The following is a 57,671-nucleotide window of genomic DNA, read 5'->3' as shown; positions in this document are numbered from 1 at the left end:
CGGCCGGCGGGTACTGGTTGAGACAGTGCAGAGCCCCGGGCGTCGTTCGCAGGATGAAGATCTGGCGGATGTCACGGCCGGGGCTTTCTCGTTCTGTCGATGTGCGGCCGGCCGTGTGCCACGCTTGCACCATGGACCTGGAGGTGTCACCCGCGCTCACGATTCCCGCCTCGGAACTCGGCTGGCGTTTTTCGCGGTCGTCGGGACCCGGCGGGCAGCACGTCAACACGTCCGACAGTCGCGCGGAGTTGTCGTGGGATGTCACCAATTCCGCCGTGCTGACCGACGAGCAGCGGGCCATCCTGACAGAGCGTCTGGCGCGCCGGCTGGTCGACGGGATCGTCACCGTGGCGGCTTCCGAGCAGCGATCGCAATTGCGCAATCGCGAGTCCGCGCTGGTCAAGCTCGGAAATCTCGTGTCAACGGCACTCGCACCGGACGCTCCCCCGCGCCGCCCCACCCGCAAGACCCGCGGCTCCAACCAGCGCCGGCTGGCGACCAAGGGGCAGCGGTCGATCATCAAACAGGGTCGGCAGCGCCCTCCCGCCGAATAACTTCGTCAAGAATTGGCGTAGACACGTGTCGTCCGCGCCCGCTAGGCTCACACTCCTGTGCCGACGTCCGGCACGGATACCCCGTTGATCTGGAAGGAGGGGCACATCGTGACCATCACCATCAAGCCCCTCGAGACCACCAACCATCTGCCCCTGCGCGATCCTCGCCAGCAGCAGCAGTGGCTGCTGCGCACCTTCCAGCACCTCTCGTAGGAATTTCGCCGTCGTACTGACGCCCCGAAGCCCCACGTGAGGCTCGGCGCTTTTTTGTGTCTCCACGACACATTCACGCTTCCTCTCGACACTGCAGGGTCGATGAGGGCGCAGGTCCCGGGCTCCCCCGGACGAATCCTCGCCCGACTCGCTTTACCCACACAGAGATAAAGGACCATGAAGAAAATCAACGACCGGCTGATCAGCTGGGCGAGCATCCTCGACGACACCGCCGAGGAACAGGCTCGTACCGCCTCGACCATGCCGTTCATCTACCCGCACCTCGCCTTGATGCCGGACGCCCACCCGGGCCTCGGTGCCACTGTCGGGTCGGTAATTCCGACGCTGCGGGCGGTCATTCCGGCGGCCGTCGGCGTCGACATCGGCTGCGGCATGATCGCCGTCAAGACGCAGCTCACCCGGGAGAGCCTCGACCAGAAGCTCGCTGCCACCGGGTCGACCCTCAAGGATCTGCGTGAGCAGATCGAGCGAGCGGTTCCGCTGTCCGCCGGGGCGTACAACCGCAAGATCGTCGCGACGGCCGAGCCCCGCATCCGGGAGCTGGAAGAACTCGCCGAGAAGGCCGGGTTCGATCCCGCATCGTACGTGGGGAACTGGCGCCTGCAGCTGGGTACCCTCGGGTCCGGTAACCACTTCATCGAGGCCAGCCTCGATGAGGATGACACGGTCTGGTTGTTCCTTCACTCCGGCAGCCGGGGCGTTGGCAACAAGATCGCCCAGAAGCACATCCGGGTGGCGCAAAAACTCATGGAGAAGTGGTGGATCACTCTTCCGGACAACGATCTCGCTTACCTGGTGGAGGGAACGCCCGAGTTCGAGCGGTACGTCCTCGAGCTCGGCTGGGCCCAGAAGTTCGCACTGCTCAATCGTGAGGAAATGATGGACCGGGTCATCCGCCAGGTTGCAGAACTCACGGGCGAACCCATCGACGAACGGGAGCGCATCAACACGCACCACAACTTCACGCAAAAGGAGACTCACTTCGGCAAGAGCGTGTGGTTGTCGCGGAAGGGTGCGATCTCCGCTCGGGAGGGCGAGCTCGGGTTGATCCCCGGATCGATGGGCACGGCCTCGTACGTGGTGGTTGGCCGTGGCAACAAGGTCGCGTTGGAATCCTCTCCGCACGGAGCGGGACGGACTCACTCGCGGTCGGCCGCGCGGAAAGCGTTTACGCACGACGAACTCCGGGAGGCGATGGTCGGAATCGAGTACCGGGACACCGACGCGTTCCTCGACGAGATTCCGGCGGCCTACAAGCCGATTGACCGGGTGATGGCGGATGCCGCGGAGTTGGTCTCCATTCGGCACACCCTCCGTCAGATCGTGAATGTGAAGGGCGACTAACCGGTCGCCGGTGACGGGCGCCGCACCTCAGGGTGTGGCGCCCGTTTCGCCGTACGGAGCCGTTTCGGTCTTTTGGTACATGCGCTTACATCGACCGGGCTTCGCCCGATAGTTCTCTTCGGTTGCGAAAGCGGCGTTTCTCGGCTGCGAGAGCGCTGCGAACTCACCGAATGCCTGATTTCGGGCCGGATTAGACTCAAAGGGGGTGGTGATCGACATGGGTATGCACGAACTGTCTGCGTTGCTGTGGAAGGAACGCGAGCTGTTGGAAGTCCTGCTGTTCAAGCTTGAGGTCGAACAGCTGTTGCTCACCGCCGGAAAAACCCGGTGGCTCGAGCGGGCAACGAAAGAGACGGAACAGGTCACTGCGCGTCTGCGCGACCTGGGTCTCGCGCGGACCGTTGAGGTCGCGGCGGTGGCAGCGGAGCTCGGGGTTTCGGAAGACGCGACCCTTCGCGAGGTAGTTGCCGCGTCGCCCGAGGGCGTGTGGTCGGAGATCCTCCAGTCACACCTGCGCGGACTCGGCGGTCTCGTCGGCCGAATCCAGGAAGTTCGCGACCAGAACGTTGTGCTGCTGCGCTCGGCAAATCGTGCCACGCAGGAGACTCTGGCAAACGTGGCCACCTCGGGGGGTACGTATGACGCCAATGGCGTCTCGTCGACGGGTGCGGTGCCGGACCAGGCCCGATTACTGGACAAGGAAGTTTAGATGAGCACGTTCAGCGGATTGAATTCTGCCTATACGGCACTCGTGGCGGCACGAACCGCGATCGACGTCACCGGCCAGAACATCGCGAACGCCAAGACCGAGGGCTACACCCGCCAGCGGGTTTCCCTCTCCCCCGTCGCTCCGCTGAGTTCCACGGGCATCCTCGCCAACCCGCTGCAGTCTCCCGGCCAGGGAGTCTCCGTCACTGGCATCGCGCGCCTGGCGAATCAGTATCTCGATGCCCAGGTGCGGTCCACCGCCTCGTCCGCGGGCTTCTCCTACGTGCGAGCCGACGCCCTGAGTTCACTCGAGAAGTCGCTCAATGAACCCGGGGCGAACGGAATCTCCACGGGACTACAGAACTTTTGGGCCTCGTGGCAGGATCTCTCCAACAAGGCCAACAGCGGTGCCAACGCCTCGGTGGTACTGGAGGAGGGCGCGAACCTCAGCACGCAGATCGCTGCCGGGTACACCGCGGCGGCCTCGCAGTGGCAATCGGTGAGGTCCAACGCGGATGTCACCGTGACGGAACTCAACTCCGCCGCCGAGCAGGTGGCGAAGCTCAACCAGGTGATCAGGCAGACCCAACAGTCGGGAGGCTCGGTCAACGAACTCCTCGACCAGCGTGATCTTCTCACCACGCGGATCGCGACCCTGGCCGGCGGCACGGTGAACTCCCTCGGCGACGGAACCGTCGAGGTACTCATCGGCGGCAACCCGATCGTCAGCGGAACGACATTCAACCCGGTGACGGTAGCCGGCAGCCGCACAATGGACACCGGCACGGTGCAGCTCGAATGGGCGGCGCGACCCGGCGTCGCTGTCGCCCTCGATGGCGGCGAGCTGGCGGGCACGCTGTCACTCCTGGCCCCGTCCAACACGGATGGCACGGGCGGGGCGATCGCCGAGGCGGCACAGTCCTATAACGACCTCGCGATCGCCGTGGCCGCGCAGGTGAATGCCGTGCACGAGACGGGCGTCAGTTCCACCGGGGCCACCGGCCTCGATTTCTTCTCTGTCTCTGCCACGGGACCGGCGGCCCTCGGGCTGAAGGTCATCCCGACCACGGGTGCCGGGATCGCTACCGGGGCGGTGGGCGGCGGCGCGCTGGACGGATCAATCGCCGACAAGATCTCCAAACTCAGCGCCGGGCCCGGCTCCCCCGACGCCCTGTGGGGTGGATTCGTCACCAAGATTGCTGTCGCCACCAAGAGTGAGCTCCAGCAATCGGTGCTCGCGGATCTCGCGGCCAACGGCGCCGTGACGGCGCAGCTCTCCAATGCTTCCGTCGACCTCGACGAAGAGAACGTGAACCTGCTGATGAGCCAGACGGCCTATCAGGGGGCGGCGCGAGTGCTGACCGCGATGGATGAAATGCTCGACACGCTCATCAACAAGACCGGACTGGTAGGACGATAACCGATGCTCACCCGGGTGACCACCACAACGATGATGCATGCCGCATCACGCAATCTGCAGACGGCGGCGGCCGAGCTGTCCCGGCTGCAGATTCAGGGATCGACGCTCAACAAGATCACCCGGCCGTCCGATGACCCGGCGGCAACGGCCGACGCGCTGAAGGTGCGGGCGGCGCAGACGGCGAACACCCAGTTCACCCGCAACGCCGCCGATGGAAACGAGTGGCTCACCACCGTTGATTCGTCCCTCGAGACGGTGTCGGGGCTGCTGCGCAAGGCTGCCGATCTCACTCTGCAGGGCGCCAACGATGGGTCCATGTCGCCCGCGGCGAAGGAAGCGATCGCCAAGGAACTCGAGACCATCCGCGACTCGCTCCTCAGTGCCGCTAACACCGAATACCTGGGCCGGTCGGTGTTTGCGGGCAACTCCGACGCGGGACACGCCTTCGCCGCCGACTACAGCTACACGGGAGGCGCTGGCACCGTTGAACGTCGCATCGACGACACCACCACGGTTCGGGTGGACGCTGACGGCGCTGCCGTCTTCGGTACCGGCTCCGACTCGGTGTTTGCGGAGATCGACTCGATCGTGTCCGATCTGCGGGCAGGCGTGAACGTCGGTGCCCACGTCAACGTTCTCAACAGTCGGTCCGACACCGTGAGCGCCCAGCTGGCGGTGACCGGCGCGCGGCAGGCGACCATCATCGACGCTCAGAAGACGCTGCTCAGCACCAAGGTGGATCTCGAGACGCAACGCACGGGAATCGAAGACGTGGACATCGCCGACATCGTGTTGCAGTTGAAGACTCAGGAGACCGTGTACCAGGCGGCCCTGTCCGTGACCTCGCGAACGCTCCAGCCGACGCTGATGGACTTCCTCCGATGAGCGCGCCCCTGACGTTCCTGTCGTCCCCGCTTGGGCTCGAGCCACTTGTCGACTTCCAGCTGGTGGACGTGGATGACGCGCCCGGCCTGTTCTCGCTCGAGTCGGGCGAGGGCGCCCGCCTCTACGTCATCGACGCGAGCCTGCACCTTCCGGACTACACGCCCACGATCTCCGAGGACCAGCGGGATTCTCTTGGTCTGCTCTCGGCAGACGACGCATCCGTTCTCGTCGTCGTAAACCCCGGAGACGAATCGACGACCGTGAATCTTCTTGCGCCGATCGTGCTCAACACGGCCACCGGACACGCCCGCCAGTTCATCCTCGAAGAGCAGGACTGGCCGCTGAAGGCTCCGCTGCTCGCTCGCTAGGGCGCCGCGGCGTTACTCGCTCCCGCCGCCCAGCAGCTTCTTGAGGTTCTCCTCGGGAGCGGTGGCGGCGGCGTCGGCGGATGCGCGGTTGGCGTCGGCGACCGCGTCGAGGATCTCCTCGCGCTGAATGCGCACTCCCCGGGGTGCGTCGATCCCGATCCGAACGCTGTTGTCGCTTCGCAGCTCCACGAAGGTGATGACGATGTCATCGCCGATCATGATGCGTTCGTTCAACTTCCGTGTCAGAACTAACATGCAGCACATCCTTGTTGGGTCCGGCGCGGAGTTACCCCGCCGTCATTCACTGTACAGGCGCTTCGATCCACCCGATGGGGACCCCGAGGCGCGCGACGGTCTCCGGGGTCGTTGTACGATGCGCGCCGACGACGGCGAGGGCATCCACACCGACCGCGTCTCCCAACCCGAGCACCCAACGCTCGGTGTCGTCCGGTTTCCTGCCTGCATCGACCACCGCCCAGACCTGGTCGGCACCGATGGCGCGCAACAGGTCCGCGTAAACCTCGGTGTCGTCGAGGCCGAACGCCACGAACACCCAGCGCTTGCGGATCACCGCCTCGGCGCGCGCGGTGAGGGCGGCGCGACGGTCGGTGATGGGTGCACTGCCACGGAGGCTGATGCCGCCTCCGCTGCGCAGGTCGGAGTGCCTCCCTGAACGCGACATCGCACGCGCAACAGTCAGGGCGTCCTGACCGAGGCCAACGAAAAGCACGAGATCGCCCGGCGTCGCGTACGAGGAGATAAGACCCGGGTCGCTGAGCTCCAGTGCTCCCCCGGTGCGGGGAGACGCCGGCGCGCGGGCAGCCGGGGGTGCGTCGTCGGCCGGTGTGGACGGAACGCTGTCCGGTTCTCCGATCCCGGCGCGGGCGGCGAGATCGGCGAGGATCTCCTCGAAGTCGGCGCTGGTGGTGGAGAGGAGGTGTTGCTGCGGTGCTTCCGGAGCCACGTCGTCCGCGGCATCCGCTTCGGCAAGGAGCGCGGCGATGCCCAGGCGCTCCGCGGTGCCCAGAAGCTCTGGCCCGGCGTGTCCGGGGGCCGGCCCGGAGGACCGGGCGGCGCTGAGCAGGCGTGCCTCGGCGACCTCGACGGTTACCTCGAAGAACTGCTTGGCGAGGAACTTGCCGATGCCGCCCTGGGTCACGCGTTCCGCGCTGATGATGCGGGCGGCGGAGCCGTGCTCGGCGAGGATCTGTGTCTTCAGGTCGTCGAGATTGGCTCCCCTAAGCTGAAATCTGCTCGTTGGCACGGATCACCCCTACTGTCTCGATGTTGAGCTCCGCGGCGGTTGCCTCGGTGTATGAGAGCACGGGAATCCCATGCACCCGCGCGGCGATGAGTCGCCGAACCGCGGGACGAATGGCCGGTGCACAGACCACAACGGCGGACTGGCCGGCGTCTTCGAGAGCGGCGACGGTGTCCTTCACCGAGACGAGGAGCGCCTCGACGAGACTCACGTCAAGCAGGATCTGCGTGCCGTGCTCGGACGGCCGCATGCTCTCCAGCATCGCCTGCTCCAGTGCGGGGTCGATCGTGATGACCCGCAGCACTCCCCCATCGAGGTGGGCGGCGGTCAGTGCCGGCCCGAGCGCCTGGCGGGCGGCCTCGATGAGACCCTCGGCATCGGTCGAGATGCGGGCGCGCAATGAGAGCGCTTCGAAGATCCGCGGGAGGTCGTTGATGGCCACCTGTTCGGCGAGGAGCCCCTGCAGCACGCGCTGGATCTCGGCGAGGCTGAGTGGATTCGGGGTGAGTTCGTCCACCGCGGACGGGCTGACCGCCTTTACCCCGTCGGTCAGTACCCGGACGTCCTCGCGGGTCAGCAGCCGCGCCGCGTTGTCGGCGATCACGGAGGACAGGTGCGTGACGATCACCGATACTCGGTCGATGACGGTTGCGCCGGCCATCTCCGCACTGCGTCGCATTTCGCTGGGGATCCACTTACCCGCGAGCCCAAACACCGGCTCGACGGTCGCTTCGCCGGGGAGTGCCTCGAGGTACTCGCCGAGCGCCAGGACCTTGCCCGCCGGCGCGATGCCGCGTCCGGCCTCGACGCCGGAGATCCGGATCGAATAGGTGGATGACGGCAGGTCGATGCTGTCCCGCGTGCGCACCGGCGGCACGACGAACCCCATCTCCATCGCGACCTTGCGGCGCAGCGACTTCACTCGCGCCAGCAGGTCGTCGGATGCCCCGGAGACGATGTCCACCAGGTCGGGCGCCAGGGTGATCTCGAGCGGGTGCACCCGCATCTGTTCGATGATGTCTTCCGTCGTCTCGGGTTTCGGCTCCCGGTCCGCGCGGTCATCCGCGAGCCGCTGCGCCTGCTGGCGGGCCTCGGATGCCTTCACCCGCGAGCTGGCGAATACGAGCAGGGCGCCGATGACGAAGAAGGGGATGATCGGCATTCCCGGGATGAGTCCGAGCGCCGCCGCGGCGAATCCCGCGATGAGCAGGGCGACGCGCGACTGCGACAACTGTTTGGAGACCGTCGAGCCGAGGTCGGCCGCGGCGTTTGACCGCGTCACGATCATGCCGGTGGAGACGGCCATGAGCAGCGCGGGAATCTGGGTGACGAGACCGTCGCCGATCGTCAGCAGGGTGTAGTGGTTGACGGCGTCGCCGATGGCCATACCGCGCTGCACGGTACCGATCGTGATGCCACCGATGATGTTAATAATGATGATGATGATGCCGGCGATGGCGTCACCCTTCACGAACTTCGACGCGCCGTCCATCGCACCGTAGAAGTCCGCCTCGGCGGAGACCTCGGCCCGCCGCTCGCGTGCCTGGTCGTCGGTGATAAGCCCGGAGTTGAGGTCCGCGTCGATCGCCATCTGCTTGCCGGGCATGGCGTCCAGCGTGAAGCGCGCGCCCACTTCGGCGACGCGCTCGGCGCCCTTCGTGACCACCACGAACTGGATTACCACGAGGATCAGGAAGATTACCGCCCCGATGATGATCGAGCCGCCGACGGCAACTTCACCGAACGAGGCGATCACCTGACCCGCGTACCCGTCGCCGAGGACGAGGCGGGTGGATGCCACGTTCAGACCAAGCCGGAACAGCGTTGCCACCAGCAGCAGCGACGGGAACACCGAGAAGTCCAGCGGTTTGCGCACGAACATCGTGGTCAGCAGCACCACAAGCGCGAGCAGGATGTTGAGGATGATCAGCACGTCGAGCAGGAAGGCAGGTACTGGCACCACCAGCAGCAGCACGATGCCGACCACCCCAACGGGCACGGCAACTTTCGCCCAGTTACGGTTCACGGTGGGATCCTCCTGTGGTTGGCGATGCGGTGGTTGGCGACGCGGTGGTGGATGAGGCGGATGACCCGCGCGCAGGCGCGGGCTCGGGAATGACGACGGGTCTGGCCAGGGTATGGACGCCGCGGGCCGAGCCGCGCGCCTTCAGCGCAGCGACAAACGTGAGCACCGTGGCGATCGCCGAGTAGAACGGCACGGGGATCTCGTGCCCCAACTCGCACGCGGCGTGCAACGCCCGCGTGAGGGGAATGTCCTTCACCATGGGCACCGCGTGCTTCTCGGCTTCCTCGCGGATGCGCGCCGCGATGACGCCCTTGCCCTTCGCTACGACACGCGGAGCGGACTTGCCCGGCTCGTACCGCAGGGCGACGGCAAACTCGGTCGGGTTGATGAGCACCACATCCGCGTCGGCCACCGACGACATCATGCGGCTGCGGCTCATCTGCAGCTGGCGGGAACGTCGTTGCGACTTGACGAGGGGGTCGCCATCCGAGTTCTTGTTCTCGTCGGTGACCTCCTTTTTCGTCATCTTGGTCTGCTTGCTGTTCTTGCGCATGACGACGAACACGTCGACAGCGGCGAGGGCGAGTCCCGCTGCGACGGCGGCGATGAGCAGGGACCAGGCACCGGATGTCCCTGCCTCGACCACCGCGGCGACCGATAGTCCCCCGCTCGTCATCAGCACGGGCATGAGCGTCTGGATGACGATGTACAACACCCCGCCGATGACGCCGGTCTTCAGCAGCGACTTTGCTCCCTGCCAGAGCGCCTGCGTGCCGAAGGTGCGCTTGATTCCCGCCAGCATGTCGAACTGGTCGAAGCGCAGGAGCTTGGTCTTGATGTGCACACCGCCCTGCGCGACGGATCCGGCGAGCACGGCGATGGCGACGGCGGCCAGCATCCCGCCCATGATCGGCCCGATGGACCCCAGCCCGTCGTACAGGGCATCCATGGCGATACCCGGCTCGGGGTGGGACGCGACGGCGCCGACGGTGAAGAGCTGGTGCGTGACCGCGGTGGTTCCGGCGGCGATGGTCGCGGGAATGAGCACGCCGGCCGCTCCCACGCCGAGCCAGGCCGTCACGTCCTGCGATTTCTGCAGCTTGCCCTTCGAGCGGACATCCTTCATCCGCTTGTCGGTGGCTTTCTCGGTTCTTTCCTGTGCGTCAGACACGGGTCATCCCACCCCCATGATCGCGTCAACGGCCTTACCGGTGATGGACGCGACGATCGAGGGAAGGGCGGCGAAGACGAGCCCTCCGAGGGTGAGGGTCAGCATGATCTTCAGCGGGAAGCCGAGGGCGAACGCGTTGAGCGCGGGCGCGACGCGTGTGAGGAGGCCGAGGCCGGCGTCCGCGAGGAACAGGACGATGAGCAGTGGCCCGGCGATCTGCACAGCAGCGAGGAACATCTGCGCCACCCCGGCGACCATGACGTCGACGGATGCCGCGAGATCGATGCCAGCACCCAGCGGGATGGCGTCGAAACTGCGGAAGAGTCCCCCGAGCACCAGTTGGTAGGCGCCGGAGGCGAGCATCAGCGCGAGGGCGGCCATGTTGAACAGACGGCTGAACTGCGCGCCGTTCGTCAGCATCTGCGGATCGAAGGCCTGCGCCAGCTGGAATCCTCCGAACGTGTCGATGAGGTTGCCGGCGGACTGCACGGCGGCGAACGCGAGGAAGACGAGGAAACCCAGGACGGCGCCCACGAGAAGCTCGGTGACGAGAGATGCGAAGAACCCCGCGTCATCCGTCTGCCTGTATGTCGGCACGACACGGGGAGAAACGGCGATCGCGAGCCCCACCGCGAGGGTGACCTTCACGCGTGCCGGGAAGCCGCGGTAGGAGAACGGGGGCGCGATCACGATGAACGCCGCCATGCGCACGCTCGCGAGCATGACGGCTTCGATCCACTGGAGGTTCAGCGGGATGTTCACGATTAGCCCGCCCCGACGAGCGAGGGAATCTTGTCGAACATCTGGTGGGTGAAGGTGACGGATTCCGCGATCATCCAGTGACCGCAGACCAGCAGCGCGATGGCGACAGCCACGGCCTTTGGGACGAAGGAGAGAGTGACCTCCTGGATCTGGGTGATCGACTGGAAGAGCGAGATGGCGAAGCCGACCACGAGCGCGGTGATGAGGATCGGGGCGCTGAGTTTCGCGGCCAGCAGGAGGGCCTGCGTTCCGATATCGAGGAGATCACTGGTGTTCACGGCGCTATCCGCTCTGGTAACTGGTGATGAGGGAGGTGATGATGAGCCCCCAGCCGTCCACGAGCACGAACAGCAGGATTTTGAAGGGCAGGGAGATCATGACCGGCGGCAGCATCATCATTCCCATGGACATCAGCGCCGAAGCGACGACGAGGTCGATCACCAGGAACGGGATGAAGATGACGAAGCCGATGATGAAAGCGGCGCGCAGTTCGGAGATGAGGAACGCGGGGATCAGCGTGATGAGCGTGACGTCCTCGGGATTGTTCGGGTTCGCCTGGCCGGAGGCGCGCGTCATCAGCGCGAGGTCTTCCTGGCGGGTGAAGGCGAGCATCCAGTGCCGCAGCGGTTCGGAGCCGGCGGCGACCGCCTGGTCGAAGTTGAGCTTGCCGTCGAGATAGGGCTGCACGCCGAGATTGTTCACGTCGGTCAGTACCGGCCACATGATGAACAGCGACAGGAACAGGGCGAGTCCAGCCAGCACCTGGTTCGGCGGGATTGACGGCAGTGACAGCGCGTTGCGGGTCATGGCCAGCACCACAAAGATCTTGGTGAACGACGTCATCATGAGCAGCAGGGCGGGAGCTACCGACAGCAGCGTGATGCCGATGAGGGTGACGATGGCGGATGACGGTGCGCCGTCGGGTCCGTTGACGTCGACGCTGAACCCGCCGCTGGTCGGCGGGGTGGGGGTCGCCGGCGCGGTCGGGTGCACCGGAGCTGACGGTGCCGCGTAGCCGGCCGATGCCGAGATGGTGAGAATTGCAAAGACGACGATCAGCAGGAGGCCAATCGCAATGGCTACCCGCGTGATGCCGCTCGACCGGGAGACCCGGGTCGAGGGTGAAGTCATTTCGAGCGTTCCTGCCTAAGAACAGTCAGGAAGCGCTTCCATGTCTCCGCAGAAAGGATGGACCCGCTGAGCAATCCGTGCGATGCGGGTGAAAGGGTGGGGGCGACGAACGTCGGTCGGATACTGGCGGCTGTCGCGGCGACCGGTACCTCGGGCAGGTTGCTTTCGCCTGCCGCGGTCTTCATGTGGTCGTCGAAGGTGACGGCGACGGGGACGGTCCGTGGGTGGAGTGAGGTCGGTGTCCGGTATGGCTGCGCGGCCTCGGCGGTCAGGTCGCTGAGGACGGTGACCGACCGCTCCGTGACGCCGAGCAGCAGCCGCTTGCCGTCGGCCTCGACGATGATGACGGACGCCTTTTGTCCGATGCCCTGCCGTCCGACCACGGAAATCGCCTTCGCCGCCGGCGCACCCCTGCCCTTGGTGATGCGCTTGTGCGCATACCAAATGACGGCGAGAACGGCGGCGAGGGAGACGAGCACCCGCAGGCCTACGGCAATGACATCCACTTAGCTCAGGCCGTCCTGCACGTCGAGGATGCGCGTGACGCGCACCGCGTAGTCTTGGTCGACCACGACGACCTCGCCGTGGGCGATGAGCCGACCGTTGAGCATGATGTCGGCGGGGGCTCCCGCCGAGCGGTCGAGCTCGATGACGGCGCCGGGTTCCAGCGCGAGAACGTCGCGCACCGACATCCGGGTGCGGCCGATCTCAACCGTGAGGGCCATCTCGACGTCGTTGATGCGGTTGAGCTTGGCGGCCACCGAGTCATCGGATGCCGCTCCCCCGGTGGCGGTGCCGTTGGTGCGGATACGCAGCGCGAACCAGCCGGCGAAGTCGGTGGTGTCCCACAGCTCGAAGACGACGGTGTCGGGCGATGTGACGATGTCGGAGGCCGTGCCGAGCTGGGCCTCCCCCAGGACGCCGGTGCCGAGCACACCCGTTGCTGCCTGGAGCGCGGGGGTGAACAGATCGACGAGCGACACGAGGCCCGAGCCATCCGGTGTCACGCTCGGGGCATCCACCAGATGGATGGCGACGTCCGCCGAGGGCGAGCCCACGAAGGTGGCGAGCACCGCTTCGCCCGTGATCGCCGGCAGGTCGGCCGACGGGGATCGCAGTACGGGGCGGAGTTGGCCGGTCGTGGGAAGAAGCGCGACGAGGGCCGCGGCCGCCTCATCGTGGATGGTCGTCGTTGCGGTCATCGGGGTGTCTCCTGGGTTTCGATTACGACGCAGGCCATGCGGGAACCGTTGGCTCCGACGGCGGCCGTCGCGAGTTGCTGCCCGCCGACGGCGAGATCGAGTGGCTTGTGTTTGGGGTGTCCGAGTGGGATGACGTCGCCCACGGTCAGACCGAGGATGGTGGCGGGTGTGACCGCGACCGACGGAATCTGCAGGGCGACGTCGACGGGCACGCGGGATAGCTGCAGCTGGACGAGGGCGCGGGCGTCGGCGGCATTGATCACCGGGTTCGCGTCGCCCAGCCGGCGCAGGATGGCGTCCGCCGGGATGGCCAGGGTGGCCGGAGCCGTTTGCTCGCCCGACTGGACGGTGAAGGACGCGACGATCATCAGCTCCGTCGTGCCCGCGGCCTGCGCGAACTGCGAGTTGTGGTGGATCGCGTCGATGGCGATGTCGGCGGACAGCAGCGGGCCGAGCGAGTACCGCAGGTCATCGAGAATGTCGACGACGAGCTTGCGCAGCAGGGTCTGCTCCATCTGGGTGAGGTTGCGCTCCGCCTCGTTGTGCACACCCGTGCCGCCGAGCATGTGGCTGAACCACGACAGGGCCGCGCCCGTCGGAAACTGAATGACGGCCTTCGCGTCGGCGTCGAGATCTCCGAGGGTGCACAGCACCATCACGGTGGACGAGGGAAGCGACGCGGCGTACTCGTCGTAGGTGTTCATCAACACGGTCTCGAAGGTGACGTGCGACCGGGCGCGGATGTTGGCGGTGAGCTGGGTTCCCCACTGGCGGGCGAAGGTCTCGAAGGCAAGTTCGAGCGCGCGGGAGTGCTCACGGGCGAGCGTCGTCGGACGACGGAAGTCGTAGACGTCGACGTTCCTCGTGCTGGCGCCCGGAGCGCGGGAGATGCGGGTGGATGTCACAGCGGGAACTATCGGTCGCTGCGACGCACCCGTTAGGTACCCCCGGCGGCAAAAACGCCTCAGTGCTTTGGCGGAGTTTCTGCCTGGTCGATCGGTGCGTCGTTCGTGGCGGGTGCGGAGGGGGTCGCGGACGACGAGGGGTGGCTCAGCTCATTCAGCAGGTTCGGCAGGAGCGTGCGCACGGATTCGGGAGCTCCCGACACGATGACGATGTCCACCCGACGGTTGGCGGCGATCGCCGTGACACTCGTGCCGGTGGAGATGGGGCGGGTAGAGCCGTACCCGACGGCGCTCGCGCGTTTTCCCGCGACATGGCTGCGGTCCACGAAGTACCGCACAACGGTGGTTGCGCGGGCGCTCGACAGCTCCCAGTCAGTGGGGAACGGACCGGATGAACCGTGGGGGTCCGCGTGACCCTCCACCGACACCTGGTGCGGAATGCTCGCGAGAACCGAACCGATCGTGGCGAGGACGCGCCGCGCCTTGGGCGTCAGCACGTCGCTGTTGCCATCGAAGAACGTTTCCGCCCCCACGAGCCGTGTGGTGAGTCCCCGGGCGTCGACCTCGTATTTCACGGTGGACTGCAGTCCCTGTGCCTCGAGTCCCGCGTCAATGCGATCCCGGATCTTCAGCAGGCCGTCGAGTTCGTTCTTCGCCAGGTCCAGATCCTTGGGATCGACCGGGTCGCCCTCGACGTTGGTCGCGGTGAGCGTGCCCTTGTCGCCGATCAGATCAGGCGGAACGACGATGCCGGTGGCGGTGTCGGCGTAGTTAGTCGCGGTGGTGCCGAAACCGGTGGACAGGGACATCCGCAATTTTTCGAATTTGTCGACATCGACGCTCGACATCGCGTACAAAACGATGAACATGCACATCAGCACGGTGACCATGTCCATGTAGGAGGCCATCCAGCGTTCGTCGTGATGTTCTTCCGCGGGTTCGCTACTGCCGCGGCGCGACTGTTTTCTGGCGCTCACACCGGCTCCGGCTCGAGCATGGCGTTGGGAACCATGGCGCGCAGGTGTTCGCGCACGAGGCGCGGTTGGTCTCCCTGCTGGATGGCGAGGGCTCCCTCGAGGGTGAGGGTCATGATGTCGGCGTCGAGACTGGCGAGGCGGGTGAGCTTGTCGCCGATGGGAAGCCAGATGAAGTTGGCCGACAGCAGGCCCCACAGGGTGGCGACGAAGGCGGCGGCGATCGAGGGACCGAGGGTCTCGGGCGAATCGAGGTTCTCGAGCACGTGGGTCAGGGACACAACCGTGCCGATGATGCCGACGGTGGGCGCGTATCCCCCGAGAAGCTTGAAGAATTTGGCCGCCTGGAAGTTGGCCTTGGAGCTCGTGTGGATCTCGTCCTCCAGCAGCGCACGGAGTTCGTCTCCGTCGGTGCCGTCGGCAATGTTCTGGAGCGCGATCTTCAGGATCGGTTCGGTGGCCTCTGTCGCGTCCTCCTCGAGGGAGAGGAGACCCTCGCGTCGCGCCTTGTCGGCGATGGCCACGAGCCGCTCGATGAGTTCATCGGGCTTTGCGACCTTGCCGCGGAAGGCGTTGGGCAGGGCGCGCACCGCGAGGATGGCGTCCTTGAGGGTTCCGCTGGCGATGCCGACGGCGATCGTTGCGCCGAACACGAGGACGATCGGGCCGGGGAGCAGGATCGAGGTGATGTTCGCGCCCTCGATCATGAACATGCCGAAGAGGGCGCCGAACGCGACGACCAGACCGATGAGTGTCGCTGGATCCATCAGGCGGTCCTAGTCGCCCACAGCGGCGTTAGCCGTCAGAGCCATCGAGATGACGCGGGCGCGGTACGCGGCGATCGCGCTGACGACCTCGGCGAGGGACTCGGTGACGATATAGGTGGAGCCGTCGACCATGACGAGCGTGGTGTCCGGATTCTCATGGATCCTTTCGAGGAGATCGGGATTGACGGCGAACGCGCTGCCGTTGAGTCTCGTCACCGTGATCATTGCTGCACCCTCGTTTGTGCGGCCCCCATCGGACCGTCGAAAGAACTATCGGCCGCCTCCCGTGTCTGGTTAGACGGGAGGCGGCCGAGAGTTGGTGGCAATGAGCCGCTACGGCAGCGGGTTATCGCTTGAGGTTGGTCAGTTCCTGCAGGACCTCGTCAGAGGTGGTGATGATGCGGGCATTGGCCTGGAATCCCCGCTGGGCGACGATGAGGTTCGTGAACTCCTGGGAGAGGTCGACGTTCGACATCTCCAGGTATCCCACGGCGAGTCCGCCGAGGCCGGGATCTGACGGGCTGCCGAGGGTTGCCGCTCCCGACGCGGTCGTGGCGCGGTAGGTGGATCCGCCGGTCTTCTCGAGGCCGCTCGCGTTGGTGAAGGTGGCAAGGGCGATGCGGCCGAGGGCCTCGGTCGCGCCGTTGCTGAAGGCGCCGGTGATAGTTCCGTCGCTCTCGATCGTGTAGCTCTTGAGCGTTCCGGCCTCGCGCCCGTTCTGGGTGCCGACGGCCACCGTGGTGAGCTGGGCGAACCCGGTCACCTTGCTGAGGTCCAGCGTGACTCCCCCGACGGTGAGGGTGGTCGCACTGGTGAGCTTGCCGTCGGTGAAGGTCATCGCGCCGGCGACGGTCGTGCCATCCCCCGCGTTCCACCCGGTCGCGGTCTTGGTGAACGTCAGCGGAACCGTCGTGAGCGCCCCGTTGGCGTCGTAGACCTTGATGTCGCGCACCAGCACGGTGCCCGCGGCGGCATCATCGGGCAGGTTGCCCCCGATGCTCGCCGTCGTGGTCGCGACAGCCGGGCTCACGGCGTCCCGCGGGAGGGAGATGTTGGTGAGGGCTCCTCCCGCGTTGACCACGCCATTCGCGGCGGGCCACCCCTGCACGAGGCCACCGGTCGGGGTGACGAGCACACCGTTGTCGTCGAAGTCGAAGGATCCGGCACGCGTGTACAGCGTCTCGGCGCCGGACTTCACGGCGAAGAAGCCCTCGCCCGAGATGAGCATGTCGCCGGGGCGTCCGGTTGCCTGGGATGCGCCCTGTGCGAAGTTCGTGGAGATGCCGGCGACCTGCACGCCGAGACCGACCTGTGCGGGGTTGCTGCCGCCGGCGGTGTCGGTGCCCGCGTTGCCGCCCTTCAGGAGCTGGGAGAGGGTGTCCTCGAACTGCACGGCGGATGATTTGAATCCGGCGGTGTTGACGTTGGCAATGTTGTTGCCCGTCACGTCGAGCATCGTCTGGTGAGAGCGGAGTCCGGAAATGCCGGAGTAGAGAGAGCGAAGCATCGGTGACCTTTCAGTGGGGAGGTGCGGAGGTTATGCGGTGGTGGTGTCGGAGGTGTCGGAGGTGGCAGACGGTGTGGTGGGCACCGTCATCGGGGGCGTCGTCGCGATTCCCGAGATGGCGTCGAGGGCGACAGTGACGCCGCCCACGGTGACCTGGGGAACGCTGCCGGCGAACGAGACCGAGGTGGCTGTGCCGGTGATGGTGGTTCCCGTGCCGTCGATGTAGCTGACGGTCTGGCCCAGCAGCGTGGACGCCGCCGCGCGCATCTGCAGCGAAAAACTCTCGGTGCTGGTGTCGGCCATGCTGGTGAGTTTCTCCATCGTGGCCAGCTGCGTCGTCTGGGTGATCATCTCGTTCGTATTCATCGGGGAACTGGGGTCCTGGTTCTGCAGCTGCACGACCAGCAGTTTCATGAACAGCTCGCTGTCCATGTCCTGCTTGGGCGTCGCGGTCGCGGCAGCGGCGCCCAGCGCGCTGACGTCACCGGAGATAGCGGCGATTGCCATGGGTGCTCCTTCGTGTCCTGTATCGGGCGCCGGCGGCTAGGCCAGCACGTCGAGGGTGGATGAACTGCCGTCGAGCCCGCGATAGGGCGCACTCTCCCGGCTTAACTGTCGGTTTGTGGGAGTGGGACGGTTAGCGTCCGCCCGGGCACGCTCGTCCGGGGAACCCGATTGTTGCTGGTCACGGTCGGAGGCCCCGGTGTCGGGGTGGTTCTTACCCGACAGGTCGAGGCTGGCCGTCAGTCCCGCGGAAGCGACGTCCCGGCGGAGGTCGCCGAGGACCTGACGCAGCGCATCACGTCCGCCGTCGCTTGGCGCGAACAGTTCGATGCGAATGCCATCGGCGGACACGTGCGCCCGCACCGTCACGGGACCGAAATTGTCGGGGCTCACCCGAATGGTCAGGGAGTGATCGCCCGGCTTCGCACTCGCGAGAGTGAAGAGTGGCCGTGCGATCTGGGTGGCCAGCGGTAGCTGCTGCGGCGCGACCGCGGTGGCCGGGGTACTGACAGCGGGCAGGACTGGGACGGTGGATGACCCGGGTCCGGGTGTCGCGACGGCGATGGGTGCGCCCGCCAGCGCCGAGCCGGCAGCGGGCGCGGCTTCGACCGATGGCGCAGCGTCGGCAGTCACAGTGCTGCTGGCCTCGCCCGGCGATGGGGCGAGGGACGGGACCCCGCTGGGAGCCGGAGAGGAAGTGGGAGCAGGCGAAGCCGCCGGGTGCGCGGCGGAGCCGGAAGCGGGAGCCGACGACACCGGGGCAGGCGCAGGGCCCTTTTCACCCGTGCTGCCTGCGTCGGCCGGCCCGTGTGCCGGCGTCGTTGTCAGCGTCGGAGCCTGTGCGGTCCCGCTGGGCGTGGTTGATACCCGCGCCTGGGCCGCCGCGGCCGGAGAGCCCGCCGTTGTCGCGGCTGCGACTGCGGATGCTGCGGTCGTCGACGGGGCGGGAGCACCTGCGGGCGCGGACGATGCGGAAGTGTCGGGTGCCGGTGCAGCGGATGCACCGGGCGTGCCAGATGCCCCAGACACCGTTGCGCTGGTCGCGGTCGCTGAGGGTGCGGTCGGGGCTGTCGGGGAAGGTCGGCCGGCAACGGACGGGCCAGAGTCGGCGACGAGCGGTGTTCCCGCACCCGGCAGCGCCGATGCGTCGGCGCTCCGGACCGCAGCCGAAACCGCGGACGTCCGCGACGGGCCGGTGGTGGTGTCCGCAGCTGCCGCAGTCGCCGGTGCGCCGGACAGCGCGGGAACGAGAGTTACGGGAGAGGCGACGGCGGCTGACGCGACAGCGACGGGAGGTGCCGTGACGAGAGGCACCGCGGGCTGCGGGTCGGTGCTCTCACCAGGAGGCGGGGTGGCGGAGGCATCCGGCGCGGGCGGCACGGGAGCCGTGATGTCCGTCGGCTCGGGGGGGCCGGCGGTCGCTGGTGACGCCGTCGCGGGAACGGCTGCCGCGGGTGACGCCGACGCGGCGAGGGAACCCGGGAGCGAGGCATCCGCTCGGCCCGACTCGTGCTTGTGCGCGGCCGTGCCGACTCGCGACGGTGCCGTGTGCTTCTCGGTGGCTGCCAGGGCGCGAGCGAACGCGGAGTCGCCCGTTGTGTCGGGGGCGGTGACGCGGGTCGTCCCCTGCGCGGTGGAGGGGCGGGACAGGACGGGCGGCAGTGCTGTCGAGGGGGTCACGTCATCACGCCTGTCCGGAGAGGAGGGAGAGCTGGGACAGCCGGGCCGCGGCGATAATGTCCGTCAGGGTGGTCGTGCCGGTCCCACCCGCCGCGCTCGCCGAATACGACTGGATGAGCGAGGCGAGATCCCCCGCACCCGGTGCGGAGCCCCCGTTCGACAGCGACGACAGCGACGCGAGCGATGCGGTGAGCGCGGCAGAAGTACCCGTGGCGGGTGCGGACGCCACCGCGGCCGTGGCGGGTGCGGACTCGGGAGCGACGCGCCTGATGGTCTGGATGTCGGCGTCGGTCAGGTAGTTCTTCTTGAGACACACGTCGCGCCCCGGGTACGGGGCGTGGATGATCATGCCGTCGCCCGCGTAGATGACGATGTGATCGGCGTTATGGGTGATGATCAGGTCCCCGGGCTTGGCGTCCTTGAGGGAATCGACCTTTGTGCCGATGTACTGCTGCTGGCTGACAACGCGGGGTGCCTTGATGCCGACATCGGCGAGCGTCGTCTGCACGAGACCCGAGCAGTCCATACCCGACCGGTCTTCACCCCCGAAGACGTACGGCACGCCGATGTACTTCTTGGCCGCGGCAACGATGTCCGCTCCCGTGGCCTGGCCGCTGCCGGTGGCGGTGGGTGCCGCCGGGGAGGCGGCCGCGGCTCCATCGAGGGCGGTAGAAAACGCCGACGCGGACAGGGCAGCAGACGCCGTGGACGAGGTGGATGACGCGGACGTCGCCGTCGTCGTCGCGGGCGACGTGAACTGGGTGAAGGTCGCCTGAATCTCCTGGATGCGGCTCATCACGTCGGCGTACGGCATCAGCGCGCTCCCCCGGCTCTGCGCTGCCACGATCCGGACGCGATTTCGTCGAGCGCGATCTGCTCGTCGCGCAGCTCCTGTGCGATCGCCGCCTCGCGGTGCGTCTGCTCGAGCTTCGCCAGTCGCACGGTCCGGGAATGCGCCTCGGTGTACGCCGCCGTGGCGTCGTCGGCTTCCCGTGCGTGCTGCACGGCGGCGGCAGAGAGGTCGGCAAGCATGGAGGAATAGGACGCCCGCGATGCAGCGATTGCCCGCAGCGTCGTGATGTCGGCGGGCTGGCTGGAGAAACCCTCGAGCGCGCGACGCGCCCGGGCCTGCACGGCGTCGTGCTCCCGTGCGCGACCGGTCGCCCGGGCGAGGTTTCCCGCGGCTTCGTCCTCCTGCAGGCGGCGCAGACGGAAGAGACCGGCGAGCGAAAAGGGGCGAGTCGTCATTGGGGCGTTCCTCCGAGTCGGGTGGTGATATCGGTGAGCGCGGCCCACGCGTCATCCGTCGTCGTCTGTTCGTTCATCCGCTGTTGCAGGAATGCGGTGATCGCGGCGTCGTTGGCGATGGTCGCGTCCACGAGGGGGTTGCTGCCCGGCTGGTAGGCACCGACGTCGAGCAGGTCCTGCACGCGGGCGCGGGCGGCAAGCGCGCGGCGCAGGGTGGTGGCGACCTGCGCGCGCTCGGGAGGCGTGACCTTCGAGGCGAGGCGCGAAATCGAGCCGAGCGCATCGATCGACGGAAAGTGACCGGCGACGGCCAGCTTCCGGTCGAGCACGATGTGCCCATCGAGCATCGACCGCGCGGCGTCGGCGATCGGCTCGTTGTGGTCGTCACCGTCGACGAGCACCGTGTAAATACCGGTGACGGAACCGCTCTCGGCGGTCCCCGCCCGCTCTAGCAGCTGGGCGAGCACCGAAAACGTCGACGGCGGATATCCCCGGGTCGCCGGTGGCTCGCCCGCGGCGAGTCCGATCTCCCGCTGGGCCATCGCCACCCGGCTGAGCGAGTCCATCATGAGCATGACGTCGGCACCGGCGTCGCGGAAGGTCTCCGCGATCCGGGTGGCGGTGAACGCGGCCCGCAGGCGCATCATGGCCGGTTCGTCCGAGGTGGACACAACGACGACCGACCGGGCGAGACCCTCGGGGCCGAGGTCGTCCTCGAGGAACTCGCGCACCTCGCGGCCGCGCTCCCCCACCAGGGCGATCACCGATACCTGCGCCTCGGTTCCCCGCGCGATCATCGAGAGCAGCGACGACTTTCCCACGCCGGAGCCGGCAAACAGCCCGAGCCGCTGGCCCTTGCCCGCCGTGGTCAGGGTGTCGAGCACCCGCACACCGAGTTGCAGCGGTTCGGTGATGCGCGCCCGCGACATGGCCGACGGCGACGTGTTGTGGAGGGGCACGTGACGGCTGACCCGCAGGGGGCCCTTGCCGTCGATGGGACGACCGAGCCCGTCGATGACCCGGCCGAACAGCCCGCCCCCGGTGGGCACGAGCGCTGGCTTCCCCGATGACCGCGCGGGTGCCCCACTGCGGATACCGTCGGTGCGGGCCAGCGGCATGCAGCGGGCGCCGTCCGGCGTCGTCGCGACGACCTCCGCGTCGATCCTGTTCTCGTCACCGATCGTGACGAGGTCGCCCACCGCCACCGGAAGCCCGGCGATCTCGAGACCGAGGCCAATCACCGACGTGACGGCACCAACCCGTTCGGGATGCGCTGCCCGCATCGCCTCGGCAAAGTGGCCGCCGCGGGGACGGGTGGATGTCGCGGGCATGGCCGTCATCGGACGTCTCCCAGCAACTCGGCACGGGCGCGATCCAGGGCCGCACCGATGCGGGCATCGAGCAGTCCCACGGGGAATTCGGCGATGGCGTCCCCGCGGGACAGCGTCGGATCGGCGGTGAACCGCACGGGCGCAGCCGCGAGGATGTCCGCGTCGAGCAGGGACAGGTCGTCCGGATTGAGCCGAACGGCGATGACGCTCGCGGCCTCCTGGTGGTCGAGGGCGCGGGCGATGGCCGCGCGGGCGGACCCGGGAGCGTCGGCGAGGGCATGGCCGATGATCGCCTCAGCGAGGTCGATGCTCGCTGCCGCCAGTGCGTCATCGGCCTCGGCCAGTACGGGCGCGGTCCTCTGCGCGAGAGCCTCGGTTGCGGCGGTCAGCACCGCGACCGCGCGCGCCGACCGTGCCGCGGTGTGACTGATTTCTGCGGCGAGGTTGGCCTCGAGGTCCAGCAACTTCGCGCGCAACTCAGCCTCCGCGCGTCGGGTGCCCTCCGCGTACCCCGCGGCGTGTCCCCGCTGACGGGCGCCCTCCAGCTCGCGCTCGGTGTCGGGGTTGCCGATGGCCGGGAACGCCAGCGGAGCGAATCCGCCGCTAGGCAACGAGCACATCGTCGTCCCCGCGCATGACGGTGATCGTGCCGGCGGCTTCGAGCTCGCGGATCGAGCGAACGATGCCGGCGCGGGCTTCTTCGACCTGGGACATCCGTACCGATCCCATCATGCCGATCTCGTCCTCGAGGAGTTCGCGATTGCGCTCGGACAGGTTTCCACGAATGGTCTGCTGCACGGAGTCGAGGGATCCGCGCATCGCGATGGCCAGCTGGGCCAGGTCGATGCCGCGCAGCACCTGCTGCACGTCGCGGGAGTCGAGCTTGACGATGTCGGCGAAGGTCAGCAGGCGCGATCGCACTTCCTCGGCAAGGTCGGGATCGCGCTCGTCGAGGCCCTCGAGGATCGCGCGTTCGGTGACAACGCTCGAGTGATTGATGATGTCGACGAGGGGCTGCACTCCCCCGACGACCTCTGCGGTGCTGCGCGGCGACACCACTGCCGCCGCGCGCGCCTTGAGGCTCGTGGACAGGATGGTGATCGACTCGGGCGTTGCGCTCGTCATGGTGGCGATGCACTGCGCGACGTCACTGCGGAAGGCGTCGGCGAATCCGGCGAGAACCGTCGACGCCTGCACCGGCCGCAGGTGCGCAAGCACGAGGGCGACGGTTTGGGCCATCTCGCCGTCGAGCAGCGAGACGATCTGGCCGGGCTCGGCGGAGTCGAGAAACTCGAAGGATTTGCCCGCCATGGATGACTGGACGCGGCGCATCACGCCGGCGGCGCGTTCCGCCCCGAACGAGGTCTCCAGCAACCCGGTGGCGAAGTCCTGCCCGCCGCGGGCACCGATCCGGCCGAGGGTTGCCGCCTCGTGGAACTCGGTGAGGGCCCGGTCGGTGACGTCGGCATCGACCCGACGCATGCGCACGATCTCGGCGGCGATCTCCTCGGCCTCGGTGTCGGTGAACTGCTGCAGCACCGACGCGGCCTGCGCGTGCGGCAGGTTCATCAGCACCACGGCGACCTTCTGGGTGCCGGTCAGTTCGATGGGAGCGTCGCTCATGCTGTGGGCCTGTCATCCATCAGTCCGCGGAGGAAGTCCGCGGTCTTTTCGGGGTCCTGGGCAGCGAGCTTGGCGATCTCGTTGCGTCGCACGTCCATGTCCGTCGGAACCGGCGGGGTGAAATCGGCGGCGTCGAAGACGGGCATCGGCACGGTCGGGGCGGCGAGGGCGCTGACGGTGGGGACAGTCAGCAACTCGTCGAAGACGAATTCCCCGTCCTCGACGGGCTCCCTACGCTGGCGCGAGCGCCGCAGGAAGAGCACGAGCGCGAGGATGACGGGAACGAGGATCACCAGGGCGATGATTCCCGTGCGGATCAGGCCCGCCGTGCGGTCGGCGGCCTGGGCCTGTTCGGTCGCCGCGAGGGCCGCCTTCGCATCGGTGGCGGACGCGGTGGTGAACGGCAGCATGGAGACCTTCACGGTGTCCCCGCGCTTGGTCTGGATCCCGGCCGCGGCGGCCGCCAGCTGCTGGATCTCCGTGGGGTCGACGCCGCCCGCGACGGTGGAGTTGATCGCGACCGAGATGTCCTGGCGGGCGATCGCCCCGGCCGGGATCGTGCGTGTCTCTGTCACCTTGTTGACGGCATTGTTCTTGGTGGAGGACGTGTTGGCATAGTCCCCTGTGCCGTTGGTGGCACTCGGCACGGCGATGTTGTCGGGCCCGAGGACTCCGGCTCCCTGGGCGCCCGCACCCGATCCCGTGAACGATTCTTTAGTCGTGGATTCGCTCAGCGCGGGCACACCCTTGGTGGTGCCGAACGTCTCGGTCGTGACATCCGCCGACTCACTGCTCACGGTCGCGGCGACGGCCACGGTCGAGTTACCCACCCCCACGATGCGGTCGAGCATTGTTTGCACCGTGCCCTTGACGCGTGTCTCGTAGTCGGTTGCCTGGGAATCGGATGACCCGGTCGTGCCTACCCCGACGGCGGAGAGCACGCTTCCGTTCGCATCGATCACCGCGACGTTGGTGGGCGTGAGGCCCTCGATCGACGCGCTGGTGAGGTGCACGATGGCGTTCACCTGATCGCTGGTGAGCGAGACGCCGTTCTGCGTCTCGATGAAGACCGAGGCCGTCGGGTCCTTCTTCTCGGCGGCGAACACCGTCTCTTCGGGAATCGCCAGCCGCACGGAGGCGGTCTTGACGCCCTTCATGGCCATGACGGTCTTGGCGAGTTCGCCCTCGAGCGCGCGCTTGTAGGCGACTGACTGCTGGAACTCGGAGGTCGTCACTCCCATGTCGTCGAGGAGCGCATAGCCGCCCGTCGATGCCGACGGCAGGCCGGCGGCGGCGGCGGTCAGGCGTTCCTCGTAAACCTTGTCTTCGGGAACCAGCACCGTCGCGCCGCCATTGGCGAGCTCGTAGGGCACGTTGTCGCCGCGCAACTGCTCGACGATCGTGCTGGCGTCGGCTGCCGACAGCCCCGAGAACAATGGGGTGTACGACGGCTTGGTCAGCCAGGACGACAGCGCGACGATGCCGAGGATGAGCACGGCGACGCCGACGATCACCACGGTGCGCTGGGCGGTCGAAAAGCCCTGCAGGGTGGTTTGGAAGCGGCCGAAGAAGGCACGCACCGGGGCTGGCATCAGGCGGACATCCTCATGATCTCGTTGAAGGCGTCAACGCCCTTGTTGCGGACGGCGGCGACGAGTTCCAGGGTGACCTGCGCCCGAGTGGCCGCGATGGTCGCGTTGTGGATGTCGTCGAGGTCTCCCGTGACCGCCTTGATGGCGAGGGTGTTGGAGTCGCTCTGGAGCTGCTGGGCGTTGTCGACGGCGCCCGCCAGCGAGGTGGCAAATGCCGAGCCATCCGTCGTCTGTACCGCGTCCGGAGCGGAGAGGTAGCCGGTGGGCGCGACGCCCTGAACCGCCGTGATTGCGTCGAGGCTCATCAGTTGCGTCCGATCTGCAGTGCTGCTTCGTAGGAGGTCTTCGCCCGGTCGACGACGGCCGCGTTGGCCTGGTATCCGCGCTGAGCGAGGATGAGCGAGCTCATCTGTTCGGCGAGGTCGATGTCGGGGTATCGAACGTTGCCGTCCGCGTCGGCGAGGGGGTTGTCCGGCTGGTTGACGACCCGGCCGGTGGCATCCCCCAACTGAACGCCGGAGACGTAGACGCCGGAGGTGCCCTCCCCCGCCTGGGCCTGGATGTAGCGCGCCTGGAACGCGGCGTCGGACGTGCGCGTCGCCGTGTTCGCGTTGGCGATGTTGTCCGCGATGGCGTCGAGCCACTTGCGGTGCACGGTCAGGGCGGTACCGGCGATGCCGATGGCGTCGGGACTCATCAGTTGCTCCTCATCGCGCTGCGCATGCTCGTGAACTGGGCGTTCATGGCCTGGGTTGCGAACTGGAAACGCAGGACCGTCTCCACGTTCGACAGGGTCTCGGTATCGAGATTGACGTTGTTGCCCTCGAGGTTGGTGGGCTCGAGGGAGGTTGCGGTGACCGGAGCGGCGTGGCCGTCTCCCGCCTTCACGGAGGCGGCAAGGGCGTCTTCGAACGAGACGCGCTTGGCGTGGTAGTTCACGGTGTTGACGTTCGCGATGTTGTCGGCGATGGCGCGCTGGCGCGCGGCCAGCCCGTTCAGGGCGCTGGTGAGCGCCACAGACGTCACGGAATCGAGCACGGAAAACCCATTCTTCTCAGGTGAGTAAGCGACGACCGATCCGTGGCCGAGATGTAGCGAGCACTCCGTGCTCCACAGCTATCTATCGGCACCAGCGGCGGAACCGTTAGCGTCACCGGGGCTTAATCCCGACGGAGTGAAAAGAATTCAGCCCTGGACGTCGAGGTACACGGGGGCCGGCGCGGCAGAGACGCTCGGGACGGCGTGAAGCGCGGCGAGGTGGCGCGCAATGTCCAGCTGCTCCCGGCGGAGCATCCCGAGCACGTCCTGCTGCGCGGCGATGAGGTCGAGCGCACGCTGTTCCAGGTGCGCGGGGATCGGGCCGAGCGCAGAGGGGGCGTCCCATCGCCCGGTCGCCGGAGTGACGCTCGCGCGCATGTCGGCGAGGTCCTGCTCGAGCGCAGCGAGAACGTCGTCCCAGCCGTGATCGGCTGCCATATCAGGCAACGCCCCACCCCTGGCTCGCGCTGCTCTGGCCGGCAGATGCGGCCTGCACCCACGCCTGGCGCAGCGGCTCAAGATGCTGGATGCACTCCGCCGTCAGCGCCTGGTCGCGGTTGATGTTCGCGTTGATCATCGCGGTGTTGAGGTAGACGTAGAGGGCCATGAGTCCCTGCGCGCCGTCCCACTCGTCGACATTGAGCGATGACTGCAGCTCGGCAATGATCGCCTGGGCATGGATCAATTGAGTGGATGCCGCCTGCCAGCGCTCCTCGCGCTGCGCGAGCTGCGCGCGACTGAGGTCGAGCAGCAGTCGGTCGTACAGCATGGTCAGCAGCTGGGAGGGCGTCGCGCTGAGCACCGCGTTGCGGTTGTACTCCGAGATGCGGGAATTGAGCAGGCTCATGACGGTTCCTTGGATGTTCGTGGAGCGGTTACGACGACGAGGTCTGCGCGGCCAGCGATGCCAGCTGCGAGGTGAGGTAGGCGGACTGAGAGTTGAGCTTGCTCATGGAGACCTCGAGCGCGGCGTAGGTTGCCTTGAGCGTCGCTTCTCTCGTGGTCAGGCGGCGGTCCCAGGCCTCGACCTGCGACGTGTAGTCCTTGACCTGCGCCTCGGATCCGGTGATCTTCGTGGTGATCGTGCCGGTGGTCTTGTCGGACGCGGTGGCGGCTGCGGCGGCGAGCCGTGTGGTGATGGCGGCGTAGACGGCCTCGGTGCGGTCCGGGTCATCCGCCATCGCCTTCTGGAATTTTTCCTCGTCGAAGACGACGTTTCCGGTCTTGTCGAAGCTGATTCCGATTTCGGAGGGCGAGCGACCGTCGACCGGCGCGGACATCGCGGTCTGGATGCTGGAGCGCACATCGCGAATTGCCCGGTCGCTGGTGAAGGAACCGAGTGCGGTGACGTCCTTGCCCGTGTCGTCCTGGGTGGTCTCGGTGGCGGACTTCTGATCGATCAACGCAAGCGTGGTCGCAATGGCGTTGATGACGATGCGCACCGCAGCGGTGGCCTTCGTGACATCGCGCGCGACGGTGACCGTGGCCGGGTCTGTCGAGACTTTGTTGACCGTGACGTCCACGCCGGGCAGGACGGCCGTGAAGGTGTTGCTGGTCGAGGAAATGCTCTGCTCGGCGCCCGTTCCCGCCCAGAGGGTGATCGTGGCGTCCTGCGCGGCGCGGATCTTTGCGGCCCCGGTCTCGGTGCCGAGGTCGACGGCCGTGCCGGCGGTCACCTCGGCGCTCGATCCACGGTAGATGCTGAATGCACCGGCCTGCCCGGTGGTGGCGGACACGAGCTGCAGGCGGTACTGCACGGTGCCGGACGCGTCCACGCCGGACGCGACCTTGGTGGCGGTGATCCCGGCGCCGGCCGCGTTGATCGCGCTGACCACATCGTTGAGGTCGGCGGATGCCGCGGTGATTTCGTGTGCGGTGCCATCGCTTCCGACCACCGTCACCACCGGGGGTGTGGTCGGCCACGCCGTCAGGGGCGCGGTGACCTGGGTCTGTGCCTGCGCGAGCTGGGTGACGGTGATGTCGAGAGAACCTGCGCGCTCCGCGGTGGTGCTCGACACCGTCACGTTCGCGGCGGAGCTGATGGCCGAGAAGGTCTTGAGGGCGGTCGGAAGTGCGGCGGCGGTTGCGGCTTCGCCGAGGGACGCGACCTTGGTGTTGAGGGACTGCAGGTCGGTGAGCTTTGTCTGGGTCGCCGTGACCTGGTTCTTGAGGAGGTTCTGTGGAACTGCCTCCAGTGCCATGAGCTGGCTGATGAGGGCAGCGGTGTCGAGTCCGCTGGCGATGCCGTCGAGGGAGATTCCCACGGTGTGTGTCCTGCCGTCTCTGAGGTGGTCTGTGCCAGGAGAGCTAAGTGTCGTGCGGTCGGGCGGCTCGGCACCGAAGTGCTCGTGCCGGCCGACCGCACGACGTTGTCACGCGTGTCGCTGTTGCTCTGCCGCGGGTTAGCGGAGGAGCTGGAGAACGCCCTGGTTGGACTGGTTCGCCTGCGCGAGCATGGCGGTACCGGCCTGCGACAGGATGTTCGCGCGGGTGTAGTTGACCATCTCGGACGCCATGTCGGTGTCGCGGATGCGCGACTCGGCGGCGGTGAGGTTCTCCGCCGAGACGTTCAGGGTGTTGATCGTCGACTCGAAGCGGTTCTGCGCCGCACCGAGGTCGGCACGAGCGGTCGAAACCGCGGTGATCTTCGCGTCAAGCACCACGAGGGTTGCCTGTGCGTTGACCGCCGAGTCGAACTTGATTCCACCGGTGAGGGCGGTACCAGCGACGCCGCCCGCGAGACCGGCGCCCGCCGTGGCGTTGGACGCCGCGGCGAGGGTGCCACCGTTGAGTGAGCTGATGACGATGCCGTTGCCGGCTCCGTTGGCATCCTTGGTGACCGACACCGAGAAGTTCGCCGAGAAGTTGGCGTCGGCGCGCAGCTTGTCCGCGTAGCCCTCAACGCTCGTGAACGAACCGGCGGCACCGAGGTTGCCGGTGGTGATCGTCGTCGCAACGCCACCGTTGGTGGTGGTGAAGGTGGCGGCACCCGCGAGGGTTGCCACGGCGCCGATCGCGAAGCTCGTGCCCGTCGTCGCGAGGTTGCCACCGGCGAGGTCGGCAGCGATCTGCTTGACGTTGGCACCCGCGAGGCTGACCGAGATCTGGCTGCTGGCGTCACCGTCTGCACCAACCTGGAACTTCAGCGAGGACTGCGATCCATCCAGAAGCTGGATGCCGTTGAAGTTGGAGGACTCCGAGATGCGGGAGAGCTCCGACGTCAGCGCGGTTGCTTCCGTGGTGATCGCCTTACGTGAATCGGCGTTGTTCGAGTCGTTACCGGCCTGAACGGCGAGGTCACGCAGACGCTGCAGGATCGCGTGCGTCTCGGTCAGTCCACCTTCAGCGGTCTGGATGACGCTGATGCCATCCTGAGCGTTGCGGGCGGCAACCTTGAGGCCGCTGACCTGCGAACGCAGTCCCTCGGAGATTGCGAGGCCGGCCGCGTCATCAGCCGCGCGGTTGATGCGAAGTCCACTGGACAGCTTCTCCAGCGACTTGGACAGGTCGTTCTGGGTGTTGCTCAGGTTGCGGTACGAGTTGAGCGCCGCAACGTTGGTGTTGATCTGCATTCCCATGATGAATCTTCTTCCTTGATTGGGTTCCAGGCCCATCCGTGGACCAGTACTGAGAACAATCGGCAGGAAGTTCTATCGCGTTAGCGGGAAGCAGGAAAATATTTTGTGCGCTCCGCCAGCGACTACATCGCGGCTGCGGGAAAACCTGAACGCTGGGCCGACAGCAGGTTCGCAAAGTTCGCGAGGTAATTCGTCTGGCGGGCTCCGGTCGCGCTGTGACGCACGGGAGGCACGACGGTCTCCTCTTCGGCGTAGTAGTTGTTCAGACCATCGCGAAGCAGGCGAACCGCCTCCGCGCGCTGCTGCGATACCGCCGAATGCGTGACACCGAGTTCCGCCGCGACATCCCCCACCGACATGTCCTCGAAGTAAATTTTCGAGACGATCAGGTGCATGCGCTCCGGAAGGGCAGCGACAGCCGTGCGGAGGTACCGGAGTCGCTCCGCGACGAGCATCTCGTCTTCCGCCAGGGGCAGGTCGGCCGTCAGGAATTCGGCGGTCGTGCCATCCAGCGTCGACACCGTTCGCGTCGCGAAGCCAAGGCTTTCGGACGCGGTCGCGCGATCGACACCGAGCGCGCCGGCCAGTTCGTCGACCGTGGGAACCCGTCCGAGCTGCGCGGACAGGAAGTCCTGGGTGGAGAGGGTCTCTTTGATGGCCGTGCGGGTAGCTCGCTTTGCCCAGTCGTTTCCGCGCATCTCGTCTTTGAGCGCACCGATGATGCGCTCTCGCGCGTAGGCACCGAAGGGGATCCCGCGCTCGGCGTCGAATGAGTCGACGACCTTCACCAGCGCGAGAGACCCGGCCTGCGCGAGGTCGTCGCGTGAGAGATGGGTGGCGCCCGCCATCACCTTGGAGACCAGGTAGCCGACGAGTGGCAGGTTGTCGATCACCATCTGGTTGCGTTCCAACCGATTCATTTCTGTGTGCCCCCCGGCAGTCGAATTCTGGACGCTGCGGACGCGGTGGTGCTGCGGCAGAAATCGAGAAGTTACAAACGTTGCTGGTAGCGGAGCAAACCCTAGCTGCCCAATGGGTGTACCCCGATGAGGGGAACGACCAGCGGTAGCTTCTGTGCTGCTGTGAGTTACGGTAACGCACGTAGAACGGTCTGACTACTCAACTCGGCTCACAGCGCTCCCCCAGTTATGGGGGAGCGCATACTTGACTAATTCTCTGATATAAACACTACGAATTCGATACAACTCGTCACGTTTTTTGGAGATCCCGTGGGGATGTTGGGGGCTGACGGTAGCGGCAGATGGCGTGACAGAAGCGATGCCCGGCATCGATCTCGCGCTCAATTATGCTGGTCAGTCTTGGTTCTATTGTGACGTGGTCATCGCGTCATGCCGCTGGCCGAGCCCTATCACCGGTGACCGACGAGTGGAAGGAGATCGGCGAAATGTCGGCGCCGGCTACGCCTCGTGCACGAGCCGCCGGCCGTCAGTGGGTGGCGAGAAAATCTCGGCGCGAGCCACGTTCATGTTTCGGCTGTCGTGCGGCGCATCGTCCGATGGCGCCGCCGAGGCGGGGAATTTGTCCCCCGATGCGAAATGAGCCGTTCGCTAGCGACCATTTCTGCGTCGCTCGGGGCACATCAGGGACGGTCGCGCGAGCCGAACTTGTTTTCGGGATCCAGGGGAACCAGCAGCTTTGTCATGATGCGATCGAGGTCGGCGATGTCCCGGGCGTTGAGGGGATCAATCACGTTGTCGACGACGGTGGTCACGTGACCGGGTGCCGTGGCGACGACCTTGTCCCACCCCTGAGGGGTCAGGGTGGCATTGGTCGCGCGGCGGTCGTCGGGGCAGGGAGAGCGCTGGATATACCCACGCTTCTCGAGTCTGGTCGCCACGTGTGACAGGCGTGGAAGTGTCGCGTTGGTGATTGCCGCCAGAGCCGTCATGCGCAGGGTGTGCTCCGGTGCTTCCGAGAGCATCGCGAGAGTGAAATATTCGAAGTGGGTGAGTTCGGCGTCGCGCTGCAGCTGCGAATCGAGCACTCCGGGAAGCAATTCCACGACAGCAACCAACTTCTTCCAGGCCTGTAATTGATCTGGGGTGAGCCACCGGAAATCGTCCATGAAAGAAGCTTACATTAACTATTGACGCTACAACTAAAGAGCGTATTTCCGTTGTACCAACAACGGTAATGGCCTCCTGAACGAGCGGGTTCGCGCTGGCCGAGTGGGTGCGAACGACTACTGCTTGGTGGTCGTCAGGATTTCCATGACGAGGATGACCCGGTCGGCGCTGTCTGCCGGAGGCTGCTGCTCGGCGTTGCCGTAGCGCTTGCCCAGCCGAACATAGAACGCGCCGGTCGGGTCGGGCTCGACGGCGATGAGACGGCCGCGGGCTTCGAGGTAGCGGAACGGGTCATCCGGATCCATTACCGACAGGCTCATGGCCGGGTTGTGCTGCAGATTGCGGAACTTCGCCCGCTTCGTGGTGTGGGTAAAGCGCAAGACGTGGCCGTCGAACTCGAACCACATGGGGTTCACCTGCACCGTGTCATCCGGTCGTATCGTTCCCAGAGCCCCGTAGTTGGGCGCCTCGAGAAGGTGAACATAGTCCGCGGGAATCACTCCAGTCATAGCACCAAGTAAATCCCACGGGTGGCCGTCGTGGGTACTGGCGGGGAATACGACACGGTGGCATTGACTTGCATCAAGAGCCAGCGGTTCCGGCCGCCGACGATCATTCGTGCCGATCACACCGTCGTCTCAGCGCGCCAGCAACGATGACGAAGGCCAGATCAGTGAGTTCAGTGCGTGCAATCCCGACCACAACGACCGGCGATGCGGTCACTTCGTCCCGGCGCTGGGCGGGCACCGGTGGATTCGTCGTCGTTGCGCTCGCCCTGCTGGTGATCATCGCGCAGGCGGGTGCTCCGTCTCCCCTGTACCCGGTGTACCAGGCCGAGTGGAACCTCCAACCCATCGTCGTCACGAGCATCTTTGCCGTCTACGTCGTGGGGCTTCTCGTGACGCTGATCACCGTTGGCTCGCTGTCCGACCACATCGGGCGCCGTCCGGTGTTTCTCGCGGCCGCGGTGATCGCGGTCGTAGCCCTCATTGTCTTCGCCACGGCCACCAACGTGACGGAGCTGATCATCGCCCGCGCTCTGCAGGGAGCAAGCGTTGGAGCTGCCACCGGAGCGCTGGGGGCTGCCCTGATCGATCTGCAGCCCGCGGCCCGACCGCGCCTCGCCGCGGTGCTCAACGGGGTGATTCCCCCCATCGCGCTCACGGTGGGCGCCGTGAGCAGCGGGTTCCTCGTTCAGTTCGCGCCGGACCCGACGTCGACGGTGTTCCTCGTGTTTGGCATCCTCATCCTCGCCGCCGGGGTGCTTGTGCTGTTCATCGCGGAGAAGAACGAGCGTCGTCCCGGTGCGATACGGTCGCTCTCCCCCACCGTGTCGATTCCCCGCGAGGCCCGTCGCGTGTTCAGTGCTGTTGTGGGCTGCATGATCTCGAGCTGGGCCCTCGGTGGCCTCTATCTCGCCCTCGGTCCGACCATCGTGGTGTCGGTGCTGCACCTGCACAGCCACGTCGCCGGAGGCCTTGCCGTCGCCGCGCTCACCGGCGCCGGAGCGATCACCGGTCTCGCCATTCAGAAGACCGATGCGCTGAAGAGCATGATTGTGGGTGCCGTCGCCCTGATCGTGGGACCGGCACTGACCGTCGTCGCACTCGAAATGGGATCGACCTGGGGATTCTTTGCCAGCAGCCTCATCGCCGGGATTGGATTTGGTGCCGCCTTCCAGAGCGCACTGCGCCTGTTACTGGCCGTGGCTCCGGCGGAGGGCCGGGCAGGCCTGCTCTCGACGGTCTACCTCGTCAGCTACGCAGCGTTTGGTCTGCCCAGCATCATCGCGGGCCTTCTCGTCCCGAGCCTTGGCCTCATCACCGTCGTGCTCTGGTACGCGATTCTCGTCGCGGTTCTCGCCGTCATCGCTCTGGTGTTGCAGTTCGTGTTGCGTCGCACTCGCTCGGTGGAGAAAGCAGCCGATCGCCGGGAGTTTGCCCTGTAATCATCACGGGACCGTGTGGGCGCCCCCACGGTTGTACGCTCAGGCATATGACCCTCAACGACATCGCACTCACCACCATCAAGGGCGACGAGACCAGCTTCGGCGCCTACTCCGACAAGGTGATCCTCGTGGTCAACGTGGCATCCCGCTGCGGGCTCGCTCCCCAGTACGAAAAGCTCGAGCAGCTCCAGAAGACCTACGGCGACCGCGGATTCACCGTGCTGGGATTCCCCAGCAACCAGTTTCTCCAGGAGCTGAGCTCCGAAGAAAAAATTGCGGAATACTGCTCGGCGACGTGGGGCGTGACGTTCCCCATGTTCGAGAAGACCAAGGTCAACGGAAAGTCGGCGCACCCCCTCTACACCGAGCTGACAAAGACTCCGGATGCCTCCGGCAAGGCCGGCAAGGTGTCGTGGAACTTCGAGAAGTTTGTCATCACGCCGTCCGGCGAGGTGCACCGTTTCCGTCCGACGACGGAGCCCGACGCCCCCGAGATTGTCGGTCTGATCGAGTCATCCCTTCCCGCCTAGCGAGAACGGTACCGACACCAGACATCGAACCGCGCCGAGCGGACGCCTCACGCTCGGCGCGGTCGGTCACCTCGTGTGGCGAGGTGGCATCGGTGATGTGATTATCCGAGCGATCTCCCTTCGTTGACGGACCGGGTGTGGGAAAAATTGTGATGGGTCAGGTCGCGAAGACGTCCACGACGTCGGTCGTCCAGCCGTTGCCGACCTTCTGTCCGTCCCGCCAGGCGAACTCGCCCGTCTCGAAGCCGGTGTGACGGTAGAGCATGAGGTCACCAGCGTTCGGGTTACCCGCGGAGACGCGTCCGTAAATGTAGCCCGCGCCGGTGGCAAGTAGCTTGTCGAAGGTGCCCCAGCCGGTGCCGACCTTGCGGGGTCCCTGCCAGATGGGGAAGCCGTGGTCGAATCCCATGTGGCGGTACCAGAGAAGGTCGCCGCTGGGCTGTACGCCGTAGACGGTACCCTCAGGCCCTGCAACGATGCGGACAAAGCCGTTCCATCCGGAGCCGACCTCGAACGGGCCATCCCATTCGAACGTGCCGTTTCGGCGGCCGCGGTGGCGGTACCAGTGCAGGGTTCCGTCGGGGCGCAGCCCATAGATGACTCCGCCGTCACCGGCGACGATGTCGGTGAAGCCGCTCCATCCCGTGCCGACCTGCAGTGGCCCCTCCCAGTCGAACGTTCCCTGGTTGCGACCGCGGTGGAAGTACCAGTGCAGGGTGCCGTCGGACTTGAGCGCATAGATCACGCCATCCCGCCCACCGATGACCTTGCTGAAGTGCTGCCACCCGGTGCCGACCTTCTTCGGCTCCTCCCAGACGTAGTTGAGGGCATCGCGCCCCGTGTGCTGGTACCAGGTCAGTGTGCCGTCCGTGCGGATGGTGTACAGATTGGCAGCGAGCCGCCCCGCCGCCGGCCACGACCGCCCACCCCAGTGCGTGACACCGCCGAAGACGCCGCGTTCGCGGGTGTGAACAAGCAGCTCGAAATGCTGGTCCGTGTTCGTCGGCCCGAAATCCACGTGGGCGTCGACCTTGTGGGTGATGCTTGCCGGATCGATCCAGGCCCGCTTGAGGGCGCCGTCGGCGGCCTGGCGGTACCAGGAATCGGTGCCGATGCGCAGGGTCCCGCGCCATCCATCGTGGTCCATCTCCCAGGTGCCGATCGATTGTGAGCGTTGGAAGGGTCCGCTTCCCGCGCCGGTCGTCACACCCCGGGACAGCGTCACCCCGAAGGGGATGCCGTTCCACCAGCACTGGCCCGACGCGAAGTAGGGATCTGCTCCGTGCAGGTAGAGCTCGAACCGCTGGTCGCCGATGTAGCAATTGAGTCCGCGTGCCTCGTCGACGAACCATCCGGTAACGGGGAGGACCCTGCCGTCCTCCCCGAACCACGTGCCGAGCCCGATCTGCGAGTTCTCTGTCGGCAGGGATCCGCTGCCCAGAAGATCGATGAACGAGCGGATGACCAGCCGCCCGCGCCATCCGTCATGATCGATCGCCCACCGTCCCACCCAGGCCGCCGCCGTTTGCGGCACGATCGGCGCGACCGCGGTGATGTAGTAGGCCTGGCTGTTGCGGAGAAGGAAATGCGGATCGTTCTGGTACTTCATCGTTTCGAAGCCGGGAAGGGACTGCGAGTTCTTGATCATGAAGGTGCCGAAGGTGTCGTCGTAGCCGTAGATAAGGATGACGTGGCCACCGTTGTTGATGATGTCCTCGACGTCGACGACCACCTCGTAGCCGAGTTCGAGGATCTTCTTGATGTTCTCGACCGTCGCGTCGACGCTCCCGTATTTCGCGACACGGTAGGCGGCACTCCAGCGGCCGGCGAGGGGCACGTGGCGCAGGTCGAACTCGAACCAGTCGGCCTGGTCGAGAGTGCCACTGCCCGGCGTGGCCGAGAGGGCACCACCCGTCTGCGGGATGCTGTTGGCCAGTGACTGCAGTGCGCCCTGGTCGGTGTACGGAACGAGCCGGGCCTCGGGTACTCCGTAGAACGAGAGGTGGTGCACGATGTCGGCGGACCCCTGGAAGCCGATCAGCGAGTGCACCCCTCCCCCGTCGTGCTGGTTCGCCCACGCCTTCGAGAGGTGGAAGGCGTACTGCTCGGACAGTTTCACCCGCACCCCCTGCCGTGCGTACGCGGCCTCCAGCGCCGCGATTCCGGCGAACGCCCAGCAGGAGCCGCGCGAACCCTGGGAGGTGAGAAAGTTGCTCTGCCAGGGTCGGCGATCCACCCGCTTGCCCAGCCTGATGGGTGTGAGATCGATGTACTCCGCCAGCGCTGACCGCAGCACCGTCGCTGTCTGTTCGCTGAGGTCGGCAACCGCCGGGCGGTCGGGATCGACGACGCGCAGGTCGATGGCGGGTGAACGGAAGACCGGCACGCCGCGGTGGGTTTCGGCCTCGAGCGGGATCTGCGGGTGCAGCAACAGGATGTTGTCGGGCATGACTCATTCACCTCGGGAGAATTGGGCGGCACTGTCGGTCCGGGTCAGCGAACCGGGATGCCTGAACGTTATGGGTACCCCCCGAATCGGGGCCATACGTAGTCCGGCGCCGCCGCCGCCCCGGCCTGCGTAGTGCGCCGACGATTGACACGGGGAACGATCAGCGGAACGATCGGAGCCAAGGATTGAGGTATCCGCCACCCCGATCATTTCGATGCAGTTGTGATAGAGCTGGTCAGCTTCCCGGATGACGGGTCAATGACGCGGCTCTGGGGGACGGAGAGCGGATGACCCCGCGGCAGGAGTTACCCCTGGTGGGGCGGCACGAATTGCTCGCAGAAGTTCTCGACGAGTTGGGCCTTCGCCCGCGGGTATTCGGCGGTGCCGCGGGGGTCGGAAAGACCCGGCTGTTGCACGCGGTGCGGGACGCCGCGACATCCGCCGGCCTGCACTGTGAGTTCCTGGTTGCCACCGAGGCGCTGGCGACCGTGCCGCTCGGAGTATTCGTGTCGCTGCTGCCGGGCGACATTCCCCGGACGCCCGCAGACCCGTCCGACATGCTCGTGTTTGCCGCCAGCGTGATTCGTGCGGAGATCCTTCGCCGGGGAATTCGTATGCTCGCGATCGACGATGTTCATGTGCTCGATCCGGCCTCCGCGGGCCTGTTGCACCAGATCGCGCTGTCCGGGGTTGCCGTCTACGCGACCGTGCGGACCGACCGTCCGGTGCACGACGCGATAACCGCGCTGTGGAAGGGCGGGCTCAGCCAGCTGATCGAGGTACCCGTGCTGACAGCGGGCGAGAGCGGCGAGCTTGTCGCGACCGAGCTGGGCGGCGCCGTTGACCGGAGGGTCAGCACCGACGTGTTTGCACGCACGGGTGGCAATGCCCTGTTTCTCCTCGAGGTGGTGCGTGTCGGCGTCGCCACCGGTGCCATCGTGCAGCGATCGGGTGTGTGGGTGCTCGCGCGATCGCTGCCCGTTGCCCAGGGCGTGCGGGCGGCGGTGACGGCCCGGGTGCGCACCCTGCCGTCCGTGGTGCGGGCGACGGCGGAACTCGTGGCGCTTGCCGAACCGCTCGACGCGGAGCTTCTGGCCGGCATCATCCATCCGGAGGCCGTGGATGAGGCGGAGAACGAGGGGGTGGTTTCCGTCGACCGGGCCGCCGGGTCCGTGCGTCTCGCGCACCCCCTGCAGGCGGAGGCCCTGCTCGGCAGCCTCACCGAGTCCCGGCGCCGGCGGCGGTCGCGCGAGCTGGTCGACGCCATCACCGCGCGTCGGCGGGAGCGGGACTCACCGTCCGACGCCGAACGGGTGCTGCTCGCCCGCTTGCACCTGCAACTGGACGATCCGATCGACGCGACGGAACTCGTCGACCTTGCCGAGATTGTTCACACCTCCGACCCGGCGCTGTGTGACAGGTTTCTGGTCGCGGCCCTGCGGCAGGCGGGCACCGTCGCCGTTCGGCTCCGCATCGCCACCCTGCTCGCCCACCAGCAGCGGATCACCGAGGCCGAACGCGTGCTCGATTCGCTCGATCCCGCCTCGCTCGGAGGCGACGAGCGGATCAGCGTGCTCATCACGCGGGCGTTTCTCTTCGCCATGCCCGCCAATCAGCCGGCGCGAGCGTTGGAAACAGTGGATGACGCTATCGCCACGTTTGGCCGCATCCCGATCCTCCTCGCGGTGCGCTCCACGGCACTCTGGCGTCTCGGAAGGGTGACCGCCGCGGTCACCGCCAGCGTGCCCCTCGCCATGGACGAGAGTCTGCCCGCGGAGACGGCGGCGCACGCCGCCCTCACCGCGACCTCCGCGCTGATGTACGCGGGCGATGCGGAAGGATTCGAGGCGATGCGAGCCCGGCTGTCGCCGCTTGCGCTCCGCACGCGGCACGAGCTCCCCGAAGCGGAGGAGTCGGCGATCCTGAACGATCACTACGCGGCGCTCTTCCTCCGCGAGGATCTCGACGAGGCACGAACGCGCGGCGAACGGGGGTACACCCAGGCGCTCCATCGGGGAGACGATGGAGTGCGGTCGCAGCATGCCCTGCTCCTGGGGTGGAATGCTGTGCTCCGGGGCCACCTACCCGCCGGACTCGGGTACCTCGGCGAGGCGCTGGCCGCGCGCGGAATTTGGTGTTCAACGACCCTCGCCTGGACGCGCTCCCTCTACGCCCAGACGCTTGCGCTGGCGGGCGACGTGCCCGGCGCGCGAAGCATGCTGGCGACGATCCACGGCAGTATCGTCGCCCCGATCTACGACCCGGACGTGTGCCTGGCCGACGCGGCGGTGCTCGCGTCATCCGGCGACCTGCAGGAGGCCGCACGCGTGGCAACGGCTGCGGCAAACCACGCCCACACGCTGGGGCAGCACGTTGCAGCAAACGCCCTCTGGTACGCGGCCACCCGGTACGGCGATGTGTCCGCCGCCTCCCGACTCCTCGCCTTCAGCATGCCCAGCTCCGCCGTCCTCACGGCCAAGCGCGCCCACGCCTCGGCTCTCGTGCGCTCCGACCCCGTCGGCATCGAGGCCGCGGCGGAGCAACTCGCCGACCACGACTTCACCTGGTTTGCGGCGGAGGCGCAGTCGCAGGCGGTTGCGCTGTACCGGGCGTCTGGGGCTACATACCGTTCCACGGCCGCCGCGGTGCGCCTGTCCGCCATGCTGGAGTCGACGGAGGGGCTGCACAGCCCGGTGGTCGCGGCCCTTCCCCACGTCGCAACGCTGACACCCCGGGAGTTCGAGATCGCCCGGTTCGCGTCATCCGGCCTCACCGACCGCGCCATCTCGGAGTCTCTCGGCATCACGCTGCGCACCGTGCAGACCCACCTCAGCCGGGTCTACAACAAGCTCGGTGCGCGCAGCCGCAGCGAGCTGCGCGCCTGGCTGCCGGGGCAGGACCGCTGAGCGGCCTGCCTAGTCGTCGTTCTCCGGGGAGGACAGGCGCAGTTCCTCCAGATCGATGCGCGCGTTGACCCGCCGGAGGATGACGTCGTCGATGCGTCGCGCGTGCCGCAGTTCGAACAGTGCCTGGCGCTTGGCTGGGAGCAGCCCCAGCCGCAGCGCGGCCTCGTGGTCGGATTCGTCCCCGTCGCGGCGGGCGACCTGCGGGTTTCCGTCCTCCCGGTGAATCCTGTCCAGGCGCTCCTGGTATTCCTTCCGCACCGCGTCGCGGGACTCGGTGGATGCCCCGACCCGGTCTGCCACCTCGGGAAGGATCGACAGCGCGGCCCGCGTAGCCGCCTGCTCGGCCAGAAGCTCCTCGTCGAGTTCCGTCGGATCGTTGGGAAGGTTTGCCCACCGCACGATCGCCGGCATGGACAGTCCCTGCACGAGCAGGGTGATGAGGATGACGATGAACGTCACGGCGATCACCGTGTCGCGCCCCGGAAGCGGATCTCCGCTGGCCGTCTCGGTCGGCAACGCGAGCGCGGCGGCCAGCGACACCGCGCCCCGGAAGCCAGCCCAGGGCGGGAAGCGCTGGCGGAATCCCACCCGCCGGGTGCGTTACTGAGGGCGCCGGTCGAGCGCGCGGATCAGGTACGGCGTGGTGTTGATCCACGCGAGTCGCGTGAGGATGACGGCGGCCGCCGCGGCAAGTCCCAGGCCCACCGTCGTCTCCCACCCGTCGCCAAGACCCTCGGTCACGCGATGCAACTCAAGCCCGATGAGCACAAAGAGCGCCCCGTTCAGCAGGTAGGTGGCGAGCTGCCAGAAGCCGAAGCTCTGCGAGCGTTGGCTCGCCGTGATGATGCGGGGACCCAGCTGGCTGACGAAGAGCCCGCACGCCACCACGGCCACGACACCGGAGACGCCGAGCAACTCGGCCGGGAGGTAGGCGAGAAAGGGGGTCAGCACACTGAGTGTGTTGGCCCGCAGCCGGGTGGTCAGCACGTGCCGGAGGCCAATGACGGCCAGCCCGACGAGCAGTCCGATGATCACGCCAAGCCCGTACGAGGCACCGAACCGCAGCGCGGTGTTCCCGAGCGTGATGGCGTCGCCGGACACCGCGGCGGCCACCGCGACCGCGTAGAGCACGAGGGCGGTTCCGTCATTGATGAGGCTCTCGGCCCGAAGAATCGTGAGGGTGCGGCGCGGGAGACGACCCGCGACTGCTGCAACTGCCGTGGCATCCGTCGGCGCAAGAATGGCGCCGAGTGCGATGGAAATTGGCCAGGTGAGTCCAAGCGCGTGACCCACAAGGGCGACGATCGCCGCCGTGGCGAACACGAGTCCGATGGCCAGCAGGCTGATCACCCGGATGTTGGCGAGAATCTCCCGCAGGGACGTGTTGAGGGAATCCCAGTAGAGCAGGGCCGGCAGGAACAACAGGAGCACGAGTTCTGGCGGCAGCTCGACATCGCCGAGCAGCGGGATGAATCCAAGCAACGAGCCGATGACCAGCAGAACCAGGGGTGTGGCAACCTTCAGCCGCGGGGCGATGATGGCGCCCGCGAGAATGGTCGCGCCCAGGATCACGACGAGGATGAGTCCGTCCACGGTGTGCTCCTTCCTGGGGCTGCGAAGCCTCCAATGTACTGGCTGCCCCACCGGGCCGTCACGGGCCGTCGGGCCTGCCATAATGCTTGTCCCCGACGGCGAGCGGGCGTAGGTTTGCGCTCAATACGTGGGCGGTCCCCGTAGAGCGCGGGGGCCGACGTGCGAGACAACGGAGCTGTTGTGCGGTGGACCATCGCTGCCCGGGTTTCTGCCGGAGTGATCGCCATCGCGCTGGTCGCGGCAGTCGCGCCGGCGAGTGATGACCCGCGGGCACAGCTCGCCGTTCCGGTCGCCAGCGTGGTCGCACCGGCGGCGTCCGGGGTGGATCCCGGCACCCGCGCGCGGGCGCTGGGAGCGACGGAGTGTGCGGATGCCTCGGGCGCCCTGTGTGGCGTGCTGCGCGTGCCCCACGACTGGCGGGTGGCCGACACACCCACCCTGCTTCTCGCGTTCAAGTTCTACCGGCACACGCGAGGGTCGACCCCCGCCTCGGCGGCGACGACGCTCTTTCTCGGGCAGGACATCGGTGATCCGATGATCGCCGACGGCGACCCAATTCCCCACCGGATTCTCGGGCGCACGTTCGGTGATCGCGACGTGCTGGTGATCGACCGCCGCGGCAGCGGTCTGTCCGAGGCCATCGACTGCCCTGCCATGCAACACGGCTCGGTCGATATCGCGTCGTCCACCTTCTCGTGCGCACTTCACCTCGGCAATGCCCTCGATGACTACGGCGCCGCCTACAGCGCGCGAGACGCCAACGCCCTGCGCCTCGAACTCGGAATACCGCAGGTCGACATCATCGCCCTCGGGTATGGCGGCATGGACGCCATGGCCTACACCGCTCGGTTCGGTGCCAGCGTACGGTCGGTCGTCTTTGCCTCCAGCATCGGTCCCGCGAGCTTCAACTTTCTGTCGAGCCTGCACGCAGTCTCCGCGTTAACCCGCCGCACCATCATCGGGCTGTGCTCCGGTTCCGCCGAGTGCCGCGACCGGCCGGGATCGCCCCTCGATGACCTCGCGTGGGCCGCCCGATCCGTGACCGAGAACCCCCTCCGCGGCGTCGCGGTGGACGACGAGGGCGAGGCGCGCGATGTAAAGGTGACCCAGGCAACCCTCGTGTACGCATCCCACTTCGAACACGGGCCTGCGCTGCCCGCGTGGCTCGCCGCCGCCGCGTCCGCCTACCGGGCGGGAGATCCCGTGCCGCTGCTGCGGATCGGCGCCGAGGTGCAGGCGCAGAACGCGCGCGGCAGCTCCGGCGCGGCGGAAGTCCACTCGGCCGCGGCCTTCTTCGCCGCCACCTGTGCCGACAATGCGACACCGCCCTGGTCGCCGGGATTGCTGGACTGGGAACGGTCCATCACCGCCGAGCGCGTCGCACGGGGCATCCCTCCCCTCACTCTCTGGCCGTGGTCGATGCGTGCCATGCTCCCCCGCACCGAGCGCGCGTGGGAGACCGAACTGTCGCTCTGCTCGCTGTGGCCGGATGTCCCGGACGCCGAGGTGCCGCTCGAGCCACACACCACGCTTCCCGATGTTCCGGTACTTGCCGTCGTCGGGACCTTTGACGCCGACGCGCCCGCAGAGAACACCATCAGGGATGCCCAGCAATTCCGAAACAGTCACGTGTTGCGGATCGACCAGGTTCCCCACAACGCGGCACAGCTGTCCTGCGGCCCGCTCCGCATCCAACAGTTCATGACCGAACTCGGCGATGTCCAGCCGTGCGCCTGGGCCGTGCACTGGTACGTGCAACCGTCGTTTCCGGTCGCCGCCGCTGACATCAGCACGGACTACCTGACACGGTCATCGAGAGACGAATCCACCACGTTCGACCGCCGGGTCGCCGCATCCGTCTGGCGCACCGTTCTCGACTCCTGGATCCAGACCACCGACCGCGACTTCGGGCGCTACTACGGACTGCGGGGTGGCACGGTCGTCACCACGCAGACGCTGGCCGGATACTCCATGGAATTCGACAACTATCGCTTCGTGGAGGACGTCGCGGTCACCGGGCGCTTACTCGCTCCCTTTGGCTCGGACCCGGTGTCCGTGACCGTGCGAGTCACCGGACCCCGGGGACCGGTGGGGATACTGACGCTGCTCGGACGCCTCGGCACCAACCGGGACGGCGAGATGAGCATCGCGGGAACGCTGGCGGGCCACGTGATTTCTCTGACCACCAGCACCCTGTAGTTCCCGCTTCCACCAGACCTCGCTAGCTCGTCTCGTAGACCTCGTCGATGACGCTGTAACCGTGGGGAGTGACCGAGATCCGCAGGTGAGCGGGGATCTGCTCCTTCATCACGTCCACGTGACTGATCAGCCCGATGGTCCTGCCCCCGGCGCGCAGGCTGTCCAGGGTGCCCATGGCGATGTCGAGGGTATCCGCGTCGAGGGAGCCGAAGCCCTCGTCAACGAACAGGGTGTCGAGGGTGAGTCCACCAGTCTGGTTGGTCACGACTTCGGCGAGCCCGAGTGCGAGGGCAAGGGATGCCAGGAAGGTTTCTCCTCCGGACAGCGAATGGGTGGGCCGCGCCCGCCCGGTGTGTTCGTCGCGGATGGCGAGACCGAGTCCCGAGCTGGACTTGCGGTATTGGAGTCCGTCATCGTGCTCGAGTGCGTACCGCCCGCTGGTCATCGTGTGAAGCCGGGCATTAGCCGCGGCAACGATGTCTTCCAGCTGAGCCGCGAGAACGAAGGTCTCGAGGTTCATCCGCTTCGTGTTGGGATCTTTGCCCTGCACGGCATTTGCGAGAGCGTCGAGTTGGGCGAACTCGTCCCGTCGGGCACCGGACAGCGCAATGTGATTCGTCGCGGTGATGACGAGCTGTGTGAGCTGATCGAGGCGCTCCCGCACGGTGCTGCGGGCTCCGACGGCGGCATCGCGTTCGCGAGCACGCGCTTCGCGCGCCTCTCGAGCTGACTCCACCTGGGAATCGTCGACGGGGTCGGTCACATCGGCGGTGTCATCGATGGTGGTTCGCACTGTGGTCATTGCGTGTTCGTGCGCACGAATGCGGTTGTCGATGGCGGTGACGTCCGCGTCCGAGAGCCGCGCCACCATTGCTTCGTTGACGTCGGCGAACCCCTGGGTCACACACTGCAACTCGAGCGCAGAGAGGGCATGGGCGTGGGCGTCACGGCGGGCGTCGTGGGTCGCAATTGCCTCCCGAACCTCCCGGGCGGCATTACGGTGGGCGCTCAGCGCAGAGACGCGTTCCGCGACGCTGCCAAATCCATCGCTGTGCTTCTTCTGCCGAGCTTCGATGGCATTTCGCGTGGACCGTTGTTCGGCGACCCGCACGGCGAGAGTCTCCAGTTGTGCCCGGAGGTCGTCCATGGTGATGGTGGCGCGATCGCGTTCGGACAGCAGCTTGTCGCGGTCACGCTCGAGACGGCGCACCTCCGCTGCCGCCGCGATCGCGCCCGAGGTGGCCTCCCGGGCGGAGTCCAACGCGTCGTGGAGTTCGGTTGCCGAGCGACCACCGGTGCGGGCGCGGGCGTCTGCGAGCGTGGTGGCAATCTCTGTCGCCGCCTCGGCCGCCTCTCTGGCGCTCCGCCATTGCCGGTCTACGTCGACGCGGGCGGCTGCGATGTCTGCTTCCGTGACGGGTTCGACGTCGGCTACCGCCGGAGCGGGATGGGACAGGGACCCGCAGACCGCACACGCCACTCCATCGACCAGAGCGACGGCCAGCTCTGCGGCGTGACCGGAAAGCCTCCGTTCCAACAACGAATCGAGCCGACCAGCAGCTGCGAGATGCGCTCCGCTTGCCGCTTTCTCGGACACGCGAGCAGCGGCCAGACGCGTGTCGAGCGCTGCCGCGTCATCCGCCGCCGCCAGTGCCGCGGCGACCCGAGTCGTGCGCTCTTCGGCCTCGGACAGCCGGGAGGACGCGATTGTCGCGGTGGTGATCTGCTCCGTCAACGCCCTGAGTGCCTCAGGAATGAGTTGGCTGAGTTCGCGGGCGGTCTCCAGGGACGTGGTCGCCCTCAGGACATCCGCTTCGCTGCGTTCAAGGTCGGCGACGATCCCGGGAAGTCGCTTTTCATCGTCGAGCGTCTCCGCGAGGGTTCCCAGGAGGGACGTCAGCGCATCCGCGACAGTCGTAACCTGATCGGCATCGATCACGTCGGACTTGGCGTCATATTCGGAATACGCGAGTCGGGCAGCTACCTCGGCTGCGGCGGCGGAGTCCCGGTGACGCGCCGCCGTTTCGAGCGCGCCGACCAGGGGCCAGACAGGAGCCGCCCGGTGGGCCGCGGCGAGAGCACGGCGGTCACCCTCGATCTGGCGGTGGTTCTCTTCCAGCATCGCGAGCTCACGCAGGGCGACGACGCGGCGCTGATGTTGCTTCTGCGCCTCGAGGATCGCGCGGAATGCGGCATCCGCTTCATCGAAGGCGGCACCGGCGGCCGACGCCTGCGCATCGGCGGCATCACCGCGCGCCGTGAGACTTGCGAACTGCGCCTGGAACCAATCCGTGTCGGGGTGCGACGGGACCTCGTCGGTTCCCATCAGCGCGGCCACGTCGTGCGCGCGTTGGGCGAGGGCGTCCGTGGACGCTGCGAGTTCGGCGGCCATGATCTTGCGACGCTCGTCGAGCGTCGCCTCGACCTGCTCGAAGCGTCGCGTGCCAAACAGGGTGCGCAGCACCGCCTGCCGGTCGTCATTCTTTGACTGGAGGAAGGTCTGGAACCGGTTTTGCGCGAGCAGGATCACCTGGAGGAACTGGTCTTTGGTCAGCGTCAGGATTTCGGCCAGCTCACGGCCGACATCGACCGGGCGTGCGCCGATGCCCTGCCACGTGTCGCCGTTGCGGCGCTCGAGAGCCGCCTCGTGCGCCTTCCGGGTGACACCGAGGCCGTTCTTCTTCGGACGGTCGTAATCGGGTGAGCGACGCACGCGGTACTCGTCGGCGCCGACGGCGAACTCGAGTTCGACGTACGTCGGGTCATCGGGCTCGCAGTAGTCGCTTCGCAGCTGGGGCTGCGTGCCCTCGTATCGCGCAACGCTGCCGTACAGAGCAAACGTGATGGCGTCGAGAATGCTCGACTTGCCGGCCCCCGTCTTGCCGGTGATGAGGAAGATGCCGTCGGCGTCGAACCGCTGGAAGTCGACGAGCTGTTCGTCTTTGTAGGGTCCGAACCCCGCGATGCGCAGACTCAGAATTTTCATTCGGATGCCTCCTTCACGCGTTGCTCGGCGAACACATCGTTCACGATGTCGGTCTCAAATTCTGAGGGTCCGACGCCATTGCGGACGTGCTCGAGGAATCCCGCGACGATCTCACGGTCCGTCTTCTGTTTGACGCGCTCTCCGTAGGTGGTTGCCGAGGACTCGACAACGACGGAGGGGCGATGCTCGAGCATTGCGCAAAATGGAAAGCGCCGCTGCAGCCTGCGCATGGCGTCGACCGGGCGCACACGGTCGGTGAGGATGGCGCATACCCAGTCGCTCTCGGCCGACGCATAGGTGGCGTCGGACAGCAGCGCTTCGAGGTCGTCGGTCAGGACGCTGAGCCGTCTCGGTACGGGGAAATCGATCCAGGTGACCTCGTCCAATCCGCCCGCGTCGAGGGTCACGAGCCATCCCCCGCGAGGCTTGGCGGCCTCACCGAATGAATAGTGCAACGGAGCCCCGGAGTACCGGACACGCTCGGTGATGGTGGTGCGTCCGTGGATGTGGCCGAGGGCGACATAGTCAGGCCCGTCGAATGCGGCGGCGGGAACGAGATTTAGCCCGCCCGCCGTGATGTCTCGTTCGACATCCGTGGCCTCAGAACTGGCGGCGACGTCGGAGACAAAACAGTGCGACAGAACAACGGACCGTGCGTCGCTGCGTGCAATGTCGGCACGGATACCGTCCATGGCGAAGGTCAGCACCTGTTCATGAGTTTTGAGTTCGTGCGATGGGTAGTGGTGTCGGATGAGGGATGGCTCGAGGTACGGGATCCCGTAGAAATTGACCGGCCCGTACTCGTCCTCGATGATGATCGGTCGCAGGTACTGGTCGAAGCCTGTGATGACGTGGATGCCGGCGAGCCCCGCCCATTCGGACTGGAAACCGAGACGGGTGGCGGAATCGTGGTTGCCGCTCGTCATGACGACGGATGCCCCCGCGGCCTTGATGTCACGCAGGACTGTCGACAGCACGGTGAAATTCTCGGCGGATGGCATGGAGGAATCGAAGATGTCACCGGACACGACGACCACGTCGACGTCGTTCTGCTTCACGATCTCGACCATTGCGCCGAACACCTGGCGGAGGTGGTCGAGGGTCGACTGACCGTGGAACGTTCGACCGATGTGCCAGTCAGACGTGTGGAGAATCTTCATGTCTGAACGGTAACTCGCACCTCCGACGCTGCCGGCGAGAAGCGCCGCTGAGTGGGGATAACCGCCCAACAATGAGCCAACGGGTTGCTTTCGACCCAGCACGCGAAAGATGTTCGGCGCCGCTGGTACGATCAGACACGCACACCAGTGCTGTAGCTGCAATCAGGGGATCACGCATGCCAGCACTTCAACGTTTCATCAGCACTGTCTCCGAGGGTGTGCGCGGCAGTCTGCTGGTATTCGTGCAGATTCCGATGCTCATCGGCGTGGGATATGTCGTCGTCATTTCCAGCCAGCTCGTGCTGTACGGCCAGTACTCGGACGTCGTTGATCTGGGGATCGCGCTGGCCCTCGTGTCGATCGCGGCGGCATTCGTACCGTGGCACCGCATTGACGCCCGGTGGCAGATCACCCTGGCCGTCGCGGATGTGGTGATCATCGCGCTGCTGCGAGGCATCCTCTTCCAGCAGCTCACGGGTCTGAACGTGCTCGTGTTGATCCCCGTCATCTGGCTGGCGTTTTCGTTTCGTGCGCCTGCCGTTGTGCTCGCGGCGGTCGCCACCTTTGTGGTCGCGTTTTACCCCTTTCTTCAGGTTGGCAACTGGCCCGCGTCATCGGCCAGCTGGGGTGCGGCTTTTCTGTTCCCCGTCACGCTCACGGCAGTGGCCATCGCGGTACAAATCGTCGCGTCGCGCGGCCGCCGTCAGCGCATTGACCTGCTGAACGCAAACGAAGAGTTGCGGGTGGCCCTCGCCCAGGGCGTTGAGAGCACTGAAGCGCTCCGGCTCTCTGTCGCGGAGGGCATCGAGGGCGCCGAGAAACTTCGCGTCGCGGTTGCCCGTGGGATCGCCGGCGCCGAGCGACTGCGGGTGTCGGTCGCCCAGGGCGTGGACAACCGGGAGCGGTTGCGCGTCTCGATGGCCGAGGGAGTCGACGGCGCCGAGGCTCTCCGCGTGTCGGTCGCCGAGGGTGTCGATAGCGCCGAGGCACTGCGGGTCTCGGTCGCGGAGGGTGTCGACGACCGGGAACGGCTGCGGGTGTCTGTCGCCGAGGGCGTCGATGACCGGGAACGGTTGCGCGTGTCCGTGGCGCTGGGGCTTGAGGGAGCTGAGGCCCTGCGTGTGTCCGTCGCCGAAGGCATCGAGGGTGCCGAGGCGCTCCGTGTTTCGGTGGCCGAGGGTCTCGAGGGTGCCGAGGCGCTCCGGGTGTCCGTGGCCGAGGGTATCGAGGGCGCTGAAGCGCTGCGGGTGTCCGTTGCCGAGGGCGTGGATGACAGGGAACGACTGCGGGTATCGGTTGCCGAGGGTCTGGACGGTGCCGAGGCGCTCCGGGTGTCCGTCGCGGAAGGTGCCGACAGCGCTGAAGCGCTTCGAGTCTCCGTTGCCGAGGGAATCGTGGGTGCCGAGGCCCTCCGGGTCTCGGTCGCGGAAGGAATCGAAGGCGCTGAAGCTTTGCGGGTGTCTGTGGCCGAGGGCGTGGATGACCGGGAGAAGCTCCGGGTATCTGTCGCCGAGGGCGTCGACGACAAGGAAAAACTGCGCGTCTCGCTGGCCGAGGGCATCGAGGGGGCTGAGGCACTTCGGGTGTCCGTGGCCGAGGGTGTCGAGGGCGCCGAAGCCTTGCGGCAGTCCGTCGCACGCGGTCTCGTCGGCGCCGAGGCGCTGCGCGTGTCGGTTGCCGAGGGCATCTTCAGCTCCGAGGCCCTGCGGGTGTCGGTTGCATCGGGCCTGGACGCGGCATCCACTGCCCTCGCGGTTGTTGACACCGTCGACGCGGGCATCACGTTCTATGATCCCGACGGCGTCATCCTGCTGACAAACGACACCGCGCGGGCGCTTGCGGTGTCGGGAAACCCCACTCCGTCGCATCCATCCCAGGCTCCGCTTGTCTTCGAAGACGACCGCATCACGCCCATCGCCGCGATCGACCAGGTCTTTCAGCGGGCTGCACGCGGAGAACTCGTGTCGCGCCGCTCGTACTGGGTCGGCGTTGGCAAGGAGCAGCGGGCGATGATGGCTACGTCTCAGTACGTCCGCCGGGCCTCCGGAGAACTCATCGGGACGGTGGTCGCGACCCACGACGTGACTCCCCTTGCCGAGGCGATCCGGTCTCGCGACCAGTTCCTCACCACGGTCAGCCACGACCTGCGGACGCCGCTGACATCGGTAATCGGGTACCTCGAACTCATTGAGGACACGATCGACATTGCTGTCACCGGTATCGACCACGAGTTCGGTGTGGTGCAGCGCAACTCGAAGCGTCTCCTCGAGCTCATCAATGACCTGCTGACCACCGCAGAAGGGCAGGCATCGCTCGAACGTCGCCCGTTCAACATCGCGGAGCTTGCCGACCACTCCCTCAACGCCATTCGTCCTGGGGCTGCCGCCGTGGGCATCACCGTGCGCGTACCGATTCTGCCGTCGATCATGGCGGAAGTGGATGCCAGTCGCATCGGTGATGTGCTCGACAAACTGCTCTCCAACGCGGTCAAATTCAACAAACCCGGTGGCGAGGTGACCCTGACAGCCGTGACCGTGGGCGATGAAGTCGTCATCCGCATCAGCGACACCGGCACCGGGATCAACGCGGAAGACCAGACCCACATCTTCGAGCGGTTCTTCCGTAGTCCGTCCGCCCGTTTCGGCGAAATCGCCGGCACTGGCCTCGGGCTGTCGACCGCGAAGATCATCGTCGACGCCCACCGTGGATCGCTGTCCGTGGAAAGCACGGTCGGACAGGGAACGACGATGGAGCTGCGTCTGCCGCTACGGGTGGCAGGCACCACGCGGGCGAAGCCGGCGGCAACCTCGATCTTCTAGGCGACGACGGGAACGGCGGTCTTCTCGTCGAGGAATGCGACAGTCGTTTCGAACGCGTCTCGGGAATCCGCGAAGTCCAGATGGAACTGGTACTCGTGCGGCAGATTGCGTTCGTATGCCTTTGCCCAGAACAGCTCGGTGACGTCCACTCCGAGCTCCGTCAGCCGTCGCGCCATCGGCTGCGATTGCGACGACGTGAGGAGGTCGGCATTGCCTCCGGAGATGAACGTGGGAGGGAAGTGCTCCGTCACGTGTGTGATGGTCGACATGGCCTGGGCCTCGGGCGTCGGTTCCCAGTCCTTGACGCCCAGGTACGCCCACAACGATGCCCGGAAACCCCAGTTGAGAATTCCCGGCATCTCGGCCACGGCGTCGAGGTCGAAAATTCCGCAGTGCAGCACGGTGGCGGCCACCTGCTCGGGCGCGACGCGGGGGTACAGCTTCACCGCGCGGGCATAGTCGGGTGAGGTGATCGCGGTGGCGAGCTGGCTCGCCAGCTGTGCGCCCGCGGAATCCCCGGCGAGGATGAGACGCGTGGGGTCGATGCGCAGCTCGGCGGCGTGATCAACGAAGTAGCCGAGCGCGGCATTGAGCTCAACGAGTGTTGCGGGATACCGATGCTCGGGCGCGAGCGGATAGTCAACACCGATGACCGTGTATCCGCGCCCGGCGAGCTTCCGCAGGTAGGGCCGGAGGTCGTTCTTATTGCCCGACAGCCACGATCCTCCGTGGATCCATACGATGGTGGCGAGCGGTTCCTGCCCTCCGGTGGGAGTGAAAACGTCAAAGTGCGTGTTCGGCCGGCCCCCGCCGTAGCTCAGGTTCAGCCCCGCGTCGATGCCCGAGGTGGGCGCGTAAGGCTCCATTTCCCGGCTGGTGGCCTGCGCCCCGCGCGTGAAAACTCCACGAATGGCCATGGCCGACGCCCACGGGCTGCTGAGCGCGAAGGCCGCCGCACCGGCGGCGCCGAGGATGCCGATCGTTCCGGCCACTCCGCGGCCCGTCGTGACAAATTTGAGAGTTTTTTCGTTGGATGCCATGACGAAACCCTAGCCAGCGCGCCCTCCTAAATCTCTGGTACCGCCGAGACTCCCCGGAACCCGTCAGGGTGGGGCGGATGACCCACCCCACCCCATCTCGCTAGCGCCAGCCGATCTGCGGGGCGATCAGCGTCACGACGCTCTCCAGCAGATGCGCGTTGTAATCGACGCCAAGCTGATTGGGCACGGTGATGAGCAGGGTGTCCGCTTCCGCGATCGCCGCGTCGTTCGCCAACTCCTCGGCGAGCTTGTCGGGCTCCCCCACGTACGTCTTGCCAAAGCGCGCGAGTCCACCGTCCAGATGACCCACCTGATCCTTGCTCTCGACCTGCCCCTTAAGCCCAAAGTAGTAGCGGTCCTGATCGTTCACGATCGGAAGGATGCTCCGGCTCACGGATACCCGCGGCTTCGTCGCCCAACCAGCCTCCGCCCACGCTTCGCGATAGATGCGGATCTGTTCGGCCTGCAGTTCGTCGAACGGCACACCGGTGTCTTCGGTCAGGAGTGTCGAGCTCATGAGGTTCATGCCCTGCTCCCCCGCCCACTTCGCGGTCTGACGCGAGCCGGAACCCCACCAGATGCGGTCGGCCAGCCCCGGGGACTGCGGTTCGATGGACAGCAGTCCCGCCTCGCGCGACATCTGCGGGTTCGCGCGCACAACGCCGGCACCCTCGATCGCCGCGCGGAAGATCTCAGTCTTCGCGCGCGCGTCATCCGCGTCGCTGCGTCCCTCCCCGGGAACGTAGCCGAAGGATTCGTACCCGCGCAGTGCGGTCTCGGGTGATCCCCGGCTGATGCCGAGCTGCAGTCGCCCGTCGCTGATGAGGTCGGCCGCGGCGGCTTCCTCGGCCATGTACAGGGGGTTTTCGTAGCGCATGTCGATGATGCCGGTGCCGAGTTCGATGGTGCTCGTCCGGGCGGCCATGGCGGCCAGTAGCGGGAACGGCGACGCCAACTGCGTAGCGAAGTGATGCACGCGCACATACGCGCCATCCACGCCGATCTCCTCCGCGGCGACAGCGAGCTCGATGCTCTGCATGAGCGCGTCGCGGGCGGAGCGGACGAGCGAGCCCTCCACCGCCTGGTAGTGACCGAAGGATAGGAACCCGATGTTCTTCATAGTGACCACAGCGTTCGGGACTCGCCGGCTATTCCGCGTTTCGGAAAATTAGATGCATTTGTATGGATGCCTCGGGCTGTGTCTGTCTCAGCGCAGGAGTGCCGAGAACAGATCTCGAATTGGACCAGCCAGGTCATCCCTGCTCGCGGACGACAGCGGCTCGAGGCCGCTCGTCGATCGCAGGAGCGTAATCCCGAGCGATGCGCAGATGGCAACCTCGGCCCGGAGCAGCAGCGCGTCCCCATCCACCGCGTCGGGGGTCCACCCGGCGAGGGCAGCCATGCGTTCCGCGAAGTTGCGGAGGGTTCGCCGGCGGATCGCGTCTGCCCGTTCGTCGCCCGAGGTGCGCAGCAGGAGCATCATGTGGAACGAGTCCTCGCTCCCGTGTTCGACAGTGACCCGATCGACGACTACCTGCACGGCACGGTCCAGGGACGGGACCGTCGGTTGGTCGAACTGCTCTGCGGCATGCGCGAGGCACGCCTCGAACAGCCCCTCCTTCGACTCAAAGTAACGGTTGATGAGGGCGACGTTGACCCCGGCATCGCGGGCAATATCGCGCACGGTTGTCGAGCCGTAGCCCTCGAGCGCGAAACGACGCCGCGCGGACTGCAGAAGCAGGCTTCGCGTTGCATCGGCATCGCGGCCCCGCGGCGCCCTGCTGGAGTGGTCCTGGTCATCGTCGATGATGGCCGGAGTGCCGTTTGTCATGAAAATCCTTCTGTTCCCCACCACCATACAGTCCAGAACGAAGATGTAAACGATAGTTGACTTGGTGCTACATTTACATGTCAGCACTTGTTTACAAACTCTCGGAGACTCATGACCCAGATCGTTGGGGAACCCACCACGGGCTCTCTTCCCCAGATTTCCCCGCACAAGCCGAATACCACCCTGCTTGTCATTTACCTGGCCCTCGCCGGTCTCTCGTTCGCGGTGCTCCAGTCTCTGGTTGCCCCCGCTTTGTCAACGATTGCGACGGATCTCGACGTCTCGACGTCGGCCGTGAGCTGGATCATCACGGCGTACCTGCTGTCCGCGTCCGTGCTGACACCGATCTTTGCGAAGCTCGGTGATATGCAGGGCAAGCGACGCATCCTCATCGTGGTCGTCAGCCTCCTGCTGGTGGGCACGATCATCGCGGCTCTCGCGACGAGCCTGCCGGTCATGATCATCGGACGCATCTTCCAGGGTGCGGCCGGAGCGGTGCTGCCGCTGTCCATCGGCATCGTCCGGGACGAACTACCCAAAGACAAGGTCAGTGTCACCATCGGAATCCTGTCGGGAATCTTCGGCATCGGAGCGGGCGTCGGAATCGTCGCCGCCGGTCCGATCGTGGAGAACCTCGACTACCACTTCCTGTTCTGGATCCCGATGGTGCTCATCGTGATCGCCCTCATCGGCATCATTTTCGGCATGAAGGAATCCCCCATCAAGACGCCGGGACGCCTCGACTACCTCGGAACCGTGGTTCTCACGGTCGCCCTGCTGTCGCTGCTTCTGGCCATCAGTGAGGGAGAGACCTGGGGCTGGGGCGACGGCAAGACCATCGGACTGATCATTCTCGGCGTGGTTGCCCTCGTCGCCTTCGTGCTCGTCGAGCTGCGCGTGTCCTCGCCCCTCATCGACGTTCGCCTGTTCAAGATCCGTGGCGTGTGGACGGCCCACGTCATCGCCCTGGTATTCGGTTTCGCCATGTACGGCACCTTTGTACTCATGCCGACCCTTCTGCAGCTGCCGTCCTTCACTGGCTACGGCTTCGGCAAGACAGCGTCGGAGTCTGGCCTGTACCTCCTCCCCACCGTGATCATGCTCGTGATCGTGTCCGCGTTGTCCGGCGCCGTCGTGCGTCGGTACGGCCCGAAGCCGTCACTGGTCATCGGTGGAGTGCTGCTGACCGCGGCGTACGTGCTGCCGGGCATCTCGCACTCCAGCATCTGGATGGTTCTGGCATCCGGAATCCTCACCGGTGCGGGCATCGGCTTCGGTCTCGCGGCCGCGTCCAACGCGATCATCGAGAGCGTTCCCGCCCTGCAGACGGGTGAGGCGATCAGTGCGAACACCATCGCACGCACGATCGGTTCCAGCATCGGCACCGCGGTTATAGCGGCTGTCATTTCCTCCAAGACAACCGCGTTCGCACTTCCGACGGGAACGATCAACCTTCCCGCCGACAGCGTGTTCAACACCGTCTTCTGGGTGTGCGCCGCGGTCAGTGTCGTCGCCATCATCGTGGCCCTGCTGGCTCCGTCGATGAGCAAGCGCCGCGAGCAGGCTCTCGCTCTCGGCGTCACTGACCTCGACGGCGTCGTCACCGAGAAGTAGCGGGCTCACCCGACCGCAGTGCACTCACGGCACCGCCAGCACAACACAGAGGCACCGGCCAACAGGTCGGTGCCTCTGGTGTTGTACCGCAAGTTTCTCTGGGCTATCGGCCGCGAACGCCGTAGGGTCGCCGCATGGCCAAACCCGTGGACGTGTCCGGCACCCTCGATGAGCTCGACCATCCGCTCCGGGCGGATATCGATGAGGTGAGAGCCCTCGTCATGGGCATCAATCCCGACATTTCCGAGCAGTGGAAGTGGAACGCCCCGACCTTCAGCTACGGCGGCGACTACCTCTTCACGTTCCACCTGCGCCCGACCGACTATCTCCACCTCGTCGTTCATCATCCCGATGCGCCGTCGGTCGCGAGCGAGCTGCTGGAGGGGGACTACAAGGACGGACGGCGGATGATCTTCCTCCGCGGTCACGACGATGTGCAGGCACGACGTGACGAACTCGAGCGGGTCATCCGTGAGCTCGTGCGCCGCACGCGGGAGCGTTAGTCCTCCTCGGGCTCCACGAGCCGGATGAAGGCGCTCAGCTGCGCGATGGTGCGGGCGTTGGTGGGCAGGTATTCGGTGAGCGCCGGCGAGTAGACCAGATAGGCGGCCCACTGGGCCCGCGAAATGGCGACGTTCAACCGGTTGGCGAGCAACAGGAACTCGAGGCCCCGGGGCACTTCGTCCGCCGAGGACGCCGCGAGCGAGACGATCGCCACCGCCGCTTCGCGGCCCTGGAACTTGTCCACGGTCCCGACCGAGACGGCGCGCAGTCCGGCTTCCGCCAGACGCACCCGGAGCAGCTCGACCTGGGCGTTGTACGGCGCGACCACGATGAGGTCGTCCTCCGTCGTGAGCCGGGTCTCCCCCTTGTCCGTCCATTCCCGCCCGAGAAGCGCGTGGGCGATCTCGACGACACGCTCCGCCTCCTGCTCCGACGAGGTGGAGTTCAGCCGGTGATCGACCGGGACGGGGTGCAGGCCCGGAACGATCCCCTCCAGCAGGCGGTCCCCCGCCCGCGACTCGAGCTTTCCCTCGTACGACAGCAGCGATACCGGGCGGCAGACCGCCGGGTGCATCCGCCAACTCTTGGCCAGGAAATACCCGAACTCGGGCGGGAGCACGTCGTGGCCCTCCGAGAGCCAGCCGAGCGCAGAGACATCCACCGGTTCTGGATGCGAACCCTGGCTTACCTGGGGCAGCTGCTGCGGGTCGCCGAGCAATAACAGGCGCTGTGCCGCAACGGCAGCGGCAATCGTGCTCGCGAGCGAGTACTGGCCCGCCTCGTCGATGACGAGCAGATCGAGGGACCCGGGATCGATGCGGGTAGCGCTGCTGAAGTCCCATGCCGTTCCGCCGAGCACGAGGCCGCCGGACTGCGCCATGAACTCGCCGAAGGAGGACGCCTTGTCGGTGAGGGCTGTCCAGACGGTGTCGCGGGTCTCCTCCCCCTTGCGCACGCGTTTGCCCACGCGGGCGGGATCGAGTTTCGCTTTCTCCACGACGGCGCTCAGCATGTTCTCGACGGTGGCGTGGGACTGGGCGACCACGCCGATGCGCCAGCCGTGCTTCTCGACGAGCTCGGCGATGACGTGGGATCCGATGTGGGTCTTGCCCGTGCCGGGAGGTCCCTGCACCGCCAGATACGACCTGTCGATCGCCGTGAGGTCGGCGACGATGGACTCGACCGATACCGCGGCGTTGTCCCCGGGGGTCGTCCGTCCGCGCGGCGGCTGCCGACGCAGGATGTCGAGGGCGGCGTCGGGCAGCATCTGCGGAAGGGCGTCGAGTACGCGCTGACCCCACCCGGCGATCGCCTCGACCTGGGCGCCGGGTGGTGGCGGCTTGCCCGGGGCGAAGGCCATGGGAACCTCGTCGTACGCGTCGGTGTTGCTGCTGAGCTTCTCGGTGACGTAGTACGCGCCATCGGCGACGTCGGTGATCTCCGCGCGGTCGTGGGCGTACCGGGTGCCGGGTTCCCGGGGCTTTTCGTAGTCGCCGCCCGCAAAGGTCTCGTCGTACAGCAGGTAGGGCTTGTGCCCGATCTTGAGGGAACTGCCGGGCGCGACATCCCCCTCGATCCTTAGGACGCGGGACTCATTGCGGTCCCGGCCAACCTTGCTCCAGTCGCGGTCGATGGCGACATCGGTGACGACGAGCACGTCCCGCGTGTCCGCCCACTCATCGACGGGGTTGCGCAGTCGGTCGAAGTGCTCCTGCCAGAACTTCTTGCCCTCCCGGCGGTGGTAGTCGATCGCCGCGGAGGCAAGCGCGATGGCCGTCTGGTCGGCCGTGCGCTCCCCCGGGGGAACATCGGCGGTGTGTGCGGCGAGGGCGAGGTACACGGGGCTGGGTTCGCGGGCTCCCGGGATCTCGAGCTCGAGGTCGCGCGGGGCCGCGAGGCTTTCCCCGAACTCGGCGGAGCGCGCCAGCAGCCAGTCACGCAGGCGAAGCGTCGACACGCAGTCGTATTCGTTGTACTCGGCGATGGCATCGAGCTTCGCCTGGCCGTCGGATGGATGACCCTCGGCGATGAGTTGGCGCGCGTCGGCGTACTCGGTGATGGAGTCGGCCGCGTTGTCCACGCCGACCCGGTGCTCGGCGCCCATGTACAGCGGTTCCAGCTTCTTGATGGAGTAGCTGCGCGACCCGACCCGGAGGCTCTTCTTGACCACCGGGTAGAGGTCGACGAGCACG

The 57,671-nt window shown here is 66.7% G+C and carries 52 protein-coding genes and 1 pseudogene (1 of these 53 running past the window's edge); 13 read left to right on the top strand and 40 right to left on the bottom strand.

Going from position 1 to position 57,671, the window contains the following annotated elements:
• Nucleotides 1-131: 131 nt before the first annotated feature.
• The 6 genes from arfB to HB677_RS06735 all read left to right on the top strand — a co-directional run bounded on the left by arfB (nt 132) and on the right by HB677_RS06735 (nt 5,513).
• Nucleotides 132-554 (top strand): alternative ribosome rescue aminoacyl-tRNA hydrolase ArfB, encoded by a 423-nt coding sequence (arfB, locus tag HB677_RS06760; protein ID WP_213814912.1) that lies wholly within the window; start codon nt 132-134, stop codon nt 552-554.
• Nucleotides 555-944: 390 nt separating this feature from the next.
• Nucleotides 945-2,132 (top strand): RtcB family protein, encoded by a 1,188-nt coding sequence (locus HB677_RS06755; RefSeq protein WP_213814911.1) that lies wholly within the window; start codon nt 945-947, stop codon nt 2,130-2,132.
• 217 nt (nt 2,133-2,349) lie between these two features.
• On the top strand, nt 2,350-2,841 hold the full coding sequence (locus HB677_RS06750; protein ID WP_213814910.1) for a flagellar protein FlgN: 492 nt from the start codon (nt 2,350-2,352) through the stop codon (nt 2,839-2,841).
• Nucleotides 2,842-4,260 (top strand): flagellar hook-associated protein FlgK, encoded by a 1,419-nt coding sequence (flgK, locus tag HB677_RS06745; protein ID WP_213814909.1) that lies wholly within the window; start codon nt 2,842-2,844, stop codon nt 4,258-4,260.
• Nucleotides 4,261-4,275: 15 nt separating this feature from the next.
• Nucleotides 4,276-5,145, top strand: a complete 870-nt coding sequence (gene flgL, locus HB677_RS06740; protein WP_307852502.1) for a flagellar hook-associated protein FlgL — start codon at nt 4,276-4,278, stop codon at nt 5,143-5,145.
• Entirely contained in the window at nt 5,142-5,513 is a 372-nt protein-coding gene (locus tag HB677_RS06735) for a flagellar assembly protein FliW (RefSeq protein ID WP_213814907.1), read from the top strand. The genes flgL and HB677_RS06735 overlap by 4 nt, the downstream gene beginning before the upstream one ends.
• A 12-nt stretch (nt 5,514-5,525) precedes the next feature.
• On the opposite strand, the gene HB677_RS06730 is transcribed toward HB677_RS06735, so the two are convergent.
• The 32 genes from HB677_RS06730 to HB677_RS06575 all read right to left on the bottom strand — a co-directional run bounded on the left by HB677_RS06730 (nt 5,526) and on the right by HB677_RS06575 (nt 32,409).
• Nucleotides 5,526-5,768, bottom strand: coding sequence for a carbon storage regulator (locus HB677_RS06730; protein WP_213814906.1), 243 nt, complete (start codon nt 5,766-5,768; stop codon nt 5,526-5,528).
• Nucleotides 5,769-5,814: 46 nt separating this feature from the next.
• Complete coding sequence (locus tag HB677_RS06725; protein ID WP_213814905.1) at nt 5,815-6,777, bottom strand: hypothetical protein; 963 nt, start codon at nt 6,775-6,777, stop codon at nt 5,815-5,817.
• Complete coding sequence (locus HB677_RS06720) at nt 6,752-8,800, bottom strand: FHIPEP family type III secretion protein (protein WP_213814904.1); 2,049 nt, start codon at nt 8,798-8,800, stop codon at nt 6,752-6,754. Before HB677_RS06720 ends, HB677_RS06725 begins: the two co-directional genes overlap by 26 nt.
• Nucleotides 8,790-9,971, bottom strand: coding sequence for an EscU/YscU/HrcU family type III secretion system export apparatus switch protein (locus tag HB677_RS06715; RefSeq protein ID WP_213814903.1), 1,182 nt, complete (start codon nt 9,969-9,971; stop codon nt 8,790-8,792). The genes HB677_RS06720 and HB677_RS06715 overlap by 11 nt, the downstream gene beginning before the upstream one ends.
• 3 nt (nt 9,972-9,974) lie before the next feature.
• Nucleotides 9,975-10,733: a flagellar biosynthetic protein FliR gene (locus HB677_RS06710; protein WP_213814902.1), complete on the bottom strand. Its 759-nt coding sequence runs from the start codon at nt 10,731-10,733 to the stop codon at nt 9,975-9,977.
• A gap of 2 nt (nt 10,734-10,735) precedes the next feature.
• A complete protein-coding gene (gene fliQ, locus HB677_RS06705; protein WP_213814901.1) occupies nt 10,736-11,011 on the bottom strand; it encodes a flagellar biosynthesis protein FliQ in 276 nt (91 codons plus the stop codon).
• A gap of 4 nt (nt 11,012-11,015) precedes the next feature.
• Nucleotides 11,016-11,864: a flagellar type III secretion system pore protein FliP gene (gene fliP, locus HB677_RS06700; protein WP_213814900.1), complete on the bottom strand. Its 849-nt coding sequence runs from the start codon at nt 11,862-11,864 to the stop codon at nt 11,016-11,018.
• Complete coding sequence (locus HB677_RS06695) at nt 11,861-12,370, bottom strand: flagellar biosynthetic protein FliO (protein WP_213814899.1); 510 nt, start codon at nt 12,368-12,370, stop codon at nt 11,861-11,863. The genes fliP and HB677_RS06695 overlap by 4 nt, the downstream gene beginning before the upstream one ends.
• Nucleotides 12,371-13,066: a flagellar motor switch protein FliN gene (fliN, locus tag HB677_RS06690; protein ID WP_213814898.1), complete on the bottom strand. Its 696-nt coding sequence runs from the start codon at nt 13,064-13,066 to the stop codon at nt 12,371-12,373.
• Complete coding sequence (locus HB677_RS06685) at nt 13,063-13,971, bottom strand: flagellar motor switch protein FliM (RefSeq protein ID WP_307852501.1); 909 nt, start codon at nt 13,969-13,971, stop codon at nt 13,063-13,065. The genes fliN and HB677_RS06685 overlap by 4 nt, the downstream gene beginning before the upstream one ends.
• Nucleotides 13,972-14,030: 59 nt before the next feature.
• Nucleotides 14,031-14,948 carry a flagellar motor protein MotB gene (locus HB677_RS06680; protein WP_213814897.1) on the bottom strand — a complete coding sequence of 306 codons (918 nt, stop codon included), beginning with the start codon at nt 14,946-14,948 and terminating at the stop codon, nt 14,031-14,033.
• Complete coding sequence (locus HB677_RS06675) at nt 14,945-15,712, bottom strand: motility protein A (protein ID WP_213814896.1); 768 nt, start codon at nt 15,710-15,712, stop codon at nt 14,945-14,947. The genes HB677_RS06680 and HB677_RS06675 overlap by 4 nt, the downstream gene beginning before the upstream one ends.
• A gap of 9 nt (nt 15,713-15,721) precedes the next feature.
• Nucleotides 15,722-15,937, bottom strand: a complete 216-nt coding sequence (locus tag HB677_RS06670) for a flagellar FlbD family protein (protein WP_213814895.1) — start codon at nt 15,935-15,937, stop codon at nt 15,722-15,724.
• 121 nt (nt 15,938-16,058) lie between these two features.
• Nucleotides 16,059-17,219 (bottom strand): flagellar hook protein FlgE, encoded by a 1,161-nt coding sequence (locus HB677_RS06665; RefSeq protein WP_213814894.1) that lies wholly within the window; start codon nt 17,217-17,219, stop codon nt 16,059-16,061.
• 30 nt (nt 17,220-17,249) lie between these two features.
• A complete protein-coding gene (locus HB677_RS06660) occupies nt 17,250-17,726 on the bottom strand; it encodes a flagellar hook assembly protein FlgD (protein ID WP_213814893.1) in 477 nt (158 codons plus the stop codon).
• Nucleotides 17,727-17,762: 36 nt separating this feature from the next.
• Nucleotides 17,763-19,403 carry a flagellar hook-length control protein FliK gene (locus tag HB677_RS18800; RefSeq protein ID WP_213814892.1) on the bottom strand — a complete coding sequence of 547 codons (1,641 nt, stop codon included), beginning with the start codon at nt 19,401-19,403 and terminating at the stop codon, nt 17,763-17,765.
• A gap of 4 nt (nt 19,404-19,407) precedes the next feature.
• On the bottom strand, nt 19,408-20,217 hold the full coding sequence (locus tag HB677_RS06650; protein WP_213814891.1) for a C40 family peptidase: 810 nt from the start codon (nt 20,215-20,217) through the stop codon (nt 19,408-19,410).
• Nucleotides 20,217-20,651 carry a hypothetical protein gene (locus HB677_RS06645; RefSeq protein ID WP_213814890.1) on the bottom strand — a complete coding sequence of 145 codons (435 nt, stop codon included), beginning with the start codon at nt 20,649-20,651 and terminating at the stop codon, nt 20,217-20,219. Before HB677_RS06645 ends, HB677_RS06650 begins: the two co-directional genes overlap by 1 nt.
• Nucleotides 20,648-21,982, bottom strand: a complete 1,335-nt coding sequence (locus HB677_RS06640; protein WP_374193791.1) for a FliI/YscN family ATPase — start codon at nt 21,980-21,982, stop codon at nt 20,648-20,650. Before HB677_RS06640 ends, HB677_RS06645 begins: the two co-directional genes overlap by 4 nt.
• Nucleotides 21,983-21,987: 5 nt before the next feature.
• Nucleotides 21,988-22,593, bottom strand: a complete 606-nt coding sequence (locus tag HB677_RS06635; protein ID WP_213814888.1) for a FliH/SctL family protein — start codon at nt 22,591-22,593, stop codon at nt 21,988-21,990.
• The gene (gene fliG / locus HB677_RS06630; RefSeq protein WP_213814887.1) at nt 22,586-23,605 is read right to left on the bottom strand and encodes a flagellar motor switch protein FliG; all 1,020 of its coding nucleotides are present in this window, start codon (nt 23,603-23,605) and stop codon (nt 22,586-22,588) included. Before fliG ends, HB677_RS06635 begins: the two co-directional genes overlap by 8 nt.
• Nucleotides 23,602-25,197 (bottom strand): flagellar basal-body MS-ring/collar protein FliF, encoded by a 1,596-nt coding sequence (gene fliF, locus HB677_RS06625; protein ID WP_213814886.1) that lies wholly within the window; start codon nt 25,195-25,197, stop codon nt 23,602-23,604. Before fliF ends, fliG begins: the two co-directional genes overlap by 4 nt.
• Entirely contained in the window at nt 25,197-25,502 is a 306-nt protein-coding gene (gene fliE, locus HB677_RS06620) for a flagellar hook-basal body complex protein FliE (protein ID WP_213814885.1), read from the bottom strand. Before fliE ends, fliF begins: the two co-directional genes overlap by 1 nt.
• Nucleotides 25,502-25,894 carry a flagellar basal body rod protein FlgC gene (locus HB677_RS06615; protein WP_213814884.1) on the bottom strand — a complete coding sequence of 131 codons (393 nt, stop codon included), beginning with the start codon at nt 25,892-25,894 and terminating at the stop codon, nt 25,502-25,504. The genes fliE and HB677_RS06615 overlap by 1 nt, the downstream gene beginning before the upstream one ends.
• Entirely contained in the window at nt 25,894-26,235 is a 342-nt protein-coding gene (locus HB677_RS06610; protein ID WP_213814883.1) for a flagellar basal body rod protein FlgB, read from the bottom strand. The genes HB677_RS06615 and HB677_RS06610 overlap by 1 nt, the downstream gene beginning before the upstream one ends.
• Nucleotides 26,236-26,382: 147 nt before the next feature.
• Nucleotides 26,383-26,673 carry a hypothetical protein gene (locus tag HB677_RS06605; protein ID WP_213814882.1) on the bottom strand — a complete coding sequence of 97 codons (291 nt, stop codon included), beginning with the start codon at nt 26,671-26,673 and terminating at the stop codon, nt 26,383-26,385.
• A 1-nt stretch (nt 26,674) separates the two neighbouring features.
• The gene (fliS, locus tag HB677_RS06600; RefSeq protein ID WP_213814881.1) at nt 26,675-27,082 is read right to left on the bottom strand and encodes a flagellar export chaperone FliS; all 408 of its coding nucleotides are present in this window, start codon (nt 27,080-27,082) and stop codon (nt 26,675-26,677) included.
• A gap of 28 nt (nt 27,083-27,110) precedes the next feature.
• Nucleotides 27,111-28,499, bottom strand: coding sequence for a flagellar filament capping protein FliD (gene fliD, locus HB677_RS18795; protein WP_213814880.1), 1,389 nt, complete (start codon nt 28,497-28,499; stop codon nt 27,111-27,113).
• Between the two features lie 138 nt (nt 28,500-28,637).
• A complete protein-coding gene (locus HB677_RS06590) occupies nt 28,638-29,813 on the bottom strand; it encodes a flagellin (RefSeq protein WP_213814879.1) in 1,176 nt (391 codons plus the stop codon).
• A gap of 122 nt (nt 29,814-29,935) precedes the next feature.
• A complete protein-coding gene (locus HB677_RS06585; protein ID WP_213814878.1) occupies nt 29,936-30,733 on the bottom strand; it encodes a sigma-70 family RNA polymerase sigma factor in 798 nt (265 codons plus the stop codon).
• Nucleotides 30,734-31,413: 680 nt separating this feature from the next.
• Nucleotides 31,414-31,899 (bottom strand): MarR family winged helix-turn-helix transcriptional regulator, encoded by a 486-nt coding sequence (locus HB677_RS06580; RefSeq protein WP_213814877.1) that lies wholly within the window; start codon nt 31,897-31,899, stop codon nt 31,414-31,416.
• A gap of 117 nt (nt 31,900-32,016) precedes the next feature.
• A complete protein-coding gene (locus HB677_RS06575; protein ID WP_213814876.1) occupies nt 32,017-32,409 on the bottom strand; it encodes a PPOX class F420-dependent oxidoreductase in 393 nt (130 codons plus the stop codon).
• 164 nt (nt 32,410-32,573) lie between these two features.
• Between HB677_RS06575 and HB677_RS06570 the strand changes: the two genes are divergently transcribed.
• Both HB677_RS06570 and HB677_RS06565 read left to right on the top strand, forming a co-directional pair.
• A complete protein-coding gene (locus HB677_RS06570; RefSeq protein WP_307852500.1) occupies nt 32,574-33,848 on the top strand; it encodes an MFS transporter in 1,275 nt (424 codons plus the stop codon).
• 47 nt (nt 33,849-33,895) lie between these two features.
• Nucleotides 33,896-34,378 carry a glutathione peroxidase gene (locus tag HB677_RS06565; RefSeq protein ID WP_213814874.1) on the top strand — a complete coding sequence of 161 codons (483 nt, stop codon included), beginning with the start codon at nt 33,896-33,898 and terminating at the stop codon, nt 34,376-34,378.
• A 157-nt stretch (nt 34,379-34,535) separates the two neighbouring features.
• Here HB677_RS06565 and HB677_RS06560 read toward each other — a convergent pair whose 3' ends face one another.
• A complete protein-coding gene (locus HB677_RS06560) occupies nt 34,536-36,827 on the bottom strand; it encodes a tachylectin-related carbohydrate-binding protein (protein ID WP_213814873.1) in 2,292 nt (763 codons plus the stop codon).
• 287 nt (nt 36,828-37,114) lie between these two features.
• Here HB677_RS06560 and HB677_RS06555 point away from each other — a divergent pair, with 287 nt between their 5' ends.
• Nucleotides 37,115-39,733 (top strand): LuxR family transcriptional regulator, encoded by a 2,619-nt coding sequence (locus HB677_RS06555; protein WP_213814872.1) that lies wholly within the window; start codon nt 37,115-37,117, stop codon nt 39,731-39,733.
• Nucleotides 39,734-39,742: 9 nt separating this feature from the next.
• On the opposite strand, the pseudogene HB677_RS06550 reads toward HB677_RS06555, so the two are convergent.
• Nucleotides 39,743-41,305: pseudogene (locus tag HB677_RS06550) on the bottom strand (Na+/H+ antiporter).
• A gap of 180 nt (nt 41,306-41,485) precedes the next feature.
• Here HB677_RS06550 and HB677_RS06545 point away from each other — a divergent pair.
• Nucleotides 41,486-43,525: an alpha/beta fold hydrolase gene (locus tag HB677_RS06545; RefSeq protein ID WP_213814871.1), complete on the top strand. Its 2,040-nt coding sequence runs from the start codon at nt 41,486-41,488 to the stop codon at nt 43,523-43,525.
• 22 nt (nt 43,526-43,547) lie between these two features.
• Here HB677_RS06545 and HB677_RS06540 read toward each other — a convergent pair whose 3' ends face one another.
• Entirely contained in the window at nt 43,548-46,511 is a 2,964-nt protein-coding gene (locus HB677_RS06540) for an AAA family ATPase (protein ID WP_213814870.1), read from the bottom strand.
• Entirely contained in the window at nt 46,508-47,671 is a 1,164-nt protein-coding gene (locus tag HB677_RS06535; RefSeq protein ID WP_213814869.1) for an exonuclease SbcCD subunit D, read from the bottom strand. Before HB677_RS06535 ends, HB677_RS06540 begins: the two co-directional genes overlap by 4 nt.
• Before the next feature lie 176 nt (nt 47,672-47,847).
• Here HB677_RS06535 and HB677_RS06530 point away from each other — a divergent pair, with 176 nt between their 5' ends.
• Nucleotides 47,848-50,490 (top strand): ATP-binding protein, encoded by a 2,643-nt coding sequence (locus HB677_RS06530; protein ID WP_213814868.1) that lies wholly within the window; start codon nt 47,848-47,850, stop codon nt 50,488-50,490.
• Here HB677_RS06530 and HB677_RS06525 read toward each other — a convergent pair.
• The 3 genes from HB677_RS06525 to HB677_RS06515 form a co-directional block, all read right to left on the bottom strand.
• On the bottom strand, nt 50,487-51,530 hold the full coding sequence (locus tag HB677_RS06525) for an alpha/beta hydrolase (protein WP_213814867.1): 1,044 nt from the start codon (nt 51,528-51,530) through the stop codon (nt 50,487-50,489). The two genes, HB677_RS06530 and HB677_RS06525, sit on opposite strands and share 4 nt — an antisense overlap.
• 100 nt (nt 51,531-51,630) lie before the next feature.
• On the bottom strand, nt 51,631-52,650 hold the full coding sequence (locus HB677_RS06520) for an LLM class flavin-dependent oxidoreductase (protein WP_213814866.1): 1,020 nt from the start codon (nt 52,648-52,650) through the stop codon (nt 51,631-51,633).
• A gap of 87 nt (nt 52,651-52,737) precedes the next feature.
• Nucleotides 52,738-53,361: a TetR/AcrR family transcriptional regulator gene (locus HB677_RS06515; RefSeq protein ID WP_213814865.1), complete on the bottom strand. Its 624-nt coding sequence runs from the start codon at nt 53,359-53,361 to the stop codon at nt 52,738-52,740.
• Between the two features lie 111 nt (nt 53,362-53,472).
• On the opposite strand from HB677_RS06515, the gene HB677_RS06510 reads away from it, so the two are divergent.
• Together HB677_RS06510 and HB677_RS06505 are read left to right on the top strand one after the other, a co-directional pair.
• Nucleotides 53,473-54,975: an MFS transporter gene (locus HB677_RS06510; protein ID WP_213814864.1), complete on the top strand. Its 1,503-nt coding sequence runs from the start codon at nt 53,473-53,475 to the stop codon at nt 54,973-54,975.
• A gap of 134 nt (nt 54,976-55,109) precedes the next feature.
• A complete protein-coding gene (locus tag HB677_RS06505) occupies nt 55,110-55,478 on the top strand; it encodes a DUF1801 domain-containing protein (protein WP_213814863.1) in 369 nt (122 codons plus the stop codon).
• Here HB677_RS06505 and HB677_RS06500 read toward each other — a convergent pair.
• Nucleotides 55,475-57,671, bottom strand: the 3' portion of a protein-coding gene (locus HB677_RS06500; protein WP_307852499.1) for a TM0106 family RecB-like putative nuclease. It continues 1,259 nt past the right edge of the window; 2,197 of the gene's 3,456 nt are visible here — the last part of the coding sequence; its start codon lies off the right edge, out of view; it ends in the stop codon at nt 55,475-55,477. The genes HB677_RS06505 and HB677_RS06500 overlap by 4 nt on opposite strands.

This window comes from Glaciihabitans sp. dw_435, from assembly GCF_018449675.1.
Lineage (GTDB): Bacteria > Actinomycetota > Actinomycetes > Actinomycetales > Microbacteriaceae > Glaciihabitans.
Note: the sequence above shows the minus strand (reverse complement) of the source record. Positions and strands in the feature narration are given on the sequence as shown.

Coding starts and splice junctions, on each gene's coding strand:
- arfB (WP_213814912.1), top strand. CDS start 132: ATGGACCTGGAGGTGTCACCCGCGCTCACGATTCCCGCCTCGGAACTC.
- HB677_RS06515 (WP_213814865.1), bottom strand. CDS start 53,361: ATGACAAACGGCACTCCGGCCATCATCGACGATGACCAGGACCACTCC.
- HB677_RS06560 (WP_213814873.1), bottom strand. CDS start 36,827: ATGCCCGACAACATCCTGTTGCTGCACCCGCAGATCCCGCTCGAGGCC.
- HB677_RS06730 (WP_213814906.1), bottom strand. CDS start 5,768: ATGTTAGTTCTGACACGGAAGTTGAACGAACGCATCATGATCGGCGAT.
- HB677_RS06535 (WP_213814869.1), bottom strand. CDS start 47,671: ATGAAGATTCTCCACACGTCTGACTGGCACATCGGTCGAACGTTCCAC.
- HB677_RS06660 (WP_213814893.1), bottom strand. CDS start 17,726: ATGGCAATCGCCGCTATCTCCGGTGACGTCAGCGCGCTGGGCGCCGCT.
- HB677_RS06580 (WP_213814877.1), bottom strand. CDS start 31,899: ATGGACGATTTCCGGTGGCTCACCCCAGATCAATTACAGGCCTGGAAG.
- HB677_RS06645 (WP_213814890.1), bottom strand. CDS start 20,651: ATGACGACTCGCCCCTTTTCGCTCGCCGGTCTCTTCCGTCTGCGCCGC.
- HB677_RS06615 (WP_213814884.1), bottom strand. CDS start 25,894: ATGAGTCCCGACGCCATCGGCATCGCCGGTACCGCCCTGACCGTGCAC.
- HB677_RS06670 (WP_213814895.1), bottom strand. CDS start 15,937: ATGATCACGGTGACGAGACTCAACGGCAGCGCGTTCGCCGTCAATCCC.
- HB677_RS06590 (WP_213814879.1), bottom strand. CDS start 29,813: ATGGGAATGCAGATCAACACCAACGTTGCGGCGCTCAACTCGTACCGC.
- HB677_RS06540 (WP_213814870.1), bottom strand. CDS start 46,511: ATGAAAATTCTGAGTCTGCGCATCGCGGGGTTCGGACCCTACAAAGAC.
- HB677_RS06510 (WP_213814864.1), top strand. CDS start 53,473: ATGACCCAGATCGTTGGGGAACCCACCACGGGCTCTCTTCCCCAGATT.
- fliN (WP_213814898.1), bottom strand. CDS start 13,066: ATGACCGCAACGACGACCATCCACGATGAGGCGGCCGCGGCCCTCGTC.
- HB677_RS06675 (WP_213814896.1), bottom strand. CDS start 15,712: ATGGATCCAGCGACACTCATCGGTCTGGTCGTCGCGTTCGGCGCCCTC.
- HB677_RS06755 (WP_213814911.1), top strand. CDS start 945: ATGAAGAAAATCAACGACCGGCTGATCAGCTGGGCGAGCATCCTCGAC.
- fliF (WP_213814886.1), bottom strand. CDS start 25,197: ATGCCAGCCCCGGTGCGTGCCTTCTTCGGCCGCTTCCAAACCACCCTG.
- HB677_RS06650 (WP_213814891.1), bottom strand. CDS start 20,217: ATGCCGTACGCCGACGTGATGAGCCGCATCCAGGAGATTCAGGCGACC.
- HB677_RS06735 (WP_213814907.1), top strand. CDS start 5,142: ATGAGCGCGCCCCTGACGTTCCTGTCGTCCCCGCTTGGGCTCGAGCCA.
- HB677_RS06665 (WP_213814894.1), bottom strand. CDS start 17,219: ATGCTTCGCTCTCTCTACTCCGGCATTTCCGGACTCCGCTCTCACCAG.
- flgK (WP_213814909.1), top strand. CDS start 2,842: ATGAGCACGTTCAGCGGATTGAATTCTGCCTATACGGCACTCGTGGCG.
- HB677_RS06565 (WP_213814874.1), top strand. CDS start 33,896: ATGACCCTCAACGACATCGCACTCACCACCATCAAGGGCGACGAGACC.
- HB677_RS06555 (WP_213814872.1), top strand. CDS start 37,115: ATGACCCCGCGGCAGGAGTTACCCCTGGTGGGGCGGCACGAATTGCTC.
- HB677_RS06575 (WP_213814876.1), bottom strand. CDS start 32,409: ATGACTGGAGTGATTCCCGCGGACTATGTTCACCTTCTCGAGGCGCCC.
- fliG (WP_213814887.1), bottom strand. CDS start 23,605: ATGAGCGACGCTCCCATCGAACTGACCGGCACCCAGAAGGTCGCCGTG.
- HB677_RS06525 (WP_213814867.1), bottom strand. CDS start 51,530: ATGGCATCCAACGAAAAAACTCTCAAATTTGTCACGACGGGCCGCGGA.
- HB677_RS06750 (WP_213814910.1), top strand. CDS start 2,350: ATGGGTATGCACGAACTGTCTGCGTTGCTGTGGAAGGAACGCGAGCTG.
- HB677_RS06640 (WP_374193791.1), bottom strand. CDS start 21,982: ATGCCCGCGACATCCACCCGTCCCCGCGGCGGCCACTTTGCCGAGGCG.
- fliP (WP_213814900.1), bottom strand. CDS start 11,864: ATGACTTCACCCTCGACCCGGGTCTCCCGGTCGAGCGGCATCACGCGG.
- HB677_RS06585 (WP_213814878.1), bottom strand. CDS start 30,733: ATGAATCGGTTGGAACGCAACCAGATGGTGATCGACAACCTGCCACTC.
- fliE (WP_213814885.1), bottom strand. CDS start 25,502: ATGAGCCTCGACGCAATCACGGCGGTTCAGGGCGTCGCGCCCACCGGC.
- fliS (WP_213814881.1), bottom strand. CDS start 27,082: ATGAGCCTGCTCAATTCCCGCATCTCGGAGTACAACCGCAACGCGGTG.
- HB677_RS06530 (WP_213814868.1), top strand. CDS start 47,848: ATGCCAGCACTTCAACGTTTCATCAGCACTGTCTCCGAGGGTGTGCGC.
- HB677_RS06520 (WP_213814866.1), bottom strand. CDS start 52,650: ATGAAGAACATCGGGTTCCTATCCTTCGGTCACTACCAGGCGGTGGAG.
- HB677_RS06605 (WP_213814882.1), bottom strand. CDS start 26,673: ATGGCAGCCGATCACGGCTGGGACGACGTTCTCGCTGCGCTCGAGCAG.
- HB677_RS06505 (WP_213814863.1), top strand. CDS start 55,110: ATGGCCAAACCCGTGGACGTGTCCGGCACCCTCGATGAGCTCGACCAT.